Origin of the sequence: Streptomyces lusitanus (assembly GCF_042647945.1) — a bacterium.
Lineage (GTDB): Bacteria > Actinomycetota > Actinomycetes > Streptomycetales > Streptomycetaceae > Streptomyces > Streptomyces pseudogriseolus.
In genome coordinates this window covers 1-57,318 of sequence record NZ_JBHRWL010000031.1, presented here as the reverse complement: position 1 = coordinate 57,318, position 57,318 = coordinate 1, and the positions used below count along the sequence as shown (strand labels likewise).

Genomic DNA, 57,318 nt, shown 5'->3' with positions numbered 1-57,318 from the left:
GACGATGGGGTCCCCCCGCTCGAGCGAAGCCGAGAGTGGGGGCGGGTAGGGGCGGAGGGGGCGAGAACCCCCTCACCCACCCCCACCCACCCCACCGTCCAACCAGTGCGCACGCCCGATCCCGATCAACCGCATCCGACGCACGGCCGTCCGGACCACCCGCTCCCGCTCGGCCCCCCTCACCGGGGCCTCCAACAGCGCTGAAGCGGTGACCAGCATCTGGTCCACATACAGCTGAGCCAGCATCACCAGATCCTCCTCCCCCCACCCCGCGGACACCGGATCCTCCGCCAGCGCCTCCGCCACCTCCACGGTGAACAGCGCGAGCTGATCCCGTATCGCCTCCCGCACCGCCCGCACCCCGCCGTGCCGCTCCCGGGCGATGAACCGCACATGCGCCGGATGCGCGTCGACGTGCCCCGCGATCAGCTCGACGGCCCGCGCGACGCGTTCCTCACCGTCCCCGGTCGTGGACACGATCGTCCGGATCATCGGATGCAGACTGCCCAGCGCCTCCTCCACCAGCGCCACGCCCAGGTCCTCGACCGACCGGAAGTGCCGGTAGAACGCGGTCGGAGCGATCCCGACGGCGCGCGTGACCTCCCGCAGGCCCAGGCTGCTCAGGCTCTGCCCCTCCAGCAGTTCGAGCGCCGCGTCGAGGAGCGCCTGCCGGGTCTTCTGCTTCCGGGCGTGCCGGATGCCGGACGTGTGACTCATGCCATGCAGTTAACAACTGTTCTCCCACATTGCAAAGCGGGTGGACGCGTTAGACTCGAAAGTCAGTGAACAAGTGTTACTACAACCGTTCACCCGATCTGGGGGTCCGACCCATGCTGTTCCTCGTCGCCGCGCTTCTGCTGCTGGGCGTCGTCCTCGGCGCCGTCGCGCACGCGCCGCTCACCTTCTCCGTCGCCGTCGGCGCCGTCATCGCCGTCTGGCTCGGCGTCTTCGCCCTGCGCGAGCACCACGGCCGCGACCGCGGCACCTCCACGCACTGACCCGCGCCGCCCACCTCCGACCAGCATCGACCGCAGGAGCCGATCACCATGCAGCTCACCGCACCGGCCGGCCGCCGCACCGGGATCCGCGACACCGACGGCATGGCCGTCGCGTCGTTCGTCCTGGGCCTGCTCGGCCTGCTCGTCCTCAACGTCTTCCTCGGCCCCAGCGCCATCGTGCTGGCGTCCGTCGCCCTGTGGCGGGGCACCGCCCGCCGCGGTCGCGCCCTGCTCGGCCTGGGCCTCGGCGTCGCCGACCTCGTCGTCCTGGCCGTGCTCATGCAGGCGGACGGCACGATCTCCTGGAGCTTCTGACCGGGCGCCCCGCCGGAGCCCGCCGCAGCGGCGCATACCGGCCACCGGGATCGATGTGCCGTGCACCGGGCCCCGTAGAATCGGCCCCACCATGGCTTACCTCGACCACGCCGCGACCACCCCGATGCTGCCCGAGGCGGTCGAGGCGCTCACCGCGCACCTGGGCGTCACCGGCAACGCCTCCTCCCTGCACGCGGCCGGCCGCCGCGCCCGGCGCACCGTCGAGGAGGCCCGCGAGACCCTCGCCGAGGCCCTCGGCGCCCGCCCCAGCGAGATCGTCTTCACCTCCGGCGGCACGGAGGCCGACAACCTCGCCGTGAAGGGCCTGTACTGGGCGCGCCGCGACGCCGACCCGGCCCGCACCCGGGTCCTCGCCAGCCCCGTCGAGCACCACGCCGTCCTCGACGCCGTCGACTGGCTCGCCACGCACGAGGGCGCCACCGTCGAGTACCTCCCCGTCGACGCCCACGGCCGGGTCCACCCCGACGCGCTGCGCGAGGCCATCGCCCGCGACCCCGACGACGTCGCCCTCGCCACCGTCATGTGGGCGAACAACGAGATCGGGACGATCCTGCCGGTCGCCGAACTCGCCGCCGTGGCCGCCGAGTTCGGCGTCCCCCTGCACTCCGACGCGGTCCAGGCCTTCGGCCAGGTCCCGGTGGACTTCGCCGCGTCCGGGCTCGCCGCGATGACCGTCTCCGGGCACAAGATCGGCGGCCCGTACGGCATCGGCGCCCTGGTGCTCGGCCGCGAGCACACCCCCGTGCCCGTGCTGCACGGCGGCGGCCAGGAGCGCCACGTCCGCTCCGGCACCCTCGACGTGCCGGCGATCGCCTCCTTCGCCGTCGCCGGACGGATCGCCGCCGAGCAGCGGGAGCGCTTCGCCCTGGAGATCGGACGCCTCCGCGACGACCTCGTCGCCGCGGTGCTGGAGGCCGTCCCCGACGCGCTCCTGGGCGGCGACCCCGCCCCCGGCGGCCGGCTCCCGGCCAACGCCCACTTCACCTTCCCCGGCTGCGAGGGCGACTCCCTGCTGCTCCTCCTGGACGCCCAGGGCATCGAGTGCTCCACCGGCTCCGCCTGCACCGCCGGCGTCGCCCAGCCCAGCCACGTCCTCCTCGCCACCGGCACCGACCCCGACCTGGCCCGCGGCACCCTCCGCTTCTCCCTCGGCCACACCTCCACGGAGGCCGACGTGGCAGCCCTCGCCAAGGCCATCGGCCCGGCGGTGGAACGGGCCCGGGCGGCCGGGCTGACGTGAGCCGTCGGTGACCTGGCCGGAGCGGAGTTCGTGCACGAGGGGGACGGGATCATGCGGCAGACGTACACCCTGGACCGCTGGGAGGACCGGTCGGGCCATCGGCTGACCTGGACGTTCGGATACCGGGGAACGGCGGGGGAGTTCGGGCGGATCGAGGTGGTCCACCCGGCGAGGCGGCACGGCGACCGTCATGTCACCGAGGTCAGCGGCGACACCGTCCCGACCACCTCCTTCGACGGCTGGGCCTACGGACGCAAGCCCTCCCTCCACATGGCGCGGCTCAGCATCGGCGGGACCGGAATCCGGATCAAGCGCAACCGCTGGGCGCAGACCAGAGCCGGACGGGCTCTGCGGATGCGGGCCGCCGGGCGGGAGTACCGCTATGTCGCGACCGGCCGACGGCACCGCGACCGCGCCCTGATCCGCGACGGCGTCGAGATCCGGACCGGCCGGCACGGCAGCGGCGCGCGGAAGAAGGCCACCCTCACCGTCCTCGGCCCGGCCGACGCCACCGACCTCGCACTGGCCGCCGTGCTGATCGGCGTCGACACCCGCAACCTCAGCCGGGGCGGTGCCGTCCGCGCCTTCCTCAACAGGTCGCTGGACTGGCTGGAGATCTTCCAGTGACCGCGTGACCGCGAGGCCGTGGGGATGTCCCGGACGTTGCCTAGCGGGCCGTGGACGACGGGGAGCCGGAGGGGGCGGCACGGACGGTGCCGGCGCGGCGGACCAGTGTCATGTAGCGGTCCCAGTCCCAGTGGGGGCCCGGGTCCGTGTGATCCGTGCCCGGGACCTCGACGTGGCCGATGATGTGCTCGCGGTCCACGGGTATGTCGTAACGGGCGCATATGCCGGCCGTCAGGCGGGCCGAGGCCGCGTACATCTCGTCGGTGAAGTCCTCGGGGCGGTCCACGAAGCCCTCGTGCTCGATGCCGACACTGCGCTCGTTGTAGTCGCGGTTGCCCGCGTGGTACGCCACGTCCAGCTCACGGATCATCTGCGTGATCCGGCCGTCCTTGCCGACGATGTAGTGCGCCGCCGCCTTGTGCCCCGGGTCCTGGAACGCCCGCACCGCGCTGTCCAGGCTGCCCTGCGTGACATGCACGACCACCATGTCGATCCGGAAGTCGTCCGGCCGGTCCGCGCCACGCCAGTTGGCGTCCGAGGCCGCCACCCAGCGGGCGCCCGCGAAGTCGACCGCGCCCGGGGTGCGGGGCTTGTCCACGCCCGGCAGCCGCCACCACAGCCGCGCCAGCTCGTCGCGCGCCAGCGCCGCCGTCCCCGCCGCTGCCGCGAGACCGCCCACGATCAGGGCGCGCCGCCCGATGCGCCGGTCGCCGTCCTCGGATGCTCCCTTGGCCCCCATGTGATCGTGAACGCATATCCGGCGGCCGTGGTTCCCGCGCCCCCGTACCCTGGAGGGGCTATGACTGACACCCCGCAGCGCACCCGCCCCCTCCGCGTCCTCGCCGCCATGTCCGGCGGCGTCGACTCCGCCGTCGCCGCCGCCCGCGCGGCCGAAGCGGGCCACGACGTCACCGGCGTCCACCTCGCGCTCTCGGCGAACCCTCAATCCTTCCGCACGGGCGCGCGGGGCTGCTGCACCATCGAGGACTCCCGCGACGCCCGCCGCGCCGCCGACGTCATCGGCATCCCGTTCTACGTGTGGGACCTCGCCGACCGCTTCCGCGAGGACGTCGTCGAGGACTTCGTCGCCGAGTACGAGGCCGGCCGCACCCCCAACCCCTGCCTGCGCTGCAACGAGAAGATCAAGTTCGCCGCGCTGCTGGACAAGGCGCTCGCGCTCGGTTTCGACGCCGTCTGCACAGGCCACTACGCCAAGGTGATTCTCCGCGAGGACGGCACGCGCGAACTGCACCGCGCCTCCGACCTGGCCAAGGACCAGAGTTACGTCCTCGGCGTCCTCGACGACCGCCAGCTCGCCCACGCCATGTTCCCGCTCGGCGACACGGTCACCACCAAGGAGGAGATCCGCGCCGAGGCCGAGCGCCGCGGACTCGCCGTCGCCAAGAAGCCCGACTCGCACGACATCTGCTTCATCGCCGACGGCGACACCCAGGGCTTCCTCGCCAAGCGGCTCGGCAAGGCGGAGGGCGACATCGTCGACGAGTCCGGCGCCAAGGTCGGCACGCACGAGGGCGCGTACGGCTTCACCATCGGCCAGCGCAAGGGCCTGCGCATCGGCACGCCCGCCCCCGACGGCAAGCCGCGCTACGTCCTCGACATCTCCCCGGTGACCAACACCGTGACCGTCGGCCCCGCGGACGCCCTCGACGTCGGCGCCCTCACCGCCATCCGCCCCCGCTGGTGCGGCGCCGCACCCACCGGTCCCGGCGCCTACACCGCCCAGCTGCGCGCCCACGGCGACGAGACCGAGGTGACCGCCGAACTCGTCGGCGAGGAGCTGCGCGTGCGCTTCGCCGAGCCGGTCCGCGGCGTCGCGCCCGGCCAGGCGGTCGTCCTCTACGACGGCACGCGCGTGGTGGGCTCGGCGACCATCGCGTCGACGGAGCGGGCGACGGCGGACGTGGCCTGAGCGGGCCGCGGGGACCGGGCGGTCCGCGGGGATCGGGCGGTCCGCGGGGATCGGGCGGCCCGCCCCGCGCGGCGCGTCACCGCGAGAAGAACTCCGCCAGCACCGGCGCCAGCACGTCCGGTTCGACCATGTGGGTCTGGCCCTCCAGGGTGCGGTACGCGCCCCGGGGGGCCGACTCCGCGATGGCCCGCGCCGCCTGACGCATCCACGCCGGGCTCGCGTCGCCCGCGATCGACAGCACCGGCACCCGGATCGACGCCAGCATCTCCCGCGGCACGCTCCCGTCGCCCATCACAGCGTCGTCGTACGCCAGGCTCGGCGCCAGCGCCTCCATGCCCGCCCACATCGGCGACTGCCGCGCACTGCTGATCACCGCGTCGTCCAGCCCGGTGAGCTGGAGGAAGAGCTCCACCGCGTCGCCCCGCCGCCCCTCCTCCAGGGCAGCGGCCAGCCGCTCGGTGTACCGGGCGCGCTCCGCGAGATCGTCCTCCGACATCGCGTACGGCGTCTCGTACACCGCGACCTGGCGCACCGGCAGCCCGCTCGCCGCCGCCCGCAGCGCCAGCGCGCCGCCCGACGAGACGCCGTACAGCGCCGCCTCGCCGCCGGTCGCCTCGATCAGCGCCGCCAGATCCTCCACCTCGCGCTCCACCGTGTACGGAGGCGTGTCGCCGCTCGCGCCCCGGCGGCGGCGGTCGTAGACCACCACCCGGAACCGTTCGGAGAGCGGCGCGGCCAGCGGCGCCACCGTGGCGCCCGTCGACATCGCGCCGCTGACGAGGACGATCGTGGCGCCGCGCCCGGCGCTCTCGTAGGCGAGGGAGGTGCCGTCGCGCGAGGAGATGTTCTGGTCCATGTCTCACCAGACTGCCGCACGGCACGGGAATCGTCGGTGAGGCGGGCGGCGCGTCCGCCGATCGCACCCCCTGCGCGGGGTCAGTCCACGTCCACCTCGTAGAAGCACAGGTGGTCCTTGATCGCGGCCACCGCCGGCTTCGGGTCCGGGTACGCCCACACCAGGTCAGGGGCGTCCGGCAGCGACCAGTACGACGCGGTCCCCTTGAACGGGCAGTACGTGTGCGTCGCGGACGGCGTCAGCAGGTCGAGCCGCACGTCCTCCGGCGGGATGTACCAGCGCGCGGGGCAGCCCGTCTCGTGCAGCACCAGCGCACGGTCGCTCTCCGCCAGCACCCGCCCGTCGCGCACCACGCGCACGTGCCGGTCGCCGGGCTCGACGGTGATGCGATGGCCTGTGGTCACGGCGTCCTCCTCGGTGGTCGGTCCACCCCCTACAGCACCCCTCGGAGCCGCCTTCTTCCCGGGCGTAGGCTGACGGCCGTGAACATCTGCGTCTTCCTCTCCGCCGCCGACCTCGACGACCGCTACACACGCCCCGCGCGGGACTTCGCGCGCCTGCTCGGCAAGGGCGGGCACACCCTGGTCTGGGGCGGTTCGGACGTCGGCCTGATGAAGGTCGTCGCCGACGGGGTGGAGGAGGCCGGCGGCCGGCTCTGCGGCGTCTCGGTGGAGTTCCTCGCGGCGAAGGCACGGCCCGGCGTCGACGAGATGGTGGTCGCCAAGGACCTCGCCGAGCGCAAGCGGCTGCTTCTTGAGAAGGCCGACGCCGTCGTGATCATGGTGGGCGGCACCGGCACCCTCGACGAGGCGACCGAGATTTTGGAGCTGAAGAAGCACGGCCACACCGACAAGCCGGTGGTGCTGCTCAACACCGCGGGCTTCTACGACGGGCTCAAGGAGCAGTTCCGCCGCATGGAGGACGAGGGCTTCCTGCCCCGCCCGCTGAGCGAGCTGGTCTTCTTCGCCGAGGAACCCGTCGGCGCGCTGGCCTACCTCGAGGAGAGCCTGGGCGTCGCCTGACCGCGCGGTGATGCGAGCATGGCCGTCATGGCTACACATGTGATCACCGGAGCCGGCTCCGGCATCGGCGCGGCCGTCGCGCGCCGCCTGCACGCGCGCGGGGACGACCTCGTGCTCCACGCGCGCGACGCGGGCCGCGCGAAGGAGCTGGCCGCCGAGTTCCCCGGTGCCCGCACCCTGGTCGGCGACCTCGCCGATCCCGACCGCCTGAGCTGGGCGTTCTCCCACCAGTCGCTGCCCGACCGGGTGGACTCGCTACTGCACGTCGCGGGCGTCGTCGACCTCGGCCGGGTCGGCGACCTCACCCCGAAGACCTGGCGCCACCAGCTCAACGTCAACCTCGTCGCCCCCGCCGAACTGACCCGCCACTTCCTGCCCCAGCTCCGCGCGAGCCGAGGCCACGTGATCTTCGTCAACTCCGGGGCGGGCCTCAGCGCCCACGCCGACTGGTCCGCCTACGCGGCCTCCAAGCACGGCCTGAAGGCCCTCGCCGACTCCCTCCGCGAGGAGGAGCACGCGAGCGGCGTCCGCGTCACCACGGTCTACCCCGGCCGCACGGCAAGCCCCATGCAGGCCAAGGTCCACCAGCAGGAGGGCAAGGACTACGACCCGTCGAAGTGGATCGACCCGGAGTCGGTCGCCACGACGATCCTCATGGCCCTGGACCTCCCGAAAGACGCGGAAGTCAACGACCTGACGGTCCGCCCGGGACGCTGACGCTTTCCGGCCGGTTCGCACCATCAGCCCGTCCGGCACCCTCCAGCCCCTCCGGCGCTTGAGGAGCGGGGTCCGGGGCGGAGCCCCGGGGACGGGGCACCACTCAGCCCGTCCGGCGCTTGAGGACGAGGCCCGAAGGGCCGAAGGGGGGTCCGGGGGGCGCAGCCCCCGGGGACGGGACGGGAAGGGGCGGCGGGGGCGAACCTCCCCCGCCCCCACTGCGTACGCTTCCCGTGTGACCGACACCCTCCACTTCCCGCCCGCCACCGGCATCGGCTCCCTTCCCGGCACAGACGCAAGAGAAGCCGCCAAGGCGGCCACAGGCAGCTTCGAGGACTTCCCCCACCTCCCCGAACTCCCCGCCCGCGGCCCCGGCGCAGACATGATCGGCCGCACCGCCGGCCTCCTCGTCGAGCTCTACGCGCGCGTGGAGCCCAGCGGCTGGCGGATCGGCGACCGTCCCGGCCGGGACACCCGACGCGCCCGCTCCTGGCTCGGCGAGGACCTCGACGCGCTGGAGGAGTTCACCCAGGGCCACGAAGGGCTGCTCAAGGTCCAGGCCGTCGGCCCCTGGACCCTCGCCGCGTCCCTGGAGCTGAGGAACGGCGAGGCCGCCCTCTCCGACCCCGGCGCCTGCCGCGACCTCGCCGCGTCCCTCGCCGAGGGCCTGCGCCTGCACCTGGACGAGGTGCGCCGCCGCGTCCCCGGCGCGCGGCTCGTCCTCCAGCTCGACGAACCGTCCCTCACCGCCGTCCTGCGCGGGCAGGTGAGGACCGCCAGCGGCTACCGCACCCACCGCGCGGTCGACCGCCAGATCGTCGAGGCGGCCCTCAGGGACATGATCGCCGTGCACGACGGCGGCCCCGTCGTGATCCACTCGTGCGCGCCGGACGTCCCGTTCGCCCTGCTGCGCCGGGCGGGCGCGGCGGGCATCTCGTTCGATTTCTCCCTCCTCACCGAGCGTGACGACGAGGCGATCGGGGAGGCGGTCGAGGGCGGCACCCGGCTGTTCGCCGGTGTCGTGCCGGGCACGGACGGCCCGTTGTCGGACCCTGCCGGTAGCGTCATGGGTGTCAGGACGCTCTGGCGCAGGCTGGGGCTGCGGCCGGGACTTCTCCCGGAGGCGGTCACGGTCACCCCGGCGTGCGGACTCGCGGGGGCGTCCCCCGGGTACGCGCGATCGGCCTACGCCCACTGCGTCCGGGCGGCGAGATCCCTCGCGGACAACCCTGAGTAACGGGAGGACACACGGTGGCCGGCGACAAGCAAGCGGAGACGACGAGCGTGCCCGCACAAGCGCGGGAGCAGCACGCCACGCTCGCCGAGCAGATCGAGGAGCACCGCTTCCGGTACTACGTGAACGACGCGCCCGTCGTCAGCGACGCGGAGTTCGACCGCCTGCTGCGGCAGCTCGAGGAGCTGGAGGAGCGCTACCCGGAGCTGCGCACGCCCGAGTCGCCGACCCAGAAGGTCGCCGGGTCCTACGAGACGGAGTTCACCTCCGTCGAGCACCGCTCCCGGATGCTCTCCCTGGACAACACCTTCAACGACGAGGACCTCGCCGCCTGGGCCGACCGCGTCCACCGCGAACTGGGCGAGCAGACCTATCACTTCCTGTGCGAGCTGAAGGTCGACGGCCTGGCGGTCAACCTCACCTACGAGCGCGGCCGGCTGGTCCGAGCCGCGACCCGCGGCGACGGCCGCACCGGTGAGGACATCACGCCCAACGTCCGCACCATCGCCGAGATCCCCGACCGCCTCGCCGGCGACACGGTGCCCGACGTCGTGGAGATCCGCGGCGAGGTCTACTTCCCGATGGAGAAGTTCCAGGAGCTCAACGCCCGGCTGGTGGAGGCCGGCGACAAGCCGTTCGCCAACCCGCGCAACGCGGCGGCCGGTTCGCTGCGCCAGAAGGACCCGCGGGTCACCGCCACCCGCCCGCTGCACATGGTGGTGCACGGCATCGGCGTGCTCGAGGGCTACAAGGGCCTGACCCGGCTCTCCCAGGGGTACGGCCTGCTGAAGGAGTGGGGCCTGCCGACCTCCCCGCACAACAGGGTGGTCGACGACCTGGAGGGCGTGCGGGAGTTCATCGCGTACTACGGCGAGAACCGGCACTCCGTGGCGCACGAGATCGACGGCGTCGTGGTCAAGCTCGACGAGATCCCGCTCCAGGGACGCCTCGGCACCACCTCGCGCGCCCCGCGCTGGGCCATCGCGTACAAGTACGCGCCGGAGGAGGTCAACACCAAGCTGCTGAACATCCGGGTGGGTGTCGGCCGCACCGGCCGGGTCACCCCGTACGCGCAGGTCGAGCCGGTGACGGTGGCCGGCTCGGAGGTCGAGTTCGCCACGCTGCACAACCAGGACGTGGTCAAGGCCAAGGGCGTCCTGATCGGCGACACGGTGGTGCTGCGCAAGGCCGGCGACGTCATCCCGGAGATCCTCGGCCCGGTCGCCGACCTGCGGGACGGCAGCGAGCGCGAGTTCGTGATGCCGTCCGAGTGCCCCGAGTGCGGCACGCCGCTGCGGCCGATGAAGGAGGGCGACGTCGACCTGCGCTGCCCCAACGCCCGTGCCTGCCCGGCCCAGTTGCGCGAGCGGCTGTTCTACCTGGCCGGCCGCAAGGCGCTGGACATCGAGCACTTCGGGTACGTCGCCGCCGCCGCCCTCACCGGCCCGCTGGAGCCGAAGGAGCCGCCGCTGAAGGACGAGGGCGACCTGTTCGACCTCACCGTGGAGCAGCTGCTGCCCATCAAGGCGTACGTCCTCGACCAGGACAGCGGACTGCCCAAGCGGGACCCGAAGACCGGCGAGGAGAAGATCGTCACGGTCTTCGCCAACCAGGAGGGCGCCCCGAAGAAGAACGCCCTGGCGATGCTGGAGAACATCGCGGCGGCCAAGGAGCGCCCGCTGGCGCGGGTGCTCACCGCCCTGTCGATCCGTCATGTCGGCCCGGTGGCGGCGGAGGCGCTGGCCCGCGAGTTCCGCTCCGTCGACCGCATCGAGCAGGCCACCGAGGAGGAGCTGTCGGCCACCGAGGGCGTCGGCCCGACCATCGCCGCGTCCCTCAAGGAATGGTTCGCCGCGGACTGGCACCGGGAGATCATCCGCAAGTGGAAGGCGGCCGGGGTCCGCATGGAGGACGAGCGGTCCGGCGAGGACGAGGGCCCCCGCCCGCTCGAAGGACTCACGGTCGTGGTGACCGGGACGCTGGAGAACTTCACCCGGGATGGCGCGAAAGAGGCCCTCCAGAACCAGGGCGCCAAGGTGACCGGATCGGTGTCCAAGAAGACGTCGTTCGTGGTCGTGGGCGACAACCCCGGTTCGAAATATGACAAAGCGGTGCAGGCGAAGGTGCCGATCCTGAACGAGGACGGATTCGTCGTGCTGCTGGAGCAGGGGCCCGAGGCCGCGGCCGACGCCGCTCTTTCGGCCGAGGAGTAGCGGTTGAAGGCCACCCGATCGGCGCATACCAGATGCATACGGGTGGCTGGGGCGCATTCGGGCAACCGTCGGCGACCGGTGCCCGTACAGGCCTTCCGCGGCCTACTGTTGAGATGTGCGCCTGCCGTGCCCAGTTGCGGTCGGGGCAACCCCCGTACCCGTGACGGGTCCGGGGAAGGGCTTTCCACGGCGGAGCCGCTGAGGGATGTCGGGCATCGGGCCGCGTGGCGTGGGCACCGCCGGCTGTGAGAGGGACGGGAATGGAACCGACCGAGAGCGCCGCCCCGGGCTCACGGCTGCGCCTGCGCCGCCTGGCGGTCGTCCGGCGGCGCGGCCGTGCGGACGGGCTGCCCGCGCAGCGACCGGACGCGCGCGGGCGCACCGGGGCGGGCGCCGCGGACGCGCGCGACGCCGGCGCGCCACGCCCGGCCGGCCGGCACGGCCTCACGGACCCCGCGGCGGAGACCGAACGGCACCCGTCCTGGCCCGCGTTGCCCACCGCGGTCGTCGCGGCGGCCGGCTTCGTCCTCGGCGCCGGCTTCCTGCGCGCCTTCACCGGAGGGCACGCCCTCTTCCCGTCCGGCACGGTCGGCTGGTCGCTGGCGGTGCTCACCGGCATCATCGTCGGCCACCTCGTGATGCTGGGCCGCTCCCGCTGGTGGGGCGGTACCGGCTCCGGCGCGGCCCTCACCCTCGCCGTGCTGCTCCTCTACGGCTGGGTCCCGGCCGGCATGGTCAGCCTCACCGTCGTCGTGCTGGTCGGCATAGCCCGCCGGGGCCGCTGGCGGCAGGGCGTGCTGCACGGCGCGGTCGACCTGCTCGGCATCGGCGCCGGAGCGCTCGTCCTGGCCGCGTTCGGCACCGTGCCGTCCGTCGAGTCGCCGTCCACCCCCGACACCTGGACCCTCTACACCGGCCCCGGGGTGGTGCTCGTCGCCGCCGCCTATCTCGCGGTCACCCGCACCCTGTTGTGGTACCTGCACACCCCGCGCTCGGGGCTGCCCACGGTCGCCCGCACCGCCCTGGTCCGCCAGGGGCTCGTCGCGGTCGCCCTGCTCGGCATCGCCCCGCTGGTGTGCGTGGTCGCCGCCGCCAAGCCGGTGCTGCTGCCGCTGTTCGCCATCCCGCTGATCGCCCTGGACTCCACCCTGTGGATAGCCCGCGCGCGGGCCGAGGAGCAGCTGCGCGACCCGCTGACCGGACTGCCCAACCGGCAGTGGCTCCAGGAGCGCATCTGGACCGCGCTGGACGACGCCGAGCGGGCCGGCTCCCGCGCCGCGCTCATGCTCATCGACCTCGACCGCTTCCGGTCGGTCAACGACACCCTCGGCCATCTCGCCGGCGACCGGCTGCTGCTCCAGATCGCCGACCGGCTGAGACTGGCCCTGCCGCGCGGGGCGGAGGCCGCGCGGCTCGGCGGCGACGAGTTCGCCGTGTTACTGCCCGTGGCGGACTCCACGACGTCCGCGACCCGCGCCGCCCGCGGACTGGTCACGGCCCTCAGCTCCCCGCTCGACCTCGACGGGCTCACCCTCGTCCTGGAGGCGAGCGCGGGAGTCGCCGTGTTCCCGGACCACGCGGCCGACGCCGAAGGGCTGCTGCGGCGGGCGGACGTGGCGATGTACCAGGCGAAGCGGGACCGCACGGGCGTCGAGGCGTACGAGTCCAAGCGGGACTCCAACACCCCCGACCGGCTGGGGCTGCTGGGCGATCTGCGGCGCGCCCTCGACGCGCACGAGGTGGAGCTGCACTACCAGCCGAAGGTCCGCTTCGACGGGCAGGTCTCCGGCCTCGAGGCGCTGGTGCGGTGGGTGCACCCGGAGCGCGGGCGGGTCCCCCCGGACGAGTTCATAGCGATAGCCGAGTCGTCGGGGCTGATGCCGCAGCTCACCGAGTACGTGCTGGAGACCGCGCTCGGCCAGGTCGCCGAGTGGCGCTCCCAGGGGCTGTTCGTGCCGGTCGCCGTCAACGTCTCGCCGCGCGACGTCCACAGCCCCGGCTTCGCCGGCTCCGTCGCCGCGCGGCTGGCCCGGCACGGCGTTCCCGCGGGAGCGCTCCAGCTGGAGATCACCGAGCACGTGCTCCTCGAGGACCCGACGCGGGCCGCCGACACCCTCAACGCGCTGACCGGGCACGGCGTGAAGATGTCCCTCGACGACTTCGGCACCGGCTACTCCTCGCTGGTGCACCTGCGGCGGCTGCCGGTGAGCGAGCTGAAGATCGACCGCTCGTTCGTGGCGCGGCTGGCCGTCGACACGGAGGACGCGGAGATCGTGCGCTGCACCATCGACCTGGCCCACTCCCTGGGCCTGCTGGTGGTCGCGGAGGGCGTCGAGGACGACGAGACCTGGGAACGCCTGCGTGACCTGCGCTGCGACGCGGTGCAGGGCTGGCTGGTGGCCGCGGCGATGCCGCCGGACGAGACCACGGCGTGGCTGCTGGCCCGGGGGTCGCGAGGGTGGCAGCGGCCGGCCGCGGCACTTCCTGCGGCGACGGGGACGGCGGAGGACTAGGCCCCTCCGGGGTGGACGAGGCCGTACGGCGGGTGCGGGTCCGCCGTGGCCGGTCGCGCAGTTCCCCGGGCCCCTTCCGGGGCGCCGGGTAATGGGTTTCACGGGCATGGGGCCCCGCCCCATAGGATTGGTCCCAAACCACACACACTCACCCCAGAGGATCGCTGCATGCCTGGCATCACGCGCGAGGAGGTCGCCCACCTCGCCCGGCTGGCGCGTCTGGAGCTGAAGCCCGAAGAGCTCGACCACTTCGCGGGCCAGCTCGACGACATCATCGGCGCGGTCGCCCGCGTCAGCGAGGTCGCCGACCAAGACGTACCGCCGACCTCCCACCCGCTCCCGCTGACGAACGTCATGCGCGCGGACGAGGTCCGTCCCTCGCTCACCCCCGAGCAGGCGCTCTCCGGCGCCCCGGCCCAGGAGCAGCAGCGTTTCAAGGTGCCGCAGATCCTGGGGGAGGAGTAAACCGCCATGAGCGATCAGATCATCAAGCTCACCGCGGCCGAGACAGCGGCGAAGATCGCCTCCGGCGAGCTCACCGCGGTCGAGGTCACCGAGGCCCATCTGGCCCGCATCGAGGCCGTCGACGAGAAGGTGCACGCCTTCCTGCACGTCGACCGTGAGGGCGCCCTCGCGCAGGCCCGCGCCGTCGACGCCAAGCGCGAGCGCGGCGAGAAGCTCGGCCCGCTGGCCGGCGTCCCCCTCGCGCTGAAGGACATCTTCACCACCGAGGGCATCCCGACCACGGTCGGCTCCAAGATCCTCGAGGGCTGGATCCCGCCGTACGACGCGACGCTCACCAAGCGCCTCAAGGCCGCCGACGTCGTCATCCTCGGCAAGACCAACATGGACGAGTTCGCCATGGGGTCCTCCACCGAGAACAGCGCCTACGGCCCGACCGGCAACCCGTGGGACCTCACCCGCATCCCGGGCGGTTCCGGCGGCGGCTCCTCCGCCGCGCTGGCCGCGTACATGGCGCCGCTCGCCATCGGCACCGACACCGGCGGCTCCATCCGCCAGCCGGCCGCCGTCACCGGCACGGTCGGCGTGAAGCCGACGTACGGCGCGGTGTCCCGGTACGGCATGGTGGCGTTCTCCTCCTCCCTCGACCAGGGCGGCCCCTGCGCCCGCACGGTCCTGGACGCGGCCCTGCTGCACGAGGTGATCGCGGGTCACGACCCGATGGACTCCACCTCGATCGACGCGCCGGTCCCGCCGGTCGTGGAGGCCGCCCGCAACGGCACCGTCCAGGGCATGCGCGTCGGCGTCGTCAAGCAGTTCCGCGGCGAGGGTTACCAGGCCGGCGTCGTCCAGCGGTTCGACGAGTCGGTCGAACTCCTCAAGGAGCTGGGCGCCGAGATCGTCGAGCTGGACTGCCCGTCCTTCGACCTGGCGCTCTCCGCGTACTACCTGATCGCCCCCTCCGAGTGCTCCTCCAACCTCGCCCGCTTCGACGGCCTGCGCTACGGCGCCCGCGTCGGCGACGACGGCACGCACTCCGCCGAGGAGGTCACCTCGCTGACCCGCGAGTCCGGCTTCGGCGACGAGGTCAAGCGGCGCATCATGCTCGGCACGTACGCGCTCAGCTCCGGCTACTACGACGCGTACTACGGCAGCGCCCAGAAGGTCCGCACGCTCATCAAGCGGGACTTCGACAAGGCCTTCGAGCAGGTCGACGTGATCGTCTCCCCGACGACCCCGACCACCGCCTTCGCGATCGGCGAGCGCGCCGACGACCCGATGGCGATGTACCTCGCGGACCTGTGCACCATCCCGACCAACCTGGCGGGCAACGCCGCCATGTCGCTGCCCTGCGGCCTCGCGCCGGAGGACAACCTGCCGGTCGGGCTGCAGATCATCGCCCCGGTCATGAAGGACGACCGCCTCTACACGGTGGGTGCGGCCGTCGAGGCCGCCTTCGTGGAAAAGTGGGGCCACCCGCTGATCGAGGAGGCTCCGTCGCTGTGAGCGCACTGTCCAAGGCCAAGGGATTCAAGACGTCCAAGTCGGGTCTCTACATCTCCATGGCCACCTCGGCGTTCGGCGCCGTCGGTGTCTACAAGCAGATCAAGAAGGCGCGCGGCGAGAGTGACACGCTGCGGCTGCTCGACGCCGTCGTCACCGGCGCCGCCGTCGTCACCAACCTCGCCATCCTCTACCGCGAGCTGAAGCGGCTGGGCGACGACGACGTCCTGCTGGGCTGAGAGGGAAGTTTTCACCGTGACCACCACGACCGACCTGGTGTCGTACGAGGACGCACTCGCGTCGTACGACCCCGTCATGGGCCTCGAGGTCCATGTCGAACTCGGCACCGCGACCAAGATGTTCTGCGGCTGCTCGACGGCGCTCGGCGCCGACCCGAACACCCAGACCTGCCCGGTCTGCCTCGGCCTGCCCGGCGCGCTCCCCGTCGTCAACGCGACCGGCGTCGAGTCCGCGATCAAGATCGGCCTCGCGCTGAACTGCGAGATCGCCGAATGGTGCCGCTTCGCCCGGAAGAACTACTTCTATCCGGACATGCCGAAGAACTTCCAGACCTCCCAGTACGACGAGCCGATCGCCTTCAACGGCTACCTCGACGTGCAGCTGGAGGACGGCGAGGTCTTCCGCGTGGAGATCGAGCGCGCCCACATGGAGGAGGACACCGGCAAGTCGACGCACGTCGGCGGCGCCACCGGCCGCATCCACGGCGCATCGCACTCGCTGCTGGACTACAACCGCGCGGGCATCCCGCTCATCGAGATCGTCACCAAGCCGATCACCGGCGCGGGCGAGCGGGCGCCCGAGGTCGCGCGGGCGTACGTCCGTGAGCTGCGCGAGCTCATCCGCGCGCTCGGCGTGTCCGAGGCCCGCATGGAGATGGGCCAGATGCGCTGCGACGTCAACCTGTCGCTGATGCCGAAGGGCGCCGACAAGTTCGGCACCCGCAGCGAGACCAAGAACGTCAACTCGCTGCGTTCCGTCGAGCGCGCCGCCCGCTTCGAGATCCAGCGGCACGCGGCCGTGCTGTCGTCCGGCGGGACGATCGTGCAGGAGACCCGGCACTTCCACGAGGACACGGGGTCCACGACCTCGGGCCGCGTGAAGGAGGAGGCCGAGGACTACCGCTACTTCCCCGAGCCCGACCTGGTGCCCGTGGCGCCGGCCCGGGAGTGGGTCGAGGAGCTGCGCGCGGGCCTGCCGGAGCTGCCGCTGGTGCGCCGCAACCGGCTCCGCGAGGAGTGGGGCGTCTCCGCCACCGACATGCAGGCCATCCTGAACGCCGGTGCGCTGGACCTGATCGTCGCCACGATCGACGCCGGCGCCGACGCGGCCTCCGCCCGCAAGTGGTGGATGGGCGAGCTGGCCCGCAGCGCCAACGAGTCCGGCACGGCGCTGGACGAGCTGGCCATCACCACGGCGCAGGTGGCCCGGGTGACCGAGCTGGTGGCCAAGGGCGACCTGAACGACAAGCTGGCCCGCCAGGTCATCGAGGGCGTCCTCGCCGGTGAGGGCACCCCGGACGAGGTCGTCGACAAGCGCGGTCTGAAGGTCGTCTCCGACGAGGGCGCGCTCACCGCCGCCGTCGACGAGGCGATCGCCGGCAACCCCGCGATCGCTGACAAGATCCGCGGCGGCAAGGTCGCCGCGGCCGGAGCCCTGGTCGGCGCGGTCATGAAGGCCACGCGCGGTCAGGCGGACGCGGCCCGGGTGAAGGAGCTGATCCTCTCGAAGCTGGGCGTCGAGGGCTGAGCCCGCAGGGCATGAGGGAGGGGGCGCGCCCGGTGGGTGCGCCCCCTTCTCGTGCGACGGTCGCGGCTACGTGTGCGACGGCCGGGTCAGCGGCGGCGGCCCACCACGCGCGTGAAGCCCAGCGTGCGGCCCTGGTCGGCGCGCACCATCCGCGCGTTCTCCCGGCTCATCCGCACATGCGTCTCGTCCGGGTGGTGCTCGGCGACGACGTCGCACCACAGCAGCCACTCCCGCCAGCCGTCCTCCAGCCGGTCGGCCGTCTCGACGTCCACGGCGCCGCTGCGGGTCCAGTGGCGCCGCCACCAGGCGGGGCTGTGGAAGCACCAGAACGCGGGCTCCCAGTAGGGCTTCAGGTGCTCCGGCGGTTCGCTGCCCTCGATCTCCTCGGACAGGGACGGGACGACGACCCCGATCCGCCCGCCCGGCTTCAGCAGCCGGGTCAGCGTCGGCAGGTACAGGTCGTCGGTGCCGAAGTACTGGTACGCGTCGACGGAGACGATCGCGTCGAACGTCTCCTCCCCGAAGGGCAGGTCGTGCGCCTCGGCGAGGACGGGCTGGACGCGGTCGGCGACGCCCGCCTCGTCGATCCGGCGGGCGTTCTCGTCCGGCCTGATCCACAGGTCGGCGGCGGTGACCTGGACGTCGTACTCCCGGGCGAGGAAGACCGACGTCATGGCGCGGCCGCAGCCCAGGTCGAGCACCCGGGCGCCGGGGCGCAGGGTGTCCGGGCCGAGGGCGGGGGCCAGCCACTCCAGCAGCCACAGCGCGTTCGGACCCATCTGGTTGTCGATGGTCCACTGCGGGTCGTAGGCGCCGCTGCGGGGGTAGCGGGGCAGGCTGAGGCGGCTAGCGAGGTCGTCGTGCGAGGTGTCCGGTGTGATGTCCGACATCGGTGAACGGGCTCCTTGAGGCCGTGAAGAGGGGAAGGGTCGCGTCGGGGGTCGGACGGACAAGCATCAAAGCACCTGCTTCGGCCGGCGGCGCACTGCCGCGGTGTGTCGGACCGACGGACGCTAACAGCCGTCCGGGTGCCCCCGCATCCGGGTTTCCTCAGGTGAGGCGCTACGCTCCGGCGCCATGAGTGGACGTCCCGATGCCGACCTGCCCCCGGACACTCAGACCGCCGAGGAGACGACCGAGGAGGCCCGGGAGGACGCTCCTCGCGTGGACGCGCCGGAAGAGGCCCCGGAGGACTCTTTCGAAGGCGACGACGAAGACGACGAGGGTGACGACGAGGACCTCCTCGCCGCGCAGGCGCGACGGGCCCGCTGGGCCGCCGTCGGCACCGGCGCCGTGCTCGCCCTCGCCGGAACCGCCGCCGCCCTGCTCCGGGCCGCCGGCACCGCCCCCGTCCTCGCCCCGGTCGCCTACGCCTGCGGGGCGGCCGTCTGCGCCCTGGCAGCGGTGCTGGGGGCGCGCGGACGCACCCGCAGGGCGCTGTGGACGACCGTCGCGGGCGTCATGATCATGGCGCTGGGCGACCAGTTCGACTGAGACGCGCGCCCCCCGGGACGAAGGCCCCAGGAAGAAGTGTGAGTTAGTCCACGAAGGCGACAAAGGATCATTTTCGCCTGTAACAGTGGCAGGGCATTGCTCATGCGTTCTTTGCGGGCCGTTCGGCCGTTCGCCGCCGGTGTCCGCTCAAAGATCCACCCCGAGCCATACCGGGAGCACGCCTGTGGCAGCCCTAGCACGTTGGTGCGTACAGCGCCGTCTGGTCACCGTTCTGCTGTGGCTGCTCGCCCTGGTCGGGATCGCGGCGGGCGCCTTCGTCGCCGGCTCCGCCTACTCGAACGACTACAAGGTGCCCGGCACCGAGTCGGGGCGCGCCGCCGAGCTGCTGAAGGAAGGCTTCCCCTCACTGGGGGGCGACAGCGACAGCGTGGTCTGGCACACCCCGTCCGGCACCGTCCGGGACAGCGGCGTCGAGCAGACCATGACCCACACCCTCGACCGGCTCGAGGAGCTGCCCGGCATCGCCTCCGTGACCGGCCCCTACGACGACGGGGGCGCCGGACGCGTCAGCGCCGACGGCCGTACCGCCTACGCCACCGTCACCTTCGAGCACTCCGGCAAGGACATCACCAGCGGTGAGGCCCAGGCCGTGGTCGAGACGGCGAAGGCCGCCGAGACCGACGGGCTGGACGTCGAGCTGGGCGGCAGCGCCGTCGAGCTGAGCGAGTCGTCCGGCGGGCACACCGCCGAGATCGTCGGCGTGGCCGTCGCCGCCGTCGTGCTGTTCCTCGCCTTCGGCTCCCTCGCCGCCTCCCTGCTGCCCATCGCCACCGCCCTGGTGAGCGTGGGCACCGCCTACGCGGGCATCGTGCTGCTCGGCCATGTGATGACCGTCGCGGACTTCGCGCCGATGCTCGGCCTGCTGATCGGGCTGGGTGTGGGCATCGACTACGCGCTGTTCATCGTCACCCGGCACCGGCGCGGGCTGAAACGCGGCCTGAGCGTCACCGAGGCCGCGACCAACGCCGTCGCCACCACCGGCAGGGCGGTCGTGTTCGCGGGTGCGACCGTGTGCATCGCCCTCCTCGGCATGCTGATCCTCCGCCTGAACTTCCTCAACGGCGTCGCCGTGGCCGCCTCGCTCACCGTGGTGCTCACCGTCGCCGCCTCCGTCACCCTGCTGCCCGCCCTGCTGTCGCTGATCGGCACGCGCGCCCTCAGCCGCAAGGAGCGGCGCCGGCTCGCCGAGCACGGGCCGGAGCCGGAGATGCCCACCGGGTTCGCCGCCCGCTGGTCGGCGTTCGTGGAGCGCCACCCCAAGCTGCTCGGCGCGGTCGCCGTCGTCGTGATGGCCGTCCTCGCGCTGCCCACCTTCTCGCTCCACCTGGGCACCTCCGACCAGGGCAACGACCCGAAGGCGTCCACCACCCGCCAGGCCTACGACCTTCTCGCCGACGGCTTCGGACCGGGCGTCAACGGGCCGCTCACCCTGGTCACCCACGTCGACGGCGCCCAGGACCGGCTCGCCCTCGACAACCTGAACGGCACGCTGCGCACCACCGAGGGCGTCGCCTCCGCGTCGCCGGTGACCTACAACCAGGGCGGCGACACCGCCTTCCTGACCGTCGTACCGGAGTCGTCCCCGCAGTCGAAGCAGACCAGCGACCTGGTGGACCGGCTGCGCGAGGACGTGCTGCCCCGCGCCGAGTCGGGCACCTCGCTCGACGTGCACGTCGGCGGCGTGACCGCCGGTTACGACGACTTCGCCTCCGTCATCGTCGACAAGCTGCCCCTGTTCGTGGGGGTGGTGATCGGCCTGGGCTGTCTGCTGCTGCTCCTCGCCTTCCGCTCCATCGGCATCCCGCTCAAGGCCGCCGCGATGAACGTGGCCGCGGTCGCCGGCGCGTTCGGCGTGGTCGTCATGATCTTCCAGTGGGGCTGGGGGAGCGAACTGCTCGGCCTCGGCAGCGCGGGCCCCATCGAGCCCTTCCTGCCCGTGATCATGGTGTCGGTGCTCTTCGGCCTGTCCATGGACTACCAGGTCTTCCTGGTGAGCCGCATGTACGAGGAGTGGCTGGAGACCGGCGACAACCGGCGGGCCGTCCGCGTCGGCCTCGCCGAGACCAGCCGCGTCATCAACTCCGCCGCCGTGATCATGATCTCGGTCTTCCTCGCCTTCGTGCTCAGCGGCGACCGGGTGATCGCCATGTTCGGCATCGCCCTCGCCGCGGCCGTCGCCCTGGACGCCTTCATCCTGCGCACCCTGCTCGTGCCCGCGCTGATGCACCTTCTCGGCGGCGCCAACTGGTGGCTGCCGAAGTGGCTGGACCGGGTCCTGCCCCGGATCAGCATCGAGCCGCCCGAGTGCCGTGCCGCCCATGAGAGGCTGGCCGCCGTCACGGACGCCGAGGTGGCGGACGTGCTCGCGGAGGAGGAGCGGCAGCGGGATGTACGCGATACGACTGGGTGACGACGGCGCGGAGATGCGCCCCCTGGAGGCCTGGCACGCCGGTGAGTTCCTCGCCCACCTGGAGCGGGGCCGCGCCTTCATCAACCGGTTCATCCCGTTCGGCTCCGGCGCCACCGACCTGGCCACCGCGCGGGAGGCGCTCCAGCGGTACGCCGACCTGCGCGCCGCCGACTCGGCCTTCGTGCACGGGCTGTGGCTCGACGGCACGCTGGTCGGCGGGGTCCTCGCGCTGCACGTCGACGCGGCGGCCGGCACCTGCGAGCTGGGCTGCTGGCTGGAGCCCGCCGGCACGGGGCGCGGACTGGTCACCCGTGCGATGCGCCCGCTGATCGACTGGGCCGTCGAGGAGCGCGGCATCCACCGCCTCGAGTGGGTCGCCGCGTCCGGCAACACCGCCAGCGTCGCCGTCGCCCGCCGGCTCGGCATGACCCGCGACGGCGTCCGCCGCGAGGCCCACCTCCACGACGGCGTACGGCACGACCTGGAGGTCTGGTCCCTGCTGGCCCCCGAGTGGCGCGCCCGCGGCAAGCAGCCCTAGGTGCGCCCGTCCGGGCGTTAAGCGGAATCTCAGACGGTCTCCGTACGGTGCGGGACATGGCTGAGAAGACAGAGGACGAGACCGGAACCGGAACCACGACCGTGACCATCGTGGATCACGACGGGCAGGCCGCCGTGGACCACGACGAGCAGGCCGCCGTGGACCTCGACGAGCAGACGGCGGAGCGGCCGGAGGAAGCCGCCGCCAAGGAGCACCCCGAGCCGGCCGAGCCGTCCTCCGGGACCGGACAGGGCGCCGCGGCGGTCGTCTCCGCGGCGCTCGGCGTGGTCTCCCTCACCGGCGGCTGGCCGGGCACGGTGGCCGCCGCCCGCGAGACCCTGGTGGGCCAGCTCCGCACCGCCGCCGACGCGAGCGTCGCCACCCAGATCCAGGAGGTCTACGGCGACGCCTGGAACACCACCGCCCTGTGGGCCGGCCTGTTCGCCCTCGTCGCGCTGATCACGGGCGTGGTGGTGCTGGTCCGGCCCGCGTTCGGCGCGCCCGGCCGCACGGCGCGGGCCCCCTGGATCCCGTCCGTCGCCTGGGCGGGCGTCACCCTGGGCGTGATCGGACTGCTGCTCGCGGTGCTCAAGTACACGGGCCTCCTGCTGGGCCTGCCCGCGGCCTCCTGAGGAGGGTCTTAGGGCGCCTCCCGGACGTAAGCCCTCATCGAGCCTCACTTCTAAGGCACCACCCCCCGCGAAGATATGGAACTCTCCCGATGCGACCCCTCCGCCTTGGAGACGAAGGTGGAGGCATCGCAGAAAGCGATGCCGACACCGGATCCGAGGGGGAATCCACCATGTTCGAGATCGAGCTGCACCGGCTCCGCCACGACGACCTGGTCCGCCGGGCCGAGGCGGAGCGCCAGGTCCGCGAGGCGCTGCGGGTCCGCCGCGCCGCCCGGCGCGGAACCGCCGCACGCGGCGCCGAGCCCGACAGTCATACCCGGCGGCGGTCCTGGTTCGCCCGGACCGCGTGAACACCGTCCAGGGGCGGCGGCCGCACACAGGCGGCCGCCGCCCCGCCGTCGGTGCGTACGACACGAAGTCCGGGACGAGGAGGAGGCGGGGCCGTGTGGGTGCACCCGGAGACGAAAACCGCTGCGCCCTCGTCGTGGGCGCATGCGATGCTCGGGGGCGTGGAGACCAAGTCCGTCAGTCCCGTGTTCGTGGGCCGCACCGCCGAACTCGCCACCCTGATCGACGCCTTTGCCCGGGCCGGCGCCGGTGAGCCGCAGGCGCTGCTGATCGGCGGCGAGGCCGGGGTGGGCAAGACCCGCCTGGTGGAGGAGTTCGCCGCCGCCGTCCGCGACGGGGGCGGGATCGTCGCCCTCGGCGGATGCGTGGAGATCGGCGCCGACGGCCTGCCCTTCGCCCCCTTCTCCACCGCCCTGCGCCAACTGCGCCGCGCACTGCCCGAACAGCTCACCGCCGCCGCCGACGGGCAGGAGGAGGAGCTGGCCCGGCTGCTGCCCGAGCTCGCCGTCGCCGCCGCCCGCGAGGCCCGCCGTGACGAACAGGGCATGGCCCGCCTCTTCGAGCTCACCGCCCGCCTGCTGGAACGGGTCGCCGCCGAGCACACCGTCGTCCTCGTCCTGGAGGACCTGCACTGGGCCGACGCCTCCACCCGCCATCTGCTCGCCTATCTGTTCCGCACCCTGCGCACCGGACGTCTCGTCGTCCTCGCCACCTACCGCTCCGACGACATCCACCGCCGCCACCCGCTGCGCCCCCTCCTCGCCGAACTCGACCGGCTGCGCACCGTCCGGCGTGTCGAACTGGACCGCTTCAGCCGCGCGGAAGTGCGGCGGCAGATCGCCGGCATCCTCGACCGCGAACCCGAACCGGACCGCGTCGACGACATCTTCGAACGCTCCGACGGCAACGCCTTCTTCGTCGAGGAACTGGCCGTCGCCGCCGACGAGGGCTGCCCCACCGGCCTCACCGACTCCCTGCGCGACCTGCTCCTGGTCAGGGTGGAGAACCTGCCGGAGAGCGCCCAGCGGGTCGTCCGGATCGTCGCCGAGGGCGGCTCCACCGTCGAGGACCGGCTGCTCGCCGCCGTCGCCGGACTCGGCGAGGACGACCTCATCGAGGCCCTGCGCGCCGCCGTCAACGCCAGCATTCTCACGCCCGCCCCCGACCGCGACGGCTACCGTTTCCGGCACTCCCTGGTCCGCGAGGCCGTCAGCGACGACCTGCTGCCCGGCGAACGCTCCCGGCTCAACCGCCGCTTCGCGGAGGCCCTGGAGGCCGACCCCACGCTCGTCCCCGCCGACGAACGGCCCACCCGGCTGGCCAGCTACTGGTACCACGCCCACGACGCCGCCAAGGCCCTGCCCGCCGTCCTCGACGCCTCCGTGGCGGCCCGCCGGCGTCACGCCTACGCCGAGCAACTGCGCCTGCTGGAGCGGGCGATGGAGCTGTGGGACGCCGTCCCCGACACCGTGCGCGCCGGACTGCGCCCGCTGGACCACGCCGAGGCCTACCCGTCCCCGCCGCCCGGCTGCGGCGACGACGCCGACGACGCCGGGACGCGGCCGCTGCGCCACCTCGACCTGCTGGCCGAGGCCGCCGTCGCCGGCCGCCTCTGCGGCGAACGCGAACGCTCCCTGAAGTTCACCAAACGGGCGCTGCGCCTCCTCGACGAGGACCCCGACCCGCTGCGTGCCGCCTGGTTCTGGGTACAGCGCTCCCGGCTCACCCAGGCCTTCGGCCGCGGCGACGGCTGGGCGGAACTGGGCACCGCGCAGGAACTGGTGCGCGGACTGCCGCCCTCCGAGGTGCACGCCGAGGTGCTCGCCTTCGCCGCCGGCTGGTCGATGCTGCACGAACCCGGCCCCGACGCCATGGCCGCCGCGGAACGCGCCGTCGAGTACGCCCGCATGGTCGGCGCCCACGACATCGAGCTGAACGCCCGGCTCACCCTCGGCGGCCTCATGGCCGACGCCGGCGACATCGAGGCCGGGCTCGCCGAGATGTACGAGGTCAAGGAGCGGGCGACCGAACTGGGCGTCGACACCGTGCTGGCCCGCGCCTTCGTCAACCTGCCCTCCGTGCTCGAAGGCGTCGGCCGCTCCGAGGAGGCCGTACAGCTCCTGGAGGAGGGCGTCCACGTCACCCGTCGGCTCGGCCTGCTGGACTCCCAGGGGTGGGTGTGGGGCAACCTCGCCGAGTCCCTGCTGTCCGTCGGACGCTGGGAGGACGCCGCCCGCGCCGCGGCCAGCGCGCAGCGCATCGAGCAGAGCGCCAAGCCGCGCGCCGGCGGCTCGATGCGCCTGGCCCATCTCGCGTACCTGCGGGGCGACATCGCCGAGGCGGCCCGCTGCCTCGCCGAGGCCCGCGCCCACTTCGGCACCCACGACCCGATGCCCCAGTACGCCCTGCCGATGCAGTGGGTCGCCCTCCGCGTCGCCGCCGCCGAGGGCCGCCCGGAGGACGCCCGCGCCGAACTGTCCGCCGCGCTCGACGCCGGCTTCCCGCCCGGCACCCAGCGCTACGCCTGGCCCCTGCTGCTCGCCGCCACCACCGCCGAGGCCGACCGGTACGGCGACCCCGCGACCGAACCGGGCCGCGCGGACGTCCTCGACCGGATCCGCCGGGCGGCGAGGAACCTCGCCACCGGGGTGCCCCTGTGGCAGGCCCACGACCAGTGGCTGCGCGCCGAACTCCGGCGCGCGGAGGGCCGGAGCGACCCGGACGCGTGGGCCGAGGCCGTCGCCGCGCTGGAGCCGCTGGGCCGGCCGCACGACCTCGCCTGCGTCCGCCTCCGGCTCGCCGAGGCGCTGCTGGCCGCGGGCGGGGGCGAGGACCAGCGGGCCCGCGCCACCGAACTGCTGCGCCTGGTCGACGCCGTCGCCTGCCACCTGGGCGCGGCCCCGCTGGCCCGGGACGCCGCGCTGCTGGCCCGGCGCGGCCGTCTGGCCCTGACGCCCGCACCGCGCGAGGAGACGGCCCCCGCGCCCGCCGACCCGGCCGAGGCGCTCGGCCTGACCAGCAGGGAGCGGGACGTGCTGCGCCTGGTGGCGGCCGGGCACACCAACCGGCGGATCGCCGAGGAGCTGTTCATCTCGCCGAAGACGGCCAGCGTCCATGTGTCGAACATCCTCGCCAAGCTGGGCGTCTCCGGCCGCGGCGAGGCGGCGGCGGTGGCGCACCGTCTGGGCCTGTTCCCCGACGGCCCTCCGGACGTCCTTCCGGACGGCCTTCCCGAAGGACCGGGACATCTGGCGACCGCGCGACAATCGGTGTAGGACACAAGCGGCCCGGCACCCGGGGCCCTGGGAAAGGGGAGCGATGTTCAACGCCTTCGAGGAACTGTTCTCCCCCGGGCGCAAGCACACCCAGGACGAGCAGAAACGCCTGGCACTGACCCGGGAGGACGTCGGCGACGGCGACCCGGGACGCGGGCCGATAGACCTCGCCTCCGGGAAGGTCACCGTCCGCCGCCCGTCCCCGGCCGACGCGTCGACGGACGACGACACAGGCGCCTCGGACGACGGCGACGACAGGGACGACGTGAAGGACCCTGACGGCGCCCCCGACACCTCCCCGCAGGCTGGACCGCCGGCTAGCTGACCCGCAGCTCCAGCACGCGGTCGTCCTCCTGCTCCGGGTCGCCCCGGCCGTCCGTGTTGCTGGTGACCAGCCACAGCCGGTCGCCGCCCGCCGCGACCACCGTGCGCAGCCGGCCGTACTCGCCCTCCAGGAACGCCTGCGGCTTCGCGGAGGCCTCCGTGCCCTTGAGGGGTATGCGCCACAGCCGCTCGCCGCGCAGGCCCGCCATCCAGACGGAGCCCTCGGCGTAGGCGATGCCGCTGGGCGAGGCGTCCTCGGTGCTCCACTGGGCGACCGGGTTGTGGAAGCCGCCCTCGTCCGCGTGGCCCTCGGCCTCCGGCCAGCCGTAGTTGTCGCCCGGTGCGACGGCGTTCAGCTCGTCCCAGGTGTTCTGGCCGAACTCCGAGGCGAACAGCCGCTGTTCACGGTCCCAGGCCAGGCCCTGCACATTGCGGTGGCCGTAGGAGTGGACGGGGGAGCCGGGGAACGGGTTGCCCGGGGCCGGCTCGCCGTCCGGGGTCATCCGCAGGATCTTGCCGCCGAGGGACTCCTTGTCCTGGGACAGTCCGGTGTCGCCGCTCTCGCCCGTGCCCGCGTAGAGCATGCGGTCCGGGCCGAAGGCGATCCGCCCGCCGTTGTGGATCACGCCCTTGGGGATGCCCCGGAACACCGTGTCCGGCGCCCCGAGCTGCTCGCCGGCGGGCTTGCGCTCGGTGTAGAGCATCCGCACGATGCGGTTGTCGGAGGCCGAGGTGAAGTAGGCGTAGATCATGTGGTCCGAGGCGAAGTCGGGGGAGAGGGCGATGCCCAGCAGACCGCCCTCGCCCTCGGCCGCCACCCCGGGCACCTCGCCCAGCTCGGTCTTCTTCCCCGTCGTCCCGTCGATCCGAGTGATCGTGGCCTCGTCGCGGGAGGACACCAGGAGGTCGCCGTCCCCGACCGGGGCCAGACCCCAGGGACTGGCCAGCCCCGTCGCCACGGTCCGGACCACCGTCACCGAGCCCCTCGCGGGCGGAGTCTCGTCCGCCTTCCCGGAAGAAGGGGACGGGGTCGTGGCACCGCCCGAGGAGGAGGCGGCGTCCTTCAACGGCGGCGTTTCCTCGTCGGAGGAGCAGCCGGCGGTCAGCAGGAGCGCGGCGGCGGCCAGCACGGCCGTCACGGCTCGTCGTTGCACGATCTCGTCCCTTCGACGCGGCGGGTTCTGTCTGTCATACACCGCCCGCGCCTGACAGGTTCCCGGTTCGCGGAGCCCGAACCTCGGGGGAGGGTCTTCGGGACGGCCCTTCGGGACGGCCAGGGCGGAACCTCAGTCCCACGACCCCTGGGCCGGCGGCAGACTCGCGATCTCCGCGAGGTCGTCGGCGGTCAGCCGCAGCCCGGCCGCCGCCGCGTTCTCCGTCACCCACCGCTCCCGCTTGGCGCCCGGCACCGGGACCACCTGGCGGCCCCGGCCCAGCACCCAGGCCAGGGCGACCTGCGCCGGGGAGACGTGCTCCCCGTGCCGGCGCGCGACCCGGCGCAGGCCCGCCACGATCGGCTGGTTCGCGGCCATCATCTCGGCCGTGAACCGCGGGTGCCGGGCCCGCGGGTCGTCCGCCTCGAACCCCTCGCCGGGCGTCAGCGTCCCGGTCAGGAAGCCGTTGCCCAGCGGCATCGCCGCCAGGAAGCCCACGCCACGCGCCTCGCACCAGGGCAGCAGCGTCTCCAGCGCCTCCGGCGACCACACCGACAGCTCGGCCTGCACCGCGCTCACCGGGAACACCTGCTGCACCCGCTCCAGCTGCCGGATCGTGGCGTCGTACAGCCGCGCCCCCGGCCGCCGCGACGAACGCGCCCCGACCGCGCACAGGCCCAGCGCCCGCACCTTGCCCGCCCGCACCAGCTCCGCCATCGCGCCCCAGGTCTCCTCGACCGGGACCTCCGGGTCGGCGCGGTGCAGCTGGTAGAGGTCGATCACGTCGGTCTGGAGCCGCCGCAGCGACGCGTCGCAGGCCCGCCTGACGTACCCGGGGCGGCCGTTGGCCACGATGTGCTGGTCGCCCACCAGCAGCCCGACCTTCGTCGACACGAACGCGTCGGCCCGCCGCTCCTTCAACACCCGTCCGAGCAGCAGCTCGTTGGTGAACGGGCCGTACATGTCGGCGGTGTCCAGGAGGGACGAGCCCGCGTCCAGCGCCCGGTGCACCGCCCTGAGCGACTCCTCGCCGCGCTGCCTGGACGTGCTGTAGGCCCAGCTCATCGGCATGCATCCGAGGCCCACCGCGCCCACCGAGAGCGCCGCCGCGCCGATCGTCCTGCGCTCCACCTGCTCGTGACCCTCCCTCTCCGGCCCTCCAACCTAACCTCTGCCGCTGCGGCGCCCTGAACTAGCCTCCGTGGCATGACTGCTGACGTGTGGCTTCCCATCCCCCCGGACGAGATCGACGGGCTCCCCGAGGGGCCGCGCTACCACTTCTGGGACGGCGCCGACACCTACCCGGCCGACCCCGAGGACTGTGACGTCTACGTCGTGCCGTACATGAAGCCCGCCGAGGTGTGCCTGCGTCCGCTGCCCCGGATGCGGTCCGTCCGCGTGGTGCAGACCCTCTCGGCCGGCGTCGACCATGTGCGGCCCGCCCTGAAGGACCTGCCGCCGGGCGTGCGGCTGTGCAACGCGCGCGGGGTGCACGAGGCCAGCACCGCGGAGCTGGCGCTCACCCTGATCCTCGCCTCGCTGCGCGGCGTCCCCGGCTTCGTGCGCGCCCAGGACCGGGGGGAGTGGCAGGGCGGTTTCCGCCCTGCGCTCGCCGACCGGAGCGTGCTCATCGTCGGGTACGGCTCGATCGGCGCGGCCATCGAGGACCGGCTCGCCCCGTTCGAGCTCGCGCGGGTGGCGCGCGTCGCGCGCTCCGCGCGCACAACGGAGCGCGGGCCGGTGCATCCGCTCACGGAACTCCCCTCACTGCTTCCGGACGCGGACGTCGTCGTCCTGTCCACCCCGCTGACCGACAGCACCCGGCACCTCGTGGACGCCGGTTTCCTGGCCCGGATGAAGGACGGCGCCCTGCTGGTGAACGTCGCCCGCGGACCGGTCGTCGACACCAAGGCCCTGCTCACCGAGGTGGAGAGCGGCCGCATCACCGCCGCCCTCGACGTCACCGACCCCGAACCCCTGCCCGCCGCCCACCCGTTGTGGCGGGCGCCGGGCGTCCTGATCACCCCGCACGTGGGCGGACCCACGTCCGCGTTCCTCCCCCGCGCCGAGCGGCTGCTGCGCGACCAGTTGCGCCGATTCGTGAACCAGGAGGAGCTCGGGAACGTGATCCTGGTGACGGGAACGGAAGACGTGTAGTCCGCTTCGAGCACCGTCCGCGACTCCCCGGGCGCGGTGGGTACTCGGCCATCCGTTGATCGTCACGGAGCGTAGAGGACCTATGTCCCTGAGTGACGATCCTGGTGTATCGTCCCGACAGGGGCTGCGCCGCCGACCAACGGCGCGGGGGAGCGACACGGAGACTGTGAGGGGGGCGACGGGCGATGCACGGCCAGAGGACCACCGATCCGACGCGGCGGACGCGTCGGCGGCGACACCGGCACGCGGACACGCACAGGCACGGTCAGCACATCCGGCGCGGCGGAAGGACCGACGGCGCCGGCCCGCACCATCCTCCCCGGCAGACCGGCCGGCGGACCCGGGCCCAGGCGCACCGCGGGCCGTGGAGCGCGGAGGCGGCGCGCACCGGGAGGGACCGGTGAGCGCCCCGCCGACCCCCACCCTCGACGGAGCGCTGCGTCCCGCGTCCGCCCCGCGGACCCTGCTGCCCGCCCCGGCCGCCGGCCGCCGGCCCGGCCCCGCGGCCCAGCTGGTGCTCGTCCTGGTCTGCGGCGCCTACGCCGTCGGCGCCGCGTTCGGCTGGGGGTCGGAGCGACTCGCCCTGATCATGGGGGACTTCGGGCTGAGCGCCGCCGCCGCGGTCGCCGCCGTGTCCTGCGCGCTCTACGCCCGCAGCCGCCGCACCCGCTACCGGCCCGCCTGGATGCTGTTCGGGCTCTCCTCGGCCATGGCGTCCCTGGGCAACCTGGTCTGGGGCTGGTACGAGGTCGTGCTCGACCGTGACGTGCCGAGCCCCAGCTACGCCGACCTGTTCTTCCTCTGCTTCGCGCCGCCCGCCATCGTCGGCCTGCTGGTGCTCGCCAAACGCCCCGTGACCAAGGCCGGATGGGTGTGCCTCGGCCTCGACGCCTGGCTGATCGGCGGCTCGCTGCTGACCCTGGCGTGGAGCCTCGCCCTCGCCCAGGCCGCCCAGGCCGAGGGACCGGGCGTCGCGCACACGGCGCTGTCCCTGGCGTACCCGCTGCTCGACATCGCCCTCGTCAGCATGGTGCTCGCGCTGCACTTCCGGCGCTCGTCGGTCAACCGCTCGGCGGTGAACACCGCGATCGGCGCGCTCGCGCTCACCGTGATGTGCGACGCGCTGTTCACCTCCCCGCTGCTGCACGCCGACTACCGCTCAGGCCAGCTGCTCGACGCGGGCTGGTTCGCCGGGTCGCTGCTGCTGGCCTACGCCCCCTGGACCGCGCCCCGCCGCGGCGGGCCGGACCGGGAGACGTCCACCCGCGTGGTCCGCGAGCACCTGCCCGGGCGGCGCGCCGCCCCCGACCACCAGCACGCGCCGCCGCCCGGCGGGGGAGCGGGCCGCTACCAGCTCTCCCGGCCCATCGCCGGATCGCTCGCCGCGCTCACCCCGTACCTCGCCGCCGCCGTGTGCACCCTGGGGATCCTCTACAACGTCCTCAACGGCCGCAGCGTCGACCGGGTCGTGCTCATCACCGGGGGCACCGTGGCGCTCGCGCTCGTCGTGCGCCAGGGCATCATGCTCCTCGACAACATCACCCTCACCCAGGAACTCGCCCAGGCGGAGAACCACTTCCGCTCCCTGGTGCAGGGATCGAGCGACGTCATCATGATCGCCGCGCCCAGCGGCGTCCTGCGGTACGTCTCCCCGGCCGCCGCCGGGGTGTACGGCCGGCCCGCGGAGGACCTGGTCGGCACCGAACTGGCCTCCCTGATCCACCCCGAGGACCTCGGCCGCGTGGTGCACGAGGTGCGCAGGTTCCTCGCCGCCGACCCGGTGGAAGAGCCCACCATGCGCATCGAGTGCCGGTTCCGCTCCGGAGGCGGGGGCGCCTCCCGCTCCTCCTGGGGCGAGGCCGACGGCCAGGGCGGCTGGCTCAACGTGGAGTCGACCGTCAACCGGCACCACGGCGGCCTGATCTTCAACAGCCGGGACGTCACCGAGCGGGTCCGGCTCCAGGCCCAGCTCCAGCACAACGCGGAGCACGACCCGCTGACCGACCTGCCCAACCGCGCCCTGTTCACCCGGCGCGTGCAGCAGGCCCTCTCCGGCCGCCGCGCCTCGGACCGGGGCGCCGCCCTGCGCGGCACGGCGGTGCTCTTCATCGACCTCGACGGCTTCAAGGGCGTCAACGACACCATCGGCCACCAGGCCGGGGACGAACTGCTCGTGCAGGCCGCCCGCAGACTCCAGGACGCCGTCCGCAAGGGCGACACCGCCTCCCGGCTCGGCGGCGACGAGTTCGCGGCGCTCATCGTCGGCGACGGCGTACGCGACCGCGACGCGCGCGAGGGGCACATCCTCGAACTGGCCGACCGCCTCAGAGCCACGCTCTCCCAGCCCTACCTCATCGAAGGCAACGATGTCCGCGTCAACGCCTCCATCGGCGTCGCCTTCGCCGAACCGGGCATCGGCGCGGGCGAGCTGCTGCGCAACGCCGACCTCGCGATGTACCGGGCGAAGGCGGCCGGCAAGGGCCGGGTCGAGCTGTACAAGCCGCACATGCAGCAGGACGTCGTCCGCAGGGCCGAGCTGGCCACGCGGCTGCGCGCGGCGCTGCACCACGGCGAGTTCGCCCTGCTGCACCAGCCCGTGGTGTGCCTGGCGGACGGCCGCATCACCTCCGTGTGCGCCCAGGCGCGCTGGCGCTCCTCCCAGGGTGTGCTGTTCACCCCCGCGGAGTTCCTGCGCGTCGCCGAGGACAGCGAGAAGACCGCCGAACTGGGCCGCTGGGTGTTGGAGGAGGCCGTCGAGCAGGCCGCCGAGCGGCACGCGACGGGGTTGCCGGTGCCGGTGGCCGTTCGGCTGAGCGCGCGCCGCCTGCTGGACCGCTCGCTGCCCCTCGGCTCGGTCGAGGCGCTGCTCACGCGGCACGGTCTGCCGTCCGGCTCGCTGATCGTGGAGCTGGCCGACACCGACCCGCGGGTGTCCCTCGACGAGCTGGAGCGCCGGCTCGCCGTGCTCAAGCGGCTCGGCGTGCGGATCTCCCTGGACGGCTTCGGCAGCGGACGCGCCGCGATCACGGCTCTCAGGCGGCTGCCCGTCGACATGCTGAAGCTGGACCGCAGCCTGGTCGACGGCGTGGCGGAGTCCGCGCGCCTGTACAAGATCACCCACGGGCTGCTCCGGATCGCCTCCGACCTCGGTCTCCAGACGGTGGCCGACGGCGTGGACCTGCCCGAGCAGGCCGAGGCGCTGCGCGCGATGGGCTGCACCCACGGGCAGGGGCTGGCGTTCTCCGGGCCGCTCGACGAGTACCGGCTGCGCCGGGCGCTGGCCTCCGGGCATTACCCGGTGGCGCACGCGCAGGGCGAGCCGGTGCTGGCCGGCGGGGGCGGTTCCCCGGTGTACGCCACGGGGGTGACGGCGGTGCTCAAGAGCGCCACGGCACTCCGCTCACATGATGAGACTCCCGTCCCACCCACTTGACAGTGAGTGCGCGCCGGGGGGAGGGTCAGTGCCATGCGCACCCGAATTCTCGTACTTGGAAAGCGCGTCGGCTGACGCTGAGCGGCGAACGCTCAGCGACCCACCACCCGGCGCGCTCCCCTCGCTTGCCTTACGGCACGAGGGGTTTTTTGTTGCACAGGCACCTGCCGCGCAGCACGCGTAACCCGCACGAACTTCGCAAAAACCCTCAGCATCGAGAAGAGAATGCCGATGACCGAGCAGGCCACCGGGGCCCATCACCCGCAGCCGAGGCCCCGTTCCGGAGGACAGCAGTCCGCCCCCGTCGAGCACGTCACGGGCGCGCAGTCCCTCATCCGCTCCCTCGAGGAGGTCGGCGCCGACACGGTATTCGGTATCCCCGGCGGCACGATCCTGCCCGCCTACGACCCGCTGATGGACTCGACCCGGGTGCGCCACGTCCTGGTCCGGCACGAGCAGGGCGCCGGCCACGCGGCCACGGGTTACGCGCAGGCCACCGGCAAGGTGGGCGTCTGCATGGCGACCTCGGGACCGGGCGCCACCAACCTGGTCACGCCCATCGCCGACGCGCACATGGACTCCGTCCCGCTGGTGGCCATCACCGGTCAGGTCGTCTCCAAGGCGATCGGCACCGACGCCTTCCAGGAGGCGGACATCGTCGGCATCACCATGCCGATCACCAAGCACAGCTTCCTGGTCACCAAGGCGGAGGACATCCCGCGGGCGATCGCGCAGGCCTTCCACATCGCCTCCACCGGCCGTCCCGGCCCGGTACTGGTGGACATCCCCAAGGACATCCTCCAGGCGAGGACCACCTTCTCCTGGCCGCCCGTCATGGACCTGCCCGGCTACCGGCCCGTCACCAAGCCGCACGCCAAGCAGATCCGCGAGGCCGCCAAGCTGATCACGGCCGCCAAGCGGCCCGTGCTCTACGTCGGCGGCGGCGTCATCAAGGCGGGCGCCACCGCAGAGCTGAAGATGCTCGCCGAGCTCACCGGAGCGCCCGTCACCACCACCCTGATGGCGCTCGGCGCGTTCCCCGACGGCCACCCGCTGCACGTGGGAATGCCGGGCATGCACGGATCGGTCACCGCCGTCACCGCGCTGCAGAAGGCCGACCTGATCGTCGCCCTCGGAGCCCGCTTCGACGACCGCGTCACCGGCAAGCTGGACAGCTTCGCCCCGTACGCCAAGATCGTCCACGCCGACATCGACCCGGCCGAGATCGGCAAGAACCGCGCCGCGGACGTGCCGATCGTCGGGGACGCCCGCGAGGTCCTCGCCGACCTCATCCAGGCCGTCCAGAAGGAGCACGCCGAGGGCCACCGCGGCGACTACTCCGCCTGGTGGACCGACCTGAACCGCTGGCGCGACACCTACCCGCTGGGCTACGACCTGCCCGAGGACGGCTCCCTCTCCCCGCAGCAGGTCATCGAGCGCATCGGACAGCTGGCCCCCGACGGCACCGTCTTCGCGGCGGGCGTCGGCCAGCACCAGATGTGGGCCGCGCACTTCATCCAGTACGACAAGCCCGCCACCTGGCTGAACTCCGGCGGCGCCGGAACCATGGGCTACGCGGTCCCCGCCGCCATGGGCGCCAAGGCAGGCGTGCCCGACCGCACGGTGTGGGCGATCGACGGCGACGGCTGCTTCCAGATGACCAATCAGGAGCTCACCACCTGCGCCCTGAACAACATCCCGATCAAGGTCGCCGTCATCAACAACGGCGCCCTCGGGATGGTCCGCCAGTGGCAGACCCTCTTCTACAACCAGCGGTACTCCAACACGGTCCTGCACTCCGGCCCCGACGACGTCAACCCGGAGGCGAGGGGCACCCGCGTCCCCGACTTCGTGAAGCTGGCCGAGGCGATGGGCTGCTACGCGATCCGCTGCGAGGACCCCGCCGACCTCGACAAGGTCATCGAGGAGGCCAACTCGATCAACGACCGCCCGGTCCTGGTGGACTTCATCGTCCACGAGGACGCGATGGTCTGGCCGATGGTCGCCGCCGGCACCTCCAACGACGAGATCATGGCCGCCCGGGACGTGCGCCCCGACTTCGGCGACAACGAAGACGACTGAGCGAGAGAGACCGAAGAGATCATGTCCAAGCACACGCTCTCCGTCCTGGTGGAGAACACCCCCGGCATCCTGGCCCGGATCGCCGCCCTGTTCTCCCGCCGCGGCTTCAACATCGACTCGCTCGCCGTCGGCGTCACCGAGCACCCCGACATCTCCCGCATCACCATCGTGGTGAGCGTCGACGAGTTCCCGCTGGAGCAGGTCACCAAGCAGCTCAACAAGCTCGTCAACGTGCTGAAGATCGTCGAGCTCGAACCCGGGCAGGCGGTCCAGCGCGAACTCGTTCTGGTGAAGGTGCGCGCCGACAACGAGACGCGCTCCCAGATCGTCGAGATCGTCCAGCTGTTCCGCGCCAAGACCGTGGACGTCTCCCCGGAGGCCGTGACCGTCGAGGCCACCGGCAGCAGCGACAAGCTGTCCGCCATGCTCAAGATGCTGGAGCCGTTCGGCATCAAGGAGCTGGTCCAGTCCGGCACCATCGCGATCGGACGCGGTGCCCGTTCGATCACGGACCGGTCGCTGCGCGCTCTGGACCGGTCGGCGTAAGACACGGAACGGGCGGCCGGGACACGGCCGGCCGCCCGTATCGCGAGACCCCCAACCTTCCCCCTCCCGCACCGTCATACGGTGGGACGCAACACCTGCACACAAGGAGAGAACCCAGTGGCCGAGCTGTTCTACGACGCCGACGCCGACCTGTCCATCATCCAGGGCCGCAAGGTCGCGGTCATCGGGTACGGCAGCCAGGGCCACGCCCACGCCCTGTCGCTGCGCGACTCCGGCGTCGACGTGCGCGTCGGTCTGCACGAGGGCTCGAAGTCCAAGGCCAAGGCCGAGGAGCAGGGCCTGCGCGTGGTGACCCCGTCCGAGGCCGCCGCCGAGGCCGACGTCATCATGATCCTCGTCCCGGACCCGATCCAGGGCCAGGTCTACGAGGAGTCCGTCGCCCCGAACCTGAAGGACGGCGACGCGCTGTTCTTCGGCCACGGCTTCAACATCCGCTTCGGCTTCATCAAGCCCCCGGCCGGCGTCGACGTCTGCATGGTCGCCCCGAAGGGCCCGGGCCACCTGGTGCGCCGTCAGTACGAGGAGGGCCGCGGCGTCCCCTGCATCGCGGCCGTCGAGCAGGACGCCACGGGCGACGCCTTCGCGCTGGCCCTGTCGTACGCGAAGGGCATCGGCGGCACCCGCGCCGGCGTCATCAAGACCACCTTCACCGAGGAGACCGAGACCGACCTGTTCGGTGAGCAGGCCGTCCTCTGCGGTGGCACCGCCGCGCTGGTGAAGGCGGGCTTCGAGACGCTGACCGAGGCCGGCTACCAGCCGGAGATCGCGTACTTCGAGTGCCTGCACGAGCTGAAGCTGATCGTGGACCTCATGTACGAGGGCGGCCTGGAGAAGATGCGCTGGTCGATCTCCGAGACCGCCGAGTGGGGCGACTACGTCACCGGCCCGCGGATCATCACCGACGCCACCAAGGCCGAGATGAAGAAGGTCCTCGCCGAGATCCAGGACGGCTCCTTCGCCCAGACCTGGATGGACGAGTACCACGGCGGTCTGAAGAAGTACGAGGAGTACAAGAAGCAGGACTCCGAGCACCTCCTGGAGACCACCGGCAAGCAGCTGCGCAAGCTGATGAGCTGGGTCGACGAGGAGGCCTGAGCACGGCCGTCCTGAGGGCCGGGGCACCGCGCCCCGGCCCTCCGGGCGAACCAGGGGTAACGTCGGTGGTACGGCGTTGTCCATCCCGTCCGCCACGGACGGGTGATCCTTCCGAAGCGGCGTAAGACGACGCCTTCGGCGCCACTACACTGCTGCACTACATACGCGTCAGGCCCACAGCGTCGTGCGTCTTCCACGCGGCTAGCACTTCTTCACCGCCTGCGGCCGTCGGGACGGCCGTCCGCATTGGGACTTGTGAGGACTCACGTGAGCTCGAAACCCGTCGTACTCATCGCTGAAGAGCTGTCGCCCGCCACCGTCGACGCACTCGGCCCGGACTTCGAGATCCGGCACTGCAACGGCGCGGACCGCGCCGAACTGCTCCCCGCCATCGCCGACGTGGACGCGATCCTGATCCGCTCCGCCACCAAGGTGGACGCCGAGGCGATCGCCGCGGCGGGCAAGCTGAAGGTCGTCGCACGAGCCGGCGTCGGCCTCGACAACGTCGACGTCTCCGCCGCCACCAAGGCCGGCGTGATGGTCGTCAACGCCCCCACCTCCAACATCGTCACCGCCGCCGAGCTCGCCTGCGGTCTGATCGTCGCCACCGCGCGCAACATCCCGCAGGCCAACGCCGCGCTGAAGAACGGCGAGTGGAAGCGGAGCAAGTACACGGGCGTCGAGCTCGCCGAGAAGACCCTCGGTGTCGTGGGTCTGGGGCGGATCGGCGCCCTCGTCGCGCAGCGCATGTCCGCCTTCGGCATGAAGGTCGTCGCCTACGACCCCTACGTGCAGCCCGCGCGGGCCGCGCAGATGGGCGTCAAGGTGCTGTCGCTGGACGAGCTGCTCGAGGTCTCCGACTTCATCACCGTCCACCTGCCGAAGACCCCCGAGACGCTGGGCCTGATCGGTGACGAGGCGCTGCGCAAGGTCAAGCCGACCGTGCGCGTCATCAACGCCGCGCGCGGCGGCATCGTCGACGAGGAGGCGCTGTACTCGGCGCTCAAGGAGGGCCGCGTCGCCGGCGCCGGCCTCGACGTGTACGCCAAGGAGCCGTGCACCGACTCCCCGCTCTTCGAGTTCGACCAGGTCGTCTGCACCCCGCACCTCGGCGCCTCCACCGACGAGGCCCAGGAGAAGGCCGGCATCGCCGTCGCCCGCTCGGTGCGCCTCGCCCTCGCCGGTGAGCTGGTCCCCGACGCGGTGAACGTCCAGGGCGGTGTCATCGCCGAGGACGTCAAGCCGGGCCTGCCGCTCGCCGAGCGCCTCGGCCGCATCTTCACCGCCCTCGCCGGTGAGGTCGCGGTCCGCCTCGACGTCGAGGTGTACGGCGAGATCACCCAGCACGACGTGAAGGTGCTGGAGCTGTCCGCGCTCAAGGGCGTCTTCGAGGACGTCGTCGACGAGACCGTCTCCTACGTCAACGCCCCGCTGTTCGCGCAGGAGCGCGGTGTCGAGGTGCGGCTGACCACCAGCTCGGAGTCGGCCGACCACCGCAACGTGGTCACCGTGCGCGGCACCCTCGCGGACGGCGAGGAGATCTCGGTCTCCGGCACGCTGGCCGGCCCCAAGCACGTCCAGAAGATCGTCGCGGTCGGCGAGTACGACGTCGATCTCGCGCTCGCCGACCACATGGTCGTCCTGCGCTACGAGGACCGCCCCGGTGTCGTCGGCACCGTCGGCCGCATCCTCGGCGAGGCGGGCATCAACATCGCCGGCATGCAGGTCGCCCGTGCGACGGTCGGCGGCGAGGCGCTCGCCGTCCTGACCGTCGACGACACGGTCGCCACCTCGGTGCTGGGCGAGCTGGCCGCGGAGATCGGCGCCACCTCGGCCCGCTCCGTGAACCTCGTCTGACCCCACCCTTCGTCACCCTTCGTCGGGCTCACACGCCGGACGGGCTGAGTTCCTCGGCCTGTCCGGCGTTCTCCGTCTCCGGCCGCACCCGGATGTGCCGCAGTCCCGCCACCGCGATGCCCGCCGCGACGAGCAGCAGCAGCGCCCCGGCGATCGCGGCGCCCCGCATCCCGTCGGTGAACGCCGCGCGGGCCGCCGTGGCCAGGGCGTCCCCCGCGCGCCCCGGCAGACCGTCGGCGACGGCGAGCGCTCCGCCGAGGGTCTCCCGCGCCGGTTCGGGCGCGGTGTCCGGCATCGCGTGCCGGTAGACGGCCGTGCCGATCGACCCGAGGGCGGCCATGCCCAGGGCTCCGCCGAACTCCGTGCCGGTCTCGAGCAGCGCGGACGCCGAACCCGCCCGGTCCACCGGGACCGAGCTGAGCGCCAGGTCGGTGAGCAGGGACATCACGACGACGATGCCCGCGGCCAGCACCCCGCACGCCGCCAGCACCAGCCACAGGGAGTCCGTGCCGGCCAGGGCGAGCAGCCCGTAACCGCAGGCGGAGATCACGAACCCGGCGGTGACGACGTGCGCGCGCTCGGCCCCGCGCTGCACCAGCTGGGCGGCGACCGGGGCGGCGGCCCCGATGAGCACCGACGGCAGCAGGCTCCACAGCGCGGCCTCCAGCGCGCTCTTGCCGAGGACCGACTGGAGGTACTGGGTGGTGAAGAGGGCCGAGCCCATCATCCCGAAGGCCGACAGGGTGTTGAGGGTGAGCGCGGGAGTGAAGCCGTGCCCGCGGAAGAGGGCGGGGGAGATCATCGGTGAGGCCGTGGTGCGCTGCCGGTGCACGAACAGCGCGGCGAACAGCAGGCCGACGGTGATCGAGACGACGTACCGGACGTTCCAGCCCTCCGAGGGCAGCTCCTTCAGGCCGTAGACCACGGGCAGCACGGCGGCCATCGACAGCGGGACGCTCGGCAGGTCGAAGCGGCCGGGGGAGGCGTTCCGGGACTCCGGCAGCAGCAGCGGGCCGAGGACGAGGAGCAGCACCATCGCGGGCAGGTTGACCAGGAAGACCGAGCCCCACCAGAAGTGCTCCACGAGGAGCCCGCTCATCACCGAGCCGAGCGCGATGCCGCCCGTCATCACCCCGGACCACAGCCCGATGGCCTGCGCCCGCTGGCGGGGGTCGGTGAACATCGTGCGGACCAGCGCCATCGTCGACGGCATCAGGGTGGCGCCGCCGATGCCGAGGACCGCGCGGGCCACGATCAGGGTCTCGGCGGACTGCGCGTAGGCCGCGAGCAGGGAGGCCGCGCCGAAGGCGGCCGCGCCGCACAGCAGCAGCCGGCGGCGGCCGATGCGGTCGCCGAGCGCGCCCATGGTCATCAGCAGGCCGGCCAGCACGAAGCCGTAGATGTCGAAGATCCACAGCTGCTGGGTGCCGGTCGGCTCCAGGTCGGCGCTGATCTCGGGGACGGCGAAGTAGAGGACGGAGACGTCCATCGAGACCAGCAGCAGCGGAAGCATCAGCACGACGAGCGCGGTCCACTCACGGCGGCCGGCGCGGGACGGGTTCGTTGTCATGCCGGTGACTGTACGCACGTCTTATACGCTTGTCTAGAACAAGCGTATAAGACGTGCGTATGGAGGCATGGATAAGGTGACACCATGGGACACCGTGAGGATCTGCTGGAGGGCGCCAAGCGCTGCCTGCTCGCCAAGGGCTTCGTGCGCACCACGGCACGGGACATCGTCAAGGAGTCGGGGACCAACCTGGCGTCCATCGGCTACCACTACGGGTCGAAGGACGCGCTGCTCGCGCAGGCCTACGTCTCCCTGGTCGAGGGGATGGGCGACGCCTTCGAGGGCGACGGGACCGTGGACGAGACCGTGCCCGGCTCCCTGGAGCGGTTCGAGCGGGTGTGGTCGAACATCGTCGGCACCATGAAGGAGCCCGGCTCGGTGTGGCGGCTCAGCATGGAGGTGCTCGCCTTCGGCGACCGGCTGCCCGAGGTGCGCGACCATCTCGCGCTCGCCCAGCGCGAGGCCGGGCGCGGTCTGGTGCCGCTGTTGATGGGCGGCCGCGAGGAGGACGTGTCCGACGAGACCGCCGACACCCTCGGCGCGTTCTACGTGACCCTGATGACCGGCCTCATCGCCCAGTGGACCTTCGACCCGAAGTCGGCGCCCGACGGGGAGCGCCTCACCGCCGGCCTGCGCCAGGTGATCGAGGCCGTCACGGGGCCCGCGGACGGTCCGTCCTCAGCCGGTGCCACTACAGACGGTGCGCCTTGAGCGCCATGTGCAGCAGCAGACGGTCCTCGCCGTCGTCCAGGTCCAGGCCGGTGAGCCGCTCGACCCGCGACAGCCGGTAGTACAGCGTCTGGCGGTGCACGCCCAGCTCCGCCGCCGTGCGCCCGGCCTGGCCCGCGCAGTCGAGGTACACCTCCGCGGTGCGGGCCAGTTCCGTGTGCGCGGGGGAGAGCAGCGGGCTGACGGCGGGGTCGTGCGCGGCGCCGGGGGACAGCGCGGTCAGCAGCCGGTACGGGCCGATCGAGCTCCAGCGGGCCACCGGACCGAGGCGCGGCTCGGCCAGCGCCGCCCGCGCCGACGCCGACGCCTCGTCCCAGGCCGTGCCCAGATCGGCCAGGCCCGTACGGGGCGCGGCGATGCCCGCGGCCACCGGGGGCGGCCCGGACCGGCCCGCCGCCCCGCCGTCCCGGGCCCGCTCCAGCAGACGCCCGGCCGCGGTCGTCGCCGGCGCCAGCACGTCCGCGGAGCGCAGCCGCAGCAGCAGCGCCAGGGACACGGCCGTGGCGCCCCACGGCAGCGTGCACAGTGCCGTCGCGCCCGGCACCGTGCGGACCGAGGGCGCCTCGTCGGGGTCGGCGGACGGCCAGGGCGCGACGCAGACCACCGTGTGCAGGCCCTCCGCGCGCGGGCCCAGGGCGGTGCGCAGCTCGGCGACCGCCATGTCCCGCTGCCAGCCCCGCTCCGCCGTCAGCACCGCACGCAGTTCACGGGTGAGGTCCGCGCCGTGCTGTGCCTCGTCGGCGAGCAGCGCGCCGATCCGTGCCGTCACCCGCATGGCCGCGTCGAGCTGTTCCGCCGAGGGCCCGGGGTCGTCCTCCAGCAGCCAGACGTAGCCGAGGGCCACCCCGCGATGGCGTACGGGCAGGCAGACGCGGCCCCGGTGCACGCCCGCCTCCGGGGTGCGCGGGATGTGGACCGGGCCGGTCGCGCGGGTGATGCCGAAGCCCTCGAACCAGGCGCGGACGGCCGGTGTGGAGCGCCGGGTCAGGATCGAGCGGGCCCGCACCGGGTCCAGCGCCGACGGGTCGAGGTCGCCCTCGCTGTCGTACGCGCCGAAGGCGATCAGCTCGAAGTCGCGGTTCTCCAGGGTCGCCGGAGCGCCGAGGAGCTCCGAGATCTCGTCCACGAGCTCCTGGTAGTCGTCCCTGTATTCCGACGTCACCCGGGCATTCTGCCGCAAAAGAAGGTGCCCTTCATACATCTGTCTGAGATCTCGGTCAGGGATGCGTGACGTCTGTCGATGGCCCAGGATCAGGGTCATCCTTAGGTTTCACGGTGGTTCTCCGTGCCGTCCCCGAACCGTCGGGTGGCGGCCTCTCGCAGCTTGTGGAGGTGCCCCGTGCTGGGTCCCGTGATTCTCGCCGCGTCGCGCAGCGACCGGATGCGACGCCTGATCTCGGCGGCCCCGGTGACCAAGCAGGTCGTCGACCGCTTCATCCCCGGTGAGACCGTGGACGAGATCCTGCCGATCGTGCGGGAGCTGACCGACAACGGTCTCGAGCTGACCATGGACGTCGTCGGCGAGGACATCACCACCCCCGAGCAGGCCGAGGCCGCCCGCGACGCCTACCTGGAGCTGATCGACCGGCTGAAGCCGCTGGAGCTCGGCCCGCGCGCGGAGATGTCCGTGAAGCTGTCCATGTTCGGCCAGGCGCTTCCCGGCGGCCACGAGCTGGCCCTCGCCAACGTCCGCCCGGTCGTCGAGGCCGCCGCGGAGATCGGCACCACGGTCACCCTGGACGCGGAGGACCACACCACCCTCGACTCGATGTTCGCCATCCACGAGGAGCTGCGGAAGGACTTCCCGGGGACCGGCTGCGTCATCCAGGCCTACCTCTTCCGCACCGAGGAGGACGCGCGCCGGCTCGCCGCCGCGGGCAGTCGCGTACGGTTGGTGAAGGGCGCCTACAAGGAGCCCGCCGAGGTCGCCTACCAGCAGAAGCACGAGATCGACAAGGCGTACGTGCGCATCCTGCGGACGCTGATGGAGGGCGAGGGGTATCCGATGATCGGGTCTCACGACCCGCGCCTGATCGCCATCGCCCAGGAACTGGCCCGCACCGCCGGACGCAAGCTCGACGAGTACGAGTTCCAGATGCTCTACGGCATCCGCGGCGACGAGCACGTCCGGCTCGCCGCCGAGGGCCACCGCATGCGCGTCTACACGGCCTACGGCACCGACTGGTACGGCTACTTCATGCGGCGTCTTGCGGAGAAGCCGGCGAACCTGCGCTTCTTCGCCCGCAGCATGATCACCAAGGGCTGACACCACACCGCTCAGAGATAAGGAGTTACGGAACCCATGGACGCTGTGACCCAGGTCCCCACCCCCGTCAACGAGCCGGTGCACGGCTACGCCCCCGGGAGCCCCGAGCGTGCCCGGCTGGAGGCCAAGCTCAAGGAGCTGGCCGACAACCCGGTCGAGCTGCCCTGCACCATCGGCGGCGTGAAGCGGATGGGCGGCGGCGACCGCTTCGACGTCGTGCAGCCGCACAACCACAAGGCCCGCCTGGGCACGTACGCCAACGCCACGCAGCAGGACGCCCAGGACGCGATCGACGCGGCCCTCGCCGCCGCCCCCGCCTGGCGCGCGATGGCCTTCGACGACCGCGCGGCGATCATCCTGCGCGCCGCCGAGCTGCTGGCCGGCCCCTGGCGCGAGACCATCGCCGCCTCCACCATGCTCGGCCAGTCCAAGACCGCCCAGCAGGCCGAGATCGACAGCCCCTGCGAGCTGGTCGACTTCTGGCGGTTCAACGTCCACTACGCGCGCGGCATCCTCGCCGAGCAGCCCCCGGCGAACTCCCCGGGCGTGTGGAACCGTCTGGACCACCGGCCGCTGGAGGGCTTCGTCTACGCGATCACGCCCTTCAACTTCAGCGCCATCGCGGCCAACCTGCCGACCGCGCCCGCGCTGATGGGCAACGTCGTGGTGTGGAAGCCGTCCCCGACGCAGACCCACGCCGCCGTGCTGCTGATGCAGCTGCTGGAGGAGGCCGGGCTGCCCAAGGGCGTCATCAACCTGGTCACCGGCGACGGCATCGAGGTGTCCAAGGTCGCCCTGGAGCACCGGGACCTCGCCGGCATCCACTTCACCGGCTCCACCAAGACCTTCCAGCACCTGTGGAAGACGGTCGGCCAGAACATCGAGAAGTACCGCACCTACCCGCGTCTGGTCGGCGAGACCGGCGGCAAGGACTTCGTCGTCGCCCACCCGAGCGCCGACCGCGCGATCCTGAAGACCGCGCTGACCCGGGGCGCCTTCGAGTACCAGGGCCAGAAGTGCTCGGCCACCTCGCGCGCGTACATCCCGGCCTCGATCTGGAACTCCGGCTTCAAGGAGGAGTTCGCGGCCGAGGTGGACGGCATCAAGATGGGTGACGTCACCGACCTGTCCAACTTCATCGGCGCCGTCATCGACGAGCGGTCCTTCGCGAAGAACAAGGCCGCCATCGACCGCGCCAAGGAGGACCCGGCCTGCACGATCGTCGCGGGCGGCACCTACGACGACTCGGTCGGGTACTTCGTCCGCCCGACCGTCATCGAGTGCGACGACCCGGAGAACGAGGTGTTCCGCACCGAGTACTTCGGCCCGATCCTCGCCGTCCACGTCTACGAGGACGACGCGTACGACGAGATGCTGACCCAGATGGAGTCGGTGTCCGACTACGCCCTCACCGGCTCGGTCATCGCGAACGACCGCGCGGCGGCGGCGTACACGATGGAGAAGCTGCGCTACGCGGCCGGCAACTTCTACATCAACGACAAGTCGACCGGCGCCGTGGTCGGCCAGCAGCCGTTCGGCGGCGGCCGTGCCTCCGGCACCAACGACAAGGCCGGCGCCCCGCAGAACCTGATGCGCTGGACGCTGACCCGCGCCATCAAGGAGACGCTGGTCCCGCCGACCGACTACACCTACCCGCACATGGGCTGACATCGCGTCGCACGTGACAGGGGCCGGGCGCGTGACGCCCGGCCCCTTCGTGTCGTCCGGGGTCAGCCCGGCATCTCCGTCCGCTCCCACCACTCGTACACCGGCAGCCGCCCCTCGGGCGTGTCCGCCTCGCGTGAGGCGGGCCGGAAGTGCTCGTAGCCGTTGCGGTGCTCGATCTTGACGTCCGGGCCGGGGCTGGGGGCCGGGACGATCCGCTCGGGCAGATCGTCAGGACCGCCTTCGAGGAACACCTTCGCCGTGTCGTTCATGCCGGTCACCGTTCCCCTCCCGCCCGCGGCAGTCGCCCGCCGGGCGCGGGGATCAGCCGGGTGGCCGAGCCGGCATCCGGAAAAGCGCAGGTCGGCGGGGCAGGGGCGGTGCCGCCGTCTCAGATAGTAGGAAGCCCAAGTAATTGTGCAGACAGATGCGACCGACGCCCTTACTTTTGTAGGAGCCGAACGCATCGCTCGATCCAGCGAACGGCGGTTGTGAGCAGGCCCTGTGCAGGCGACCCCTGCGGCCCGGCTCCCCGCCCCTTCCGGCGTCTCGTCACCCTCCGCGCATCTTCGAGTCCGCGCGTCTTACACGAAGGAGTCGATCCCTCATGCCCGAGACGACCGCCCGCCGCCGCGTCCGCCGCTCCGTCCGCAGCGCCGAGAACGACCGCAAGAACGCCGCCGCCGCCCTCCAGCGCGCCCTCGACCGCCGGGACAACGGCGGCTCGACCGGCCACTGAGCCGCCGCAGGCCGGCCGCCGACACGCGCGGGGCGTCCGTATGCCGGACGCCTCATGTCATCCCGTGGGACGAGGAGTAGGGTGCCCGCATGTCTCGCAGCATCAATCTCGCAGTGATCCCCGGTGACGGCATCGGCCAGGAGGTCGTGACCGAAGGCCTGAAGGTCCTCTCCGCCGTCCTTCCGCAGGATGTGAAGCTGGAGACCGAGGAGTACGACTTCGGCGCCCGGCGCTACCACGCCACCGGTGAGACCCTCACCGACGCCGACCTCGACGCGCTCAGGCGGCACGACGCGATCCTGCTCGGCGCCATCGGCGATCCGAGCGTCCCGTCCGGCGTCCTGGAGCGGGGCTTCCTGCTCAAGCTCCGCTTCGCCTTCGACCACCACGTCAACCTGCGTCCGTCGAAGCTCCTCCCGGGCGTCGCCACCCCGCTCGCCGGGCAGCCCGAGATCGACTTCGTGGTCGTCCGCGAGGGCACCGAGGGCCCTTACACGGGCAACGGCGGCACCATCAGGAAGGGCACGCCGCACGAGGTCGCCACCGAGGTCTCCGTCAACACGGCCTTCGGTGTCGAGCGCGTGGTCCGCGACGCCTTCGCCCGCGCCCAGGCGCGCCCGCGCAAGAAGCTGACGCTGGTCCACAAGAACAACGTGCTGACCTTCGCCGGCCACCTGTGGACGAACGTCTTCACCAAGGTGGCCGCGGAGTACCCGGACGTCACCACCGACTACATCCACGTCGACGCCGCGACCATCTACCTGGTCACCGACCCCGGCCGGTTCGACGTCATCGTCACCGACAACCTCTTCGGCGACATCATCACCGACCTCGCCGCGGCCGTCTCCGGCGGCATCGGCGTCGCGGCCTCCGGCAACATCAACCCGAGCCGCGAGTACCCGTCCATGTTCGAGCCCGTGCACGGCTCGGCCCCGGACATCGCAGGACAGGGCAAGGCGGACCCCACCGCCACGGTCCTGTCCGTCGCGCTCCTGCTGCGCCACCTCGGCCACGACGCCGAGGCCGCCCGCATCGAGGACGCCGTCTCCGCCGACCTCGCGGAGCGCGGCGCCCTGCCCGCCCGCTCGACCTCTCAGATCGGCGACGCCCTCGCCGCGCGAGTAGCCGGCTGACCCGGCGCCCACCTCGACACACTCGAAGCCGCCGGGTCGCATCCGCACCCGGCGGCTTCGACGTGTTCCACCGCCGGGTGCCGTCAACGACCACCGGGCCGTATTCACCCTGTTTCTTCCGCCGCCTCCGCCGGGCGATAATCGAACGCGGAGCCGCGGCTTGAGGGAATGCTCGGACGTCCTAGTACTGGCCACGCGCCGTACGGGCGTGAGCGCGGCCCGTCACTACAACCGGTGAAGGACAACCACTCATGACGACGCCCACGATCGAGCTGAAGCCCTCGGCCCATCCGCTCTCCGACGCGGAACGCGAAGCGATTCTGGTCAGCCCCGGCTTCGGCCGCCACTTCACCGACCACATGGTGACGATCAAGTGGACCGAGGGCCGCGGCTGGCACGACGGCCAGCTCGTCCCGTACGCGCCGATCCCCATCGACCCGGCGACCACGGTGCTGCACTACGCCCAGGAGATCTTCGAGGGGCTCAAGGCCTACCGGCAGCCCGACGGGTCCGTCGCCACGTTCCGCCCCGAGAAGAACGCCGAGCGGTTCCAGCGGTCCGCCCGCCGTCTCGCCATGCCGGAGCTGCCGGTCGAGACCTTCATCGAGGCGTGCGACGTCCTGGTCGCCCAGGACCAGGCGTGGGTGCCGGCCCACGGCGGCGAGGAGTCCCTCTACCTGCGCCCCTTCATGATCGCGACCGAGGTCGGCCTGGGCGTGAAGCCCGCCAACGAGTACCTGTTCCTGGTCATCGCCTCCCCGGCCGGCGCCTACTTCCCGGGTGGCGTGAAGCCGGTGTCGATCTGGGTCTCCGAGGACCGCGTCCGCGCCGTCCCCGGCGGCATGGGCGACGCCAAGACCGGCGGCAACTACGCGGCCTCCCTGCTCGCGCAGGCCGAGGCGGCCGCCAAGGGCTGCGACCAGGTCTGCTACCTCGACGCCGTCGAGCACACGTGGGTCGAAGAACTGGGCGGCATGAACCTGTACTTCGTGTACGGGAACAAGATCGTCACGCCCACCCTCACCGGGTCCATCCTGGAGGGCGTCACCCGTGACTCCCTGCTGGACGTCGCCCGCGACCTCGGCTACGAGGCGGTCGAGGAGCGCGTCTCGGTCGAGCAGTGGCAGCGCGACTCGGAGAACGGCACGCTGACCGAGGTCTTCGCCTGCGGCACGGCCGCGGTGATCACGCCCGTCGGGACGGTGAAGCGGGCGAGCGGAGAGTGGCAGCAGGGCGGCGGCGAGCCGGGCGAGGTCACCCTCCGCCTCCGCCAGGCCCTCCTCGACATCCAGCGCGGCACGGCGGAGGACAAGCACGGCTGGATGCACAAGCTGGCCTGACGGCCTCCCGGGCCCCGGCCCGTCCGGTAGAACGTACGCGTGGACGTTCTGCTCTGCAGGGCCTGCGGCACCCGGCTGACCGAGCCGGTCGGCCGGCTCGCCGAGACGCCCGGGTACCCCGGCTGGGACGGACGTCCGGGCCCGGACGGCCGACGGCACGGCCCGCCGAGCGTCCCGCGGGGCACGTACGTCGTCGACCCGCTGCCCTTCGGGGCGCCGTTCGTCCCGGCCGGCCCCGACGCGGAGTACGACGGCGTCGTGCCCGGCGGCATGTGGCTGACCGACGAGCGGGGCTTCCTGGTCTCCGCGGGGCCGCGCGGAACGTATGTGCTGCACCCGGACGACGTCGTGGACCTGGCCCCGCACCCGGACGCCGGCCGGCACGGCGGCTGCTGCGGCCCCGACGGACGGGACGGGGTCAACCGGATCTGCGGCTGCGGGGCCGAGGTGGCGATCGCCTGCGCGGACTGCACCAGCGGCTACGAGACCCGGCTGATGCCGGACGCGGTCCGCGTGGAGCCCGCCCGCTGACGCGCGGTGCGTCGCCGCCAGCTGCTGCCGGGGCGGTGAGCGCGGAGCGGGAGAGGAGAGGCTCACGCGCCGCGCCCGAGCGGAGCCCGAAACCGAGCAGCCGACCGGCGACGCACTCCCGTTCCCCTCGCTCCCCACTGCCGGACGGTGGGCGCCGAGCCGGAGCGGGCGGCTCGCACTGCGCGGCACACGGGTGGGAGCCGGGCGGGCGGCGGGCCGGCGACCGGCCCGCACGGCAGCGGTCGTGTCGAGGATCTGGGCCACGCAGGAGTTGTCCCGGTGGCGTGCGGGCGTGGTCGGGAGGCCGGGACGAGTAGCGGGTCGGCGGTCGGCCTGCACGGCGCCGGTCGTGTCCGGAGCCTGGGCCACGAGCAGGGGGTCGGCCTGTGCGGCGCCGGTCGTGTCCAGGGCCTGGACCAGGCACGGGGTTTCCCCGGAGCCGCTGCGCGCAGGCGCGCGGGCGGGAGCCCGGGACGGGCCGGTCGGTCGGCGGCCCGGCCCGTGCGGCACCCGCCGGCGACCGGGCCGTGCCGTACCCGCTCGCGCCGCAGGAGCCCCGCCCCGCCCCGCCGTGAGGCGACCGGCGCGCCTCCGCGTCTCACCCCGCCGCCCTCGCCGCCCGTATCCTGAGACGGTCGGTGAGTGGGCGGGCGGGGTGTGCCAATATTCCTCCGTGCTCTCGTTCGCCACGATTATTGGCAGCAGGCGCGCCGGTCCGCAGTGACCGCACGTACGACACCGTACGGGCGGACACCGTCGTCCTCGACCCGCGCGCAGACCTCTCGCACCCGCGAGGGGTTTTTCTGTTTCTCGGCCCACCCGCAGCCGGGAACCTGGCGCGAGGGACCATGGGGGAACGGTGGAACCGGTCATTCCGGTAGACCGAGATCCAGTACAGGAGCCTTGAGACCATGACCGCAACCAGCGAGCTCGACGATTCGTTCCACGTGTTCGACACCACCCTGCGCGACGGCGCCCAGCGCGAGGGCATCAACCTCACGGTCGCCGACAAGCTGGCCGTCGCCCGGCACCTGGACGAGTTCGGCGTGGGCTTCATCGAGGGCGGCTGGCCCGGCGCGAACCCGCGGGACACCGAGTTCTTCGCCCGGGCCCGGCAGGAGATCGAGTTCAAGCACGCCCAGCTGGTCGCCTTCGGCGCCACCCGCCGCGCCGGCACCACCGCCGACCAGGACCCCCAGGTCAAGGCGCTCCTCGACTCCGGCGCGCCGGTGATCACGCTGGTCGCCAAGTCCCACGACCGGCACGTCGAGCTCGCCCTGCGCACCACCCTGGACGAGAACCTGGAGATGGTCCGCGACACCGTCTCCCACCTCCGCTCCCAGGGCCGCCGTGTCTTCGTCGACTGCGAGCACTTCTTCGACGGTTACCGCGCCAACCCCGCCTACGCCAAGTCCGTCGTGCGCGCGGCCTCCGAGGCCGGCGCCGACGTGGTGATCCTCTGCGACACCAATGGCGGCATGCTCCCCGCGCAGATCCAGGCCGTGGTCGCCACCGTGCTCGCCGACACCGGCGCCCGGCTCGGCATCCACGCCCAGGACGACACCGGCTGCGCGGTCGCCAACACCCTCGCCGCCGTCGACGCGGGCGCCACCCACGTCCAGTGCACCGCCAACGGCTACGGCGAGCGCGTCGGCAACGCCAACCTGTTCCCCGTCGTCGCCGCGCTGGAGCTGAAGTACGGCAAGAAGGTGCTGCCCGAGGGCCGGCTGCGCGAGATGACCCGCATCTCGCACGCCATCGCCGAGGTCGTCAACCTCACCCCCTCCACCCACCAGCCCTACGTCGGCGTCTCCGCCTTCGCCCACAAGGCCGGACTGCACGCCTCCGCGATCAAGGTCGACCCGGACCTCTACCAGCACATCGACCCCGAGCAGGTCGGCAACACCATGCGGATGCTGGTGTCCGACATGGCCGGCCGGGCCTCCATCGAGCTCAAGGGCAAGGAGCTCGGCATCGACCTGGGCGACGACCGCGAACTGGTCGGCCGGGTCGTCGAGCGGGTCAAGGAGCGCGAGCTCAAGGGCTACACCTACGAGGCCGCCGACGCCTCCTTCGAGCTGCTGCTGCGCGCCGAGGTGGAGGGCGGGCCGCTGACCTACTTCGAGGTCGAGTCCTGGCGCGCCATCGTCGAGGACCGCCCCGACGGCACCCACGCCAACGAGGCCACCGTGAAGCTGTGGGCCAAGAGCGAGCGCATCGTCGCCACCGCCGAGGGCAATGGCCCGGTGAACGCGCTCGACCGCGCCCTGCGCGTCGCCCTGGAGAAGATCTACCCGCAGCTCGCCAAGCTGGAGCTGGTCGACTACAAGGTCCGCATCCTGCAGAACGAGCACGGCACCCAGTCCACGACCCGGGTGCTGATCTCGACCTCCGACGGGGCGGGGGAGTGGTCCACCGTCGGCGTCGCGGACAACGTCATCGCCGCCTCCTGGCAGGCGCTCGAGGACGCCTACACGTACGGGCTGCTGCGCGCCGGGGTGGAGCCCGTCTGAGACCCCGGGGATCTCCGGGCCGGAGGGCGGCAGGAATGCCTCCGGCTCGGATGTCCGTTTCGCGGCGTATTCAGGTAGCTTCGAATATATGAAGGCCGCATCGCCGCGCACCCTCCTCCGTCTGCTGATCCTGCCGGTGGCCGCCGTGCTGGCGGTCCTGCTGGCCGGTGCGCCGGGGGCGCAGGCGGCGACGGACGTCTCCGTCGTCGCCGAGAACCTGCGCGAGAGCCCCGTCTACGTCGATCCCGCGGCCCGGGACATCCTGTCGGAGTCCGACGCCGAGGCCCTCGCCGACAAGATCGAGGACGCCGACAAACCGGTCTTCGTCGCCGTCCTCCCGGCCGACTTCCCCACCCAGGACCTCTTCCGCGACCTGCGCACCGAGACCGGCGTCACCGGCCTGTACGGCGTCCGGCTCGGCGACCGGTTCGACGCCCGCGCCGACAGCAGCGTGCTGAGCCGGCAGGGCGTGTCCAACCTGGTCGGGTCCGTGCAGGGCGCCGGGGACGCCAAGGCCCAGCTCAACGACTTCGTCGACACCGCGATCCGCAGCATCGACGGCGGCGCGCCCGGCTCCTGGAGCGACGGCTCCCCGGACGTGCCCGTCGGCGGGCTGATCACGGTCGGCGCCCTCGTGGCGGCCGGCGGGGTCGGAGTGTACACGGTGACCCGCCGCCGCAGGCGCCGTCACGAGGAGGAGCAGGCGGCCGCCCTGGAGAAGCTGCGGGTCGTGGTGGACGAGGACATCACCGCGTTCGGCGAGGAACTGGACCGGCTCGACTTCCACCCGGGCGAGGCGGGCGCGGACGACGCGATGCGCGCGGACTACGAGCGCGCGCTGGACGCCTACGAGCAGTCCAAGACGTACATGGCGGCGGCCCGCAAACCGGAGGACGTCCGGGCGGTGACCCAGGCCGTGGAGGACGGCCGGTACGCGCTCGCCTCGCTGACCGCCCGCCGTGAGGGCAGGCCGGTACCGGAGCGCCGTCCGCCGTGCTTCTTCGACCCGCGCCACGGCCCCGCCGTCGCCGACGCCCGGTGGACCCCGCCCGGCGGGGCGGAGCGCGAGGTGCCGGTGTGCGCGGCCGACCAGGCCCGGCTGGCCGACGGGCGCGATCCCGCGGTCCGCGAGGTCGACACCGAGTACGGCCGCCGTCCCTACTGGGAGGCCGGCCCGGCGTACGGCCCCTGGGCGGGCGGCTACTTCGGCGGCGGACTGCTGCCGGGACTCCTGGCCGGCACCCTGCTCGGCAGCATGATGGCCGGCCCCGGTTACGCGTCCGACTACGGCTCCGGGTACGGCGACTTCGGCGGCTACGACGGCGGTGACGTCTCCGGCGCGGACTTCGACTCCGGCGACTTCGGCGGCGGGTTCGGCGGAGGCGACATGGGCGGCGGCGGCTTCGGAGGCGGCGGCGACTTCGGCGGAGGCTTCTGACCGGGGCGCGCACCTGACCGGCGTGCGTACCCCGGACACACCGAGCGCCCGCCCTCCCGTGCCGGGAGGAGCGGGCGCGCTCGGGTGGGGCGGGGCGTCAGGCCTTGCGGATCGCCGAGACGTCGAAGTTCAGCTTGATCTTGTCGGAGACCAGCACGCCGCCCGTCTCCAGGGCCGCGTTCCAGGTCAGACCCCACTCGGAACGCAGGATCTCGGCCTTGCCTTCAAAGCCGACGCGCTCGTTGCCGAACGGGTCCTTCGCGGCGCCGTTGAACTCCAGGTCGATGCTGATCGGCCGGGTGGTGCCGAGGATCGTCAGGTCGCCGGTGATGCGGTAGTCGTCGCCGCCCAGGGCCTCGGCCTTGGTGGAGCGGAAGGTCATGGTCGGGAACTCGTCGATCTTGAAGAAGTCGGCGCTCCGCAGATGACCGTCACGGTCGGCGTTGCCGGTGTCGATGCTGTCCATCGCCACGTCGAGCGAGGCGGTGGACTTGCTCGGGTCGGCCCCGTCGAGGTGCAGCGTCCCGGAGAACTCCTTGAAGTGACCCTTGACGTTGGTGACCATCGCGTGGCGTGCGACGAAGCCGATCGTGGTGTGCGCCGGGTCGAGCTCGTACTCGCCGGTCAGTGCTGCCAGGTCCGGGCTCACCGCGGAGTCGGTGGCGCCCTTGTCGTCGTCCTTGCGGCCGAAGAGACCCATGGTGTTCCTCCTGAGGGGACTGAGGGGACGGGGAAGATCCCGTTGAATCTTCAACTAACTCAACACGGGCCACCGTAGACCCATTCCCTTCAAACTTCAACATCTTTCGGGGAAGGTGTCCCGATCCGTTCACTCGAACGAGTGAGAACGAGCGGTCGGACATGCGGCCGGACATGTGACCGCTCGTGCGGCCGAGTGCGCGGCGGCCCTAATCCGGCAGCCGACGCGCCGGGGCGCCCTGGGTCGCGCCGCGGGTGTGGACGTACAGCTGGCGCCGGTCGCCCACGTCGAGCCGCTGGGGGAGCGGCAGCTCGTGACGCACCGGACGCGCGTGGTCGGCGAGCTGCCGGCGCGGGTTGTAGACCTGGTTGAACTTCCACAGCATGCGGGCGAAGTTCGTCTGCCCGTGCGCCAGGTTCCTGGCCAGCACGCGCGCCGCCCCGAACGCCGTGCGCAGCCCCAGGTGCTTGCGGTTGATGACCGCCTGGGTGCGCACCAGCTCCTCGTAGAAGCGGTCCAGCGGCAGCGTGGTGGGCACCACCGCGTGCTGGATGTCGAACAGCCGGTAGTCGCGGGTGGTGAGCCGGCGCGACTCGGTGTGCCAGATTTCCGTGCCCGGGTACGGCGTCATCACCGTGAAGTGCACGATCTCCGGCACGGCCGTCGCGAACTCCCGCACCACGCGGAAGCGTTCCTCGTCCCAGGCCGGGTCCACGATCAGGTTGATGGCGACCCGGATGCCCATCCGCCGGGCCGTCTCCAGCGCCTTCAGGTTCTCGTCCGGGCTGATCCGCTTCCGGTACAGATCGAGCCCCTCGGCGTCGATCGCCTCCATGCCGAGGAACATGTACCGCAGCCCCAGCCGCGCCCACCGCTCGAACACCTCCGGGTGGCGCAGCAGCACGTCGGCGCGGGTCTCCAGGTAGTACTGCTTGCGGATGCGCCGCCGCTCCACCTCCGCGGCGATGGCGTTGCCGTGCTCGGGCCGGATGAAGGCCACGTCGTCGACGATGAACACGTTCGGCTCACGGATCGCCGCGAGGTCGTCCGCCGCCGCCTCCGGCGACGCCTTGCGGTAACTGCGGCCGTAGAACGTCCACGCCGAGCAGAACGAGCAGTCCCAGGGGCAGCCGCGGGTGAACTCGATCGACGCGCACGGGTCCAGCTCGCCGATGAAGTAGCGGCGCCGGCTGCGCATCAGGTCCCGGGCCGGCAGGGGCGTGTCGATGCTGTGCAGCATCAGCGGGGCGGGACCGCGCCCCGACGCCGTGACGACCCCCGGCACCCCGTCCACGCCGCCGTCCCGCACCGCCTCCAGCAGCGGCCCGACGGCCGGCTCGCCCTCGCCCCGGATCACCGCGTCGACGGCCCCCTTCGCCTGCTCGACGACCTCCTGGGCGACGAACGAGACGCTGTGGCCGCCGAGGAACACGAAGCAGTCCGGCAGCTCCTCCTTCACCCGCTCGGCCAGCCGGATCGCCTCGGGGATGTTCGCCAGGTAGTTCAGCGAGATCCCGAGCGCCTCCGGGCGGAACGACCGCACCTCGTCGCGCAGCCGCCGCACGCTCAGCACCTGGAGGTCGACCACCCGGACCTCGTGACCCGCCTCGCGGGCGGCGCCGGCCACCCGCTCCAGGCCCAGGGGTTCGAGCCGCAGGAAGATCTCGGAGTACATCAGGGCGCTGGGGTGGACTAGCAGCAGGCGCATCGGGGGACCTCGTCACGGTGCCGGGAACAGGGCGGGACGTCCCTTTCGTAACCCGGGGGGCCGGACCGCGTACTGCCCGTACGCCCGCATGGCCCACCCGGCGGCACGCAGGAGTGGTCCTGCGGCGCGCCGCGGCGGCCCCGCGCCCGCCCCGACCACCGGCGGTCGCACACGCCGGAGGGCCGCCTGCGCGGCTGCCGCGAACGCCGCGCTGCGCTGGCGCGGTCCCCCGCACCGGGGGTGTCCTGGATGGCGAGGCCCGCAGCGACAGCGCATGGGAGACCGACTCGTGACCACCACCGGCTCCGGTTCCACCTACGACCCCCCGGCGGACCCCGCCGCCTCCGCCGCCGCGGCGGCGGTCGAACAGACCCTGCCCCGCACGGACCGCCGCGTCGCCCTCGTCACCGGCGCGTCCTCGGGCATCGGCGCGGCCACCGCCCGGCGCTTCGCCGCCGGCGGATGGCATCTGCTGCTCAGCGGACGCGACCGGCGGCGGCTGGAGGAGACCGCGTCCGGCACGTCCGCCGTCCTGCTGCCCGCCGACCTCGCCGCCCCGGACGGGGCGAAGATGCTCGCCGAGGCCGCGCTGCGGGAGACGGGACGGATCGACGTGCTGGTCGCCGGGGCGGGCATCGGCTGGGCCGGCCCCTTCCTGACCATGCCGCACACCGACATCGACCGGGTGCTCTTCCTGGACCTCAACGCGACCCTCCACCTGGTCCGCGAGGTGCTGCCCGCGATGGTGACGGCCGGCGGCGGCCGGGTGGTGCTCGTCGGATCGGTGGCCGGCGCGGTGGGCGTCCGGGAGGAGGCGGTGTACTCCGCAGCCAAGGCCGGACTGGCCGCGTTCGCCGAGGCGCTCCGCCAGGAGCTGCGCGGCACCGGCGTGGGCGTCACGCTGGTCGTGCCCGGCCCCGTCGAGACGGGCTTCTTCGCCCGCCGCGGCCGCCCCTACCACCGCTCCCACCCGCGCCCCACCTCGCCCGGCCGGGTCGCGGCCGCCGTCTGGGACGCGGTCGGCGAGGCCCGCGACGACACCTACGTCCCGTCCTGGCTCACCCTCCCCTCCCGCGTCCGCGCCCTCACCCCCCGCCTCTACCGCCGGCTCCTGAACCGCTTCGGCTGACACGGGGTGCGGTCCCGCCCGCCCGGGTGGGCACAACGGCCGCGCGGCGCCCCCGCGAGGGGAGTACCGCTACGCTCTGCGTGAGCGACCCGACCCGAACGGGTCAACCCGGGGAACCGGAATGGGATCACCCCGTACGGGAGGTGTCCGACGCCCCGGACGCCGTGGGAATTCCGGCCACCGGGCCCCGGCTGCGACTTGAGCGTCACTCCGGGGGAGGCATGCGCGCCCCACGTGTGTGAGGCGGCTCTCAGTGGCCGGCCTTTGTGCGACCCCCACAAGCCGCAGGGCCTCTGAGCAGTCGGAACGCGTGAACAGCCCCCTGGTTCTGTTCAGTGCTACCAGGAAAACACCCCGGAGACTGTGAGGAGTCGACGGCTCGCAATCAGCGGCCGGCTTCGTAAGGTCACTACATGACCGTTTTGGATGAGGCGCCGGGTGAGCCGACCGACGCGCGCGGACGCGTGGCCGAACTGCACGGGATTCGTGCGCAGGCTCTGGCCGGCCCGAGCGAGAAGGCGACCCAGGCGCAGCACGCCAAGGGCAAGCTGACGGCGCGGGAGCGTATCGAGCTGCTGCTGGACCCGGGGTCCTTCCGTGAGGTCGAGCAGTTGCGCCGGCACCGGGCGACCGGTTTCGGTCTGGAGGAGAAGAAGCCGTACACGGACGGTGTGATCACCGGCTGGGGGACGGTGGAGGGGCGGACGGTCTTCGTCTACGCCCACGATTTCCGGATCTTCGGCGGTGCGCTGGGTGAGGCGCACGCCACGAAGATCCACAAGATCATGGACATGGCCATCGCGGCCGGTGCGCCGCTGGTGTCGTTGAACGACGGCGCCGGCGCCCGTATCCAGGAGGGTGTCTCGGCGCTCGCCGGCTACGGGGGGATCTTCCAGCGCAACACCAAGGCCTCGGGTGTGATCCCGCAGATCAGCGTGATGCTCGGCCCGTGTGCGGGCGGTGCGGCCTACAGCCCCGCCCTGACAGACTTCGTGTTCATGGTCCGCGACACCTCGCAGATGTTCATCACCGGCCCGGACGTGGTCAAGGCG

Annotated in this window: 50 protein-coding genes; 38 read left to right on the top strand and 12 right to left on the bottom strand. The window is 72.6% G+C overall.

Annotated elements, in window-relative coordinates:
* Positions 1-72: 72 nt before the first annotated feature.
* Entirely contained in the window at positions 73-717 is a 645-nt protein-coding gene (locus ACFOSY_RS31500; protein WP_394313524.1) for a TetR family transcriptional regulator, read from the bottom strand.
* A gap of 113 nt (positions 718-830) precedes the next feature.
* On the opposite strand from ACFOSY_RS31500, the gene ACFOSY_RS31495 reads away from it, so the two are divergent.
* The 4 genes from ACFOSY_RS31495 (at position 831) to ACFOSY_RS31480 (ending at position 3,201) form a co-directional block, all read left to right on the top strand.
* Positions 831-998: a hypothetical protein gene (locus ACFOSY_RS31495; protein WP_394313521.1), complete on the top strand. Its 168-nt coding sequence runs from the start codon at positions 831-833 to the stop codon at positions 996-998.
* 48 nt (positions 999-1,046) lie between these two features.
* Positions 1,047-1,313, top strand: coding sequence for a DUF4190 domain-containing protein (locus tag ACFOSY_RS31490; protein WP_225655242.1), 267 nt, complete (start codon positions 1,047-1,049; stop codon positions 1,311-1,313).
* Positions 1,314-1,404: 91 nt separating this feature from the next.
* Positions 1,405-2,574, top strand: coding sequence for a cysteine desulfurase family protein (locus tag ACFOSY_RS31485; protein ID WP_394313519.1), 1,170 nt, complete (start codon positions 1,405-1,407; stop codon positions 2,572-2,574).
* 51 nt (positions 2,575-2,625) lie between these two features.
* The gene (locus ACFOSY_RS31480; RefSeq protein ID WP_394313516.1) at positions 2,626-3,201 is read left to right on the top strand and encodes a hypothetical protein; all 576 of its coding nucleotides are present in this window, start codon (positions 2,626-2,628) and stop codon (positions 3,199-3,201) included.
* Between the two features lie 40 nt (positions 3,202-3,241).
* Here ACFOSY_RS31480 and ACFOSY_RS31475 read toward each other — a convergent pair whose 3' ends face one another.
* Complete coding sequence (locus ACFOSY_RS31475; RefSeq protein WP_394313513.1) at positions 3,242-3,940, bottom strand: N-acetylmuramoyl-L-alanine amidase; 699 nt, start codon at positions 3,938-3,940, stop codon at positions 3,242-3,244.
* A gap of 60 nt (positions 3,941-4,000) precedes the next feature.
* Between ACFOSY_RS31475 and mnmA the strand changes: the two genes are divergently transcribed.
* On the top strand, positions 4,001-5,131 hold the full coding sequence (gene mnmA, locus ACFOSY_RS31470; RefSeq protein ID WP_394313510.1) for a tRNA 2-thiouridine(34) synthase MnmA: 1,131 nt from the start codon (positions 4,001-4,003) through the stop codon (positions 5,129-5,131).
* Positions 5,132-5,207: 76 nt separating this feature from the next.
* Here mnmA and ACFOSY_RS31465 read toward each other — a convergent pair whose 3' ends face one another.
* Both ACFOSY_RS31465 and ACFOSY_RS31460 read right to left on the bottom strand, forming a co-directional pair.
* A complete protein-coding gene (locus ACFOSY_RS31465; RefSeq protein WP_394313508.1) occupies positions 5,208-5,987 on the bottom strand; it encodes an alpha/beta fold hydrolase in 780 nt (259 codons plus the stop codon).
* An 80-nt stretch (positions 5,988-6,067) separates the two neighbouring features.
* On the bottom strand, positions 6,068-6,391 hold the full coding sequence (locus ACFOSY_RS31460) for a DUF427 domain-containing protein (protein ID WP_394313506.1): 324 nt from the start codon (positions 6,389-6,391) through the stop codon (positions 6,068-6,070).
* Positions 6,392-6,469: 78 nt separating this feature from the next.
* Between ACFOSY_RS31460 and ACFOSY_RS31455 the strand changes: the two genes are divergently transcribed.
* From ACFOSY_RS31455 to gatB, 9 genes are all read left to right on the top strand, one after another.
* On the top strand, positions 6,470-7,009 hold the full coding sequence (locus tag ACFOSY_RS31455) for an LOG family protein (protein ID WP_225655236.1): 540 nt from the start codon (positions 6,470-6,472) through the stop codon (positions 7,007-7,009).
* A gap of 18 nt (positions 7,010-7,027) precedes the next feature.
* Positions 7,028-7,726, top strand: coding sequence for an SDR family oxidoreductase (locus tag ACFOSY_RS31450; RefSeq protein WP_394313502.1), 699 nt, complete (start codon positions 7,028-7,030; stop codon positions 7,724-7,726).
* A gap of 235 nt (positions 7,727-7,961) precedes the next feature.
* The gene (locus ACFOSY_RS31445) at positions 7,962-8,963 is read left to right on the top strand and encodes a methionine synthase (RefSeq protein WP_394313500.1); all 1,002 of its coding nucleotides are present in this window, start codon (positions 7,962-7,964) and stop codon (positions 8,961-8,963) included.
* A gap of 14 nt (positions 8,964-8,977) precedes the next feature.
* Positions 8,978-11,173 (top strand): NAD-dependent DNA ligase LigA, encoded by a 2,196-nt coding sequence (gene ligA, locus ACFOSY_RS31440; protein WP_394313497.1) that lies wholly within the window; start codon positions 8,978-8,980, stop codon positions 11,171-11,173.
* A gap of 260 nt (positions 11,174-11,433) precedes the next feature.
* Entirely contained in the window at positions 11,434-13,686 is a 2,253-nt protein-coding gene (locus ACFOSY_RS31435; protein WP_394313495.1) for a putative bifunctional diguanylate cyclase/phosphodiesterase, read from the top strand.
* A gap of 168 nt (positions 13,687-13,854) precedes the next feature.
* Complete coding sequence (gene gatC, locus ACFOSY_RS31430) at positions 13,855-14,151, top strand: Asp-tRNA(Asn)/Glu-tRNA(Gln) amidotransferase subunit GatC (protein WP_006130840.1); 297 nt, start codon at positions 13,855-13,857, stop codon at positions 14,149-14,151.
* Positions 14,152-14,157: 6 nt separating this feature from the next.
* Positions 14,158-15,654: an Asp-tRNA(Asn)/Glu-tRNA(Gln) amidotransferase subunit GatA gene (gene gatA / locus ACFOSY_RS31425; RefSeq protein ID WP_394313492.1), complete on the top strand. Its 1,497-nt coding sequence runs from the start codon at positions 14,158-14,160 to the stop codon at positions 15,652-15,654.
* A complete protein-coding gene (locus tag ACFOSY_RS31420; RefSeq protein ID WP_006130838.1) occupies positions 15,651-15,890 on the top strand; it encodes a hypothetical protein in 240 nt (79 codons plus the stop codon). Before gatA ends, ACFOSY_RS31420 begins: the two co-directional genes overlap by 4 nt.
* Positions 15,891-15,906: 16 nt before the next feature.
* On the top strand, positions 15,907-17,418 hold the full coding sequence (gene gatB, locus ACFOSY_RS31415) for an Asp-tRNA(Asn)/Glu-tRNA(Gln) amidotransferase subunit GatB (RefSeq protein WP_394313489.1): 1,512 nt from the start codon (positions 15,907-15,909) through the stop codon (positions 17,416-17,418).
* A gap of 86 nt (positions 17,419-17,504) precedes the next feature.
* Here the strand turns inward: gatB and ACFOSY_RS31410 are convergent, their stop codons facing one another.
* Entirely contained in the window at positions 17,505-18,308 is an 804-nt protein-coding gene (locus ACFOSY_RS31410; RefSeq protein WP_394313487.1) for an SAM-dependent methyltransferase, read from the bottom strand.
* 187 nt (positions 18,309-18,495) lie between these two features.
* Here ACFOSY_RS31410 and ACFOSY_RS31405 point away from each other — a divergent pair, with 187 nt between their 5' ends.
* The 7 genes from ACFOSY_RS31405 (at position 18,496) to ACFOSY_RS31375 (ending at position 26,461) form a co-directional block, all read left to right on the top strand.
* Positions 18,496-18,912 carry a hypothetical protein gene (locus tag ACFOSY_RS31405; protein ID WP_394313485.1) on the top strand — a complete coding sequence of 139 codons (417 nt, stop codon included), beginning with the start codon at positions 18,496-18,498 and terminating at the stop codon, positions 18,910-18,912.
* Between the two features lie 184 nt (positions 18,913-19,096).
* Positions 19,097-21,343: an MMPL family transporter gene (locus ACFOSY_RS31400; RefSeq protein ID WP_394313483.1), complete on the top strand. Its 2,247-nt coding sequence runs from the start codon at positions 19,097-19,099 to the stop codon at positions 21,341-21,343.
* Complete coding sequence (locus ACFOSY_RS31395) at positions 21,321-21,881, top strand: GNAT family N-acetyltransferase (RefSeq protein WP_394313481.1); 561 nt, start codon at positions 21,321-21,323, stop codon at positions 21,879-21,881. Before ACFOSY_RS31400 ends, ACFOSY_RS31395 begins: the two co-directional genes overlap by 23 nt.
* 56 nt (positions 21,882-21,937) lie before the next feature.
* Positions 21,938-22,513: a hypothetical protein gene (locus ACFOSY_RS31390; protein ID WP_394313479.1), complete on the top strand. Its 576-nt coding sequence runs from the start codon at positions 21,938-21,940 to the stop codon at positions 22,511-22,513.
* A 170-nt stretch (positions 22,514-22,683) separates the two neighbouring features.
* Positions 22,684-22,863 (top strand): hypothetical protein, encoded by a 180-nt coding sequence (locus ACFOSY_RS31385; protein WP_394313478.1) that lies wholly within the window; start codon positions 22,684-22,686, stop codon positions 22,861-22,863.
* Positions 22,864-23,010: 147 nt separating this feature from the next.
* Positions 23,011-26,136, top strand: coding sequence for a helix-turn-helix transcriptional regulator (locus ACFOSY_RS31380; RefSeq protein ID WP_394313604.1), 3,126 nt, complete (start codon positions 23,011-23,013; stop codon positions 26,134-26,136).
* A 43-nt stretch (positions 26,137-26,179) separates the two neighbouring features.
* Positions 26,180-26,461: a DUF6191 domain-containing protein gene (locus ACFOSY_RS31375; RefSeq protein WP_394313475.1), complete on the top strand. Its 282-nt coding sequence runs from the start codon at positions 26,180-26,182 to the stop codon at positions 26,459-26,461.
* On the opposite strand, the gene ACFOSY_RS31370 is transcribed toward ACFOSY_RS31375, so the two are convergent.
* Both ACFOSY_RS31370 and ACFOSY_RS31365 read right to left on the bottom strand, forming a co-directional pair.
* The gene (locus ACFOSY_RS31370; RefSeq protein WP_394313473.1) at positions 26,454-27,614 is read right to left on the bottom strand and encodes a PQQ-dependent sugar dehydrogenase; all 1,161 of its coding nucleotides are present in this window, start codon (positions 27,612-27,614) and stop codon (positions 26,454-26,456) included. The two genes, ACFOSY_RS31375 and ACFOSY_RS31370, sit on opposite strands and share 8 nt — an antisense overlap.
* A 132-nt stretch (positions 27,615-27,746) precedes the next feature.
* Positions 27,747-28,745 (bottom strand): aldo/keto reductase, encoded by a 999-nt coding sequence (locus ACFOSY_RS31365; RefSeq protein ID WP_394313471.1) that lies wholly within the window; start codon positions 28,743-28,745, stop codon positions 27,747-27,749.
* Positions 28,746-28,820: 75 nt separating this feature from the next.
* On the opposite strand from ACFOSY_RS31365, the gene ACFOSY_RS31360 reads away from it, so the two are divergent.
* From ACFOSY_RS31360 to serA, 6 genes are all read left to right on the top strand, one after another.
* Positions 28,821-29,771 carry a 2-hydroxyacid dehydrogenase gene (locus ACFOSY_RS31360; RefSeq protein ID WP_394313469.1) on the top strand — a complete coding sequence of 317 codons (951 nt, stop codon included), beginning with the start codon at positions 28,821-28,823 and terminating at the stop codon, positions 29,769-29,771.
* Between the two features lie 400 nt (positions 29,772-30,171).
* Entirely contained in the window at positions 30,172-33,204 is a 3,033-nt protein-coding gene (locus ACFOSY_RS31355; protein WP_394313466.1) for a putative bifunctional diguanylate cyclase/phosphodiesterase, read from the top strand.
* A gap of 231 nt (positions 33,205-33,435) precedes the next feature.
* The gene (locus ACFOSY_RS31350; protein WP_394313463.1) at positions 33,436-35,286 is read left to right on the top strand and encodes an acetolactate synthase large subunit; all 1,851 of its coding nucleotides are present in this window, start codon (positions 33,436-33,438) and stop codon (positions 35,284-35,286) included.
* Positions 35,287-35,307: 21 nt separating this feature from the next.
* The gene (gene ilvN, locus ACFOSY_RS31345) at positions 35,308-35,832 is read left to right on the top strand and encodes an acetolactate synthase small subunit (RefSeq protein WP_006130824.1); all 525 of its coding nucleotides are present in this window, start codon (positions 35,308-35,310) and stop codon (positions 35,830-35,832) included.
* Positions 35,833-35,949: 117 nt separating this feature from the next.
* Entirely contained in the window at positions 35,950-36,948 is a 999-nt protein-coding gene (ilvC, locus tag ACFOSY_RS31340; protein WP_394313460.1) for a ketol-acid reductoisomerase, read from the top strand.
* Positions 36,949-37,215: 267 nt separating this feature from the next.
* Positions 37,216-38,805, top strand: a complete 1,590-nt coding sequence (serA, locus tag ACFOSY_RS31335; RefSeq protein WP_394313459.1) for a phosphoglycerate dehydrogenase — start codon at positions 37,216-37,218, stop codon at positions 38,803-38,805.
* A gap of 28 nt (positions 38,806-38,833) precedes the next feature.
* Here the strand turns inward: serA and ACFOSY_RS31330 are convergent, their stop codons facing one another.
* Positions 38,834-40,375, bottom strand: coding sequence for an MFS transporter (locus ACFOSY_RS31330; RefSeq protein WP_394313457.1), 1,542 nt, complete (start codon positions 40,373-40,375; stop codon positions 38,834-38,836).
* Positions 40,376-40,459: 84 nt separating this feature from the next.
* Here ACFOSY_RS31330 and ACFOSY_RS31325 point away from each other — a divergent pair, with 84 nt between their 5' ends.
* Positions 40,460-41,086: a TetR/AcrR family transcriptional regulator gene (locus ACFOSY_RS31325; protein ID WP_394313455.1), complete on the top strand. Its 627-nt coding sequence runs from the start codon at positions 40,460-40,462 to the stop codon at positions 41,084-41,086.
* On the opposite strand, the gene ACFOSY_RS31320 is transcribed toward ACFOSY_RS31325, so the two are convergent.
* On the bottom strand, positions 41,067-42,305 hold the full coding sequence (locus ACFOSY_RS31320) for a PucR family transcriptional regulator (protein WP_394313453.1): 1,239 nt from the start codon (positions 42,303-42,305) through the stop codon (positions 41,067-41,069). The genes ACFOSY_RS31325 and ACFOSY_RS31320 overlap by 20 nt on opposite strands.
* 138 nt (positions 42,306-42,443) lie before the next feature.
* Here ACFOSY_RS31320 and ACFOSY_RS31315 point away from each other — a divergent pair, with 138 nt between their 5' ends.
* Together ACFOSY_RS31315 and pruA are read left to right on the top strand one after the other, a co-directional pair.
* Complete coding sequence (locus tag ACFOSY_RS31315; RefSeq protein WP_006130818.1) at positions 42,444-43,370, top strand: proline dehydrogenase family protein; 927 nt, start codon at positions 42,444-42,446, stop codon at positions 43,368-43,370.
* Positions 43,371-43,406: 36 nt separating this feature from the next.
* Entirely contained in the window at positions 43,407-45,038 is a 1,632-nt protein-coding gene (pruA, locus tag ACFOSY_RS31310) for an L-glutamate gamma-semialdehyde dehydrogenase (RefSeq protein ID WP_394313451.1), read from the top strand.
* A gap of 62 nt (positions 45,039-45,100) precedes the next feature.
* Here the strand turns inward: pruA and ACFOSY_RS31305 are convergent, their stop codons facing one another.
* Entirely contained in the window at positions 45,101-45,307 is a 207-nt protein-coding gene (locus tag ACFOSY_RS31305; RefSeq protein ID WP_394313448.1) for a DUF5988 family protein, read from the bottom strand.
* A gap of 335 nt (positions 45,308-45,642) precedes the next feature.
* Here ACFOSY_RS31305 and ACFOSY_RS31300 point away from each other — a divergent pair, with 335 nt between their 5' ends.
* From ACFOSY_RS31300 to ACFOSY_RS31275, 6 genes are all read left to right on the top strand, one after another.
* Positions 45,643-45,774: a hypothetical protein gene (locus tag ACFOSY_RS31300; protein WP_106967124.1), complete on the top strand. Its 132-nt coding sequence runs from the start codon at positions 45,643-45,645 to the stop codon at positions 45,772-45,774.
* 89 nt (positions 45,775-45,863) lie between these two features.
* Positions 45,864-46,907: a 3-isopropylmalate dehydrogenase gene (locus tag ACFOSY_RS31295; protein WP_394313445.1), complete on the top strand. Its 1,044-nt coding sequence runs from the start codon at positions 45,864-45,866 to the stop codon at positions 46,905-46,907.
* A 251-nt stretch (positions 46,908-47,158) separates the two neighbouring features.
* Positions 47,159-48,247 (top strand): branched-chain amino acid aminotransferase, encoded by a 1,089-nt coding sequence (locus tag ACFOSY_RS31290; protein WP_394313444.1) that lies wholly within the window; start codon positions 47,159-47,161, stop codon positions 48,245-48,247.
* A 39-nt stretch (positions 48,248-48,286) separates the two neighbouring features.
* The gene (locus ACFOSY_RS31285) at positions 48,287-48,778 is read left to right on the top strand and encodes a hypothetical protein (RefSeq protein ID WP_394313441.1); all 492 of its coding nucleotides are present in this window, start codon (positions 48,287-48,289) and stop codon (positions 48,776-48,778) included.
* Between the two features lie 911 nt (positions 48,779-49,689).
* Positions 49,690-51,291, top strand: coding sequence for a citramalate synthase (cimA, locus tag ACFOSY_RS31280; protein WP_394313439.1), 1,602 nt, complete (start codon positions 49,690-49,692; stop codon positions 51,289-51,291).
* An 88-nt stretch (positions 51,292-51,379) separates the two neighbouring features.
* A complete protein-coding gene (locus ACFOSY_RS31275; RefSeq protein WP_394313436.1) occupies positions 51,380-52,729 on the top strand; it encodes a hypothetical protein in 1,350 nt (449 codons plus the stop codon).
* Positions 52,730-52,826: 97 nt separating this feature from the next.
* Here the strand turns inward: ACFOSY_RS31275 and ACFOSY_RS31270 are convergent, their stop codons facing one another.
* Complete coding sequence (locus ACFOSY_RS31270) at positions 52,827-53,429, bottom strand: YceI family protein (RefSeq protein ID WP_394313430.1); 603 nt, start codon at positions 53,427-53,429, stop codon at positions 52,827-52,829.
* Between the two features lie 208 nt (positions 53,430-53,637).
* Positions 53,638-55,137, bottom strand: a complete 1,500-nt coding sequence (gene hpnR / locus ACFOSY_RS31265; RefSeq protein WP_394313428.1) for a hopanoid C-3 methylase HpnR — start codon at positions 55,135-55,137, stop codon at positions 53,638-53,640.
* A gap of 289 nt (positions 55,138-55,426) precedes the next feature.
* On the opposite strand from hpnR, the gene ACFOSY_RS31260 reads away from it, so the two are divergent.
* Together ACFOSY_RS31260 and ACFOSY_RS31255 are read left to right on the top strand one after the other, a co-directional pair.
* Positions 55,427-56,266 carry an SDR family NAD(P)-dependent oxidoreductase gene (locus ACFOSY_RS31260; protein ID WP_394313602.1) on the top strand — a complete coding sequence of 280 codons (840 nt, stop codon included), beginning with the start codon at positions 55,427-55,429 and terminating at the stop codon, positions 56,264-56,266.
* Positions 56,267-56,679: 413 nt separating this feature from the next.
* A partial coding sequence (locus tag ACFOSY_RS31255) for a carboxyl transferase domain-containing protein (protein WP_394313425.1) occupies positions 56,680-57,318 on the top strand: 639 nt, incomplete at its 3' end.

Excerpts from the sequence above, each read along its gene's own strand:
- ACFOSY_RS31500 (WP_394313524.1), bottom strand. The coding sequence starts at position 717 with ATGAGTCACACGTCCGGCATCCGGCACGCCCGGAAGCAGAAGACCCGG.
- ACFOSY_RS31495 (WP_394313521.1), top strand. The coding sequence starts at position 831 with ATGCTGTTCCTCGTCGCCGCGCTTCTGCTGCTGGGCGTCGTCCTCGGC.
- ACFOSY_RS31490 (WP_225655242.1), top strand. The coding sequence starts at position 1,047 with ATGCAGCTCACCGCACCGGCCGGCCGCCGCACCGGGATCCGCGACACC.
- ACFOSY_RS31485 (WP_394313519.1), top strand. The coding sequence starts at position 1,405 with ATGGCTTACCTCGACCACGCCGCGACCACCCCGATGCTGCCCGAGGCG.
- ACFOSY_RS31480 (WP_394313516.1), top strand. The coding sequence starts at position 2,626 with ATGCGGCAGACGTACACCCTGGACCGCTGGGAGGACCGGTCGGGCCAT.
- ACFOSY_RS31475 (WP_394313513.1), bottom strand. The coding sequence starts at position 3,940 with ATGGGGGCCAAGGGAGCATCCGAGGACGGCGACCGGCGCATCGGGCGG.
- mnmA (WP_394313510.1), top strand. The coding sequence starts at position 4,001 with ATGACTGACACCCCGCAGCGCACCCGCCCCCTCCGCGTCCTCGCCGCC.
- ACFOSY_RS31465 (WP_394313508.1), bottom strand. The coding sequence starts at position 5,987 with ATGGACCAGAACATCTCCTCGCGCGACGGCACCTCCCTCGCCTACGAG.
- ACFOSY_RS31450 (WP_394313502.1), top strand. The coding sequence starts at position 7,028 with ATGGCCGTCATGGCTACACATGTGATCACCGGAGCCGGCTCCGGCATC.
- ACFOSY_RS31435 (WP_394313495.1), top strand. The coding sequence starts at position 11,434 with ATGGAACCGACCGAGAGCGCCGCCCCGGGCTCACGGCTGCGCCTGCGC.
- gatC (WP_006130840.1), top strand. The coding sequence starts at position 13,855 with ATGCCTGGCATCACGCGCGAGGAGGTCGCCCACCTCGCCCGGCTGGCG.
- gatA (WP_394313492.1), top strand. The coding sequence starts at position 14,158 with ATGAGCGATCAGATCATCAAGCTCACCGCGGCCGAGACAGCGGCGAAG.
- ACFOSY_RS31410 (WP_394313487.1), bottom strand. The coding sequence starts at position 18,308 with ATGTCGGACATCACACCGGACACCTCGCACGACGACCTCGCTAGCCGC.
- ACFOSY_RS31405 (WP_394313485.1), top strand. The coding sequence starts at position 18,496 with ATGAGTGGACGTCCCGATGCCGACCTGCCCCCGGACACTCAGACCGCC.
- ACFOSY_RS31395 (WP_394313481.1), top strand. The coding sequence starts at position 21,321 with ATGTACGCGATACGACTGGGTGACGACGGCGCGGAGATGCGCCCCCTG.
- ACFOSY_RS31390 (WP_394313479.1), top strand. The coding sequence starts at position 21,938 with ATGGCTGAGAAGACAGAGGACGAGACCGGAACCGGAACCACGACCGTG.
- ACFOSY_RS31385 (WP_394313478.1), top strand. The coding sequence starts at position 22,684 with ATGTTCGAGATCGAGCTGCACCGGCTCCGCCACGACGACCTGGTCCGC.
- ACFOSY_RS31380 (WP_394313604.1), top strand. The coding sequence starts at position 23,011 with ATGCTCGGGGGCGTGGAGACCAAGTCCGTCAGTCCCGTGTTCGTGGGC.
- ACFOSY_RS31375 (WP_394313475.1), top strand. The coding sequence starts at position 26,180 with ATGTTCAACGCCTTCGAGGAACTGTTCTCCCCCGGGCGCAAGCACACC.
- ACFOSY_RS31360 (WP_394313469.1), top strand. The coding sequence starts at position 28,821 with ATGACTGCTGACGTGTGGCTTCCCATCCCCCCGGACGAGATCGACGGG.
- ACFOSY_RS31350 (WP_394313463.1), top strand. The coding sequence starts at position 33,436 with ATGACCGAGCAGGCCACCGGGGCCCATCACCCGCAGCCGAGGCCCCGT.
- ilvN (WP_006130824.1), top strand. The coding sequence starts at position 35,308 with ATGTCCAAGCACACGCTCTCCGTCCTGGTGGAGAACACCCCCGGCATC.
- ACFOSY_RS31330 (WP_394313457.1), bottom strand. The coding sequence starts at position 40,375 with ATGACAACGAACCCGTCCCGCGCCGGCCGCCGTGAGTGGACCGCGCTC.
- ACFOSY_RS31325 (WP_394313455.1), top strand. The coding sequence starts at position 40,460 with ATGGGACACCGTGAGGATCTGCTGGAGGGCGCCAAGCGCTGCCTGCTC.
- ACFOSY_RS31320 (WP_394313453.1), bottom strand. The coding sequence starts at position 42,305 with ATGTATGAAGGGCACCTTCTTTTGCGGCAGAATGCCCGGGTGACGTCG.
- pruA (WP_394313451.1), top strand. The coding sequence starts at position 43,407 with ATGGACGCTGTGACCCAGGTCCCCACCCCCGTCAACGAGCCGGTGCAC.
- ACFOSY_RS31305 (WP_394313448.1), bottom strand. The coding sequence starts at position 45,307 with ATGAACGACACGGCGAAGGTGTTCCTCGAAGGCGGTCCTGACGATCTG.
- ACFOSY_RS31300 (WP_106967124.1), top strand. The coding sequence starts at position 45,643 with ATGCCCGAGACGACCGCCCGCCGCCGCGTCCGCCGCTCCGTCCGCAGC.
- ACFOSY_RS31295 (WP_394313445.1), top strand. The coding sequence starts at position 45,864 with ATGTCTCGCAGCATCAATCTCGCAGTGATCCCCGGTGACGGCATCGGC.
- ACFOSY_RS31290 (WP_394313444.1), top strand. The coding sequence starts at position 47,159 with ATGACGACGCCCACGATCGAGCTGAAGCCCTCGGCCCATCCGCTCTCC.
- cimA (WP_394313439.1), top strand. The coding sequence starts at position 49,690 with ATGACCGCAACCAGCGAGCTCGACGATTCGTTCCACGTGTTCGACACC.
- ACFOSY_RS31275 (WP_394313436.1), top strand. The coding sequence starts at position 51,380 with ATGAAGGCCGCATCGCCGCGCACCCTCCTCCGTCTGCTGATCCTGCCG.
- ACFOSY_RS31270 (WP_394313430.1), bottom strand. The coding sequence starts at position 53,429 with ATGGGTCTCTTCGGCCGCAAGGACGACGACAAGGGCGCCACCGACTCC.
- hpnR (WP_394313428.1), bottom strand. The coding sequence starts at position 55,137 with ATGCGCCTGCTGCTAGTCCACCCCAGCGCCCTGATGTACTCCGAGATC.